We start from the raw sequence: 54,483 nt of genomic DNA, 5'->3' as shown, positions 1-54,483 counted from the left end.
GCTGAATGCTGAATGCTGAATGCTGAATGCTGAATGCTGAATGCTGAATGCTGAATGCTGAATGCTGAATGCTGAATATTATGTTGCCGCGCCAAAACTAAAGGCTGTCAAGCATGCGCCCTGTTTTTAACGTTCTGCGCTCTACGTTCTGCGTTCTGCGTTCTGCGTTCTGCGTTCTGCGTTCTGCGTTCTGCGTTCTGCGTTAAGCACTATGCTCTATGCGCTTTACCCAACAACCCCGTAACCAACAGGATCTCCATGACCTCTTCTATACCCACCAACATCATCACCGGCTTTCTCGGTGTCGGCAAAACGACGGTGATCAAGCATTTATTGGCCCACAAGCCCGAACAGGAAAATTGGGCTGTTTTGGTGAATGAATTCGGCGAGGTAGGCATAGACGGTGCTCTGCTGCGAGAAGACGGCACCATGGTGAAAGAAATCCCCGGCGGCTGTATGTGTTGCACGGCAGGGTTGCCCATGCAGGTGGGGTTAACGCAATTGTTGCGCACGCAAAAGTTTGACCGCCTGCTGATTGAACCCACGGGGCTGGGCCACCCATTGGAGGTCATTCAAACGCTTCTGAATAGTTTTCAGGGCGTACTTGAACTCAAGGCCTGTTTGACACTGATCGACCCCAGGCACTTTTCCAGCGAGCGCCACGTAAGCAACGAGATATTTCGCCAACAGCTCGACGTCGCGGATGTGATCGTCGCCAGCAAAACCGATTTGGCAAGCGAGAGCGATTTACAGGCCATGAACAAACAGCTCAAGACTTGGCAGTTAGACGAGCGCCCGGTCACCCAAGCTGAACAGGGCAAGCTGTCTGCGCACTGGCTCAATTTGCCTCACAACCAACATATCCCACTGCCCAGTCACGCCCATCATCATGGCGGTGACTACCCCGCAGCAACGCTTGCGACTCCAAGCGAAGAGCAGCCCATTACTGAGAAACACAATCAAGGCCAAGGCTATTTCAGTTGCGGCTGGGCGATACACCCGGCTCAAGTATTTTCCCTTACTCCAACTTTCAGCTGGATTAACGGTCTCGGCTGCGACCGACTTAAAGCGGTTCTGATTACCGACCAAGGTATTATTGCCCTCAACCTGGCCGACGGCGTTGTGAAAATGCTGGAGCTAGATGAATGCGAAGACAGCCGGCTAGAGATTATTCACCATCAACCGCTGGACTGGGCCAAGCTTGGGGCGCAAATGCGCGAGTGCTTAATTGAATAACTGACCTCCAGAGTGTGGGCCGGACTATCGCAATGCGCCGGCCCGAAAGGATCACCCGTGGCCGCCCCGCCTTCATTAAACGGTAGGCCTATTGGCAAGACACCCCCTCCCTCGCAATCTCGCTTTAAACACATTGGTCACGACATCGGCCAGTCGACACGAATCATCTGCCTATTGACCGATTCAACGACCTGCCGTATTGTTATGTTATAACATTCCAATTGAAGCGTAAGATCATGAAAGACGAAACCGCCGCCCTGTGCTCAGGGCTATGCCTTATTCACTGTATCGCCACCCCGATTTTGCTATCCATGAGCGGGCTGGGTTTGATCGGCAGCCTATTTGCCTCCGAGTGGGTGCATGTCGCACTTTTTGCCCCCATCGCCCTGCTGGCACTCACCAGCCTGCCCAGCGGTTGGAAGCGTCATCAGCGCTGGCTGCCCAGTGTCGCCGGTTTTACCGGTCTACTGCTATTGGCCGCCGCCATGATGGCACCCCACGAGGCCGAGGCCGCGCTATCCATTGGTGGAGGCCTGCTATTAATAGGTGGCCACCTCAGCAACCGTTTTCACTGCCGCCGCACTGCCCTGAATGAGGGCGCCGCATGTTAACCGAACAGCAGCTGCGCCAGGCGCCAGCGGCCGATTACATGAATGACGCCCAACAAGATTTTTTTAAAAATTATTTATTAAACCTAAAACAACAGACTCAGGAACATATCGAAACGATTAAGCAACAACTGGCCCACCCACCCGAATGTAACGACGAGGCGGACCGAGCTCAACTGGAAGACGATATGGCCATAAAACTCAGACTGGCCGACCGGGAATACCGCCTGCTACGCAAAATCGACAGTTCCCTGCGCCGCCTGCAAACCGGTGAGTACGGCTACTGTCAGGAAACAGGCGAGCCCATTGGCATTGAGCGTTTGTTAATAAGACCGACCGCAGAGTTCGGCACTGATATTAAAGTGATTAGTGAACAAAAAGAGAAATTTTATGCAAACTAAAGCGGCAAAATTACCCGTCACAGTACTATCTGGTTTTTTGGGAGCCGGAAAAACCACGGTGTTGAATCATATTCTGCACAATCGTGACAATCGCCGGGTAGCGGTTATTGTGAACGATATGAGTGAGGTCAATATCGACGCCGACGCGGTTAAAAATGATGTCTCCTTAAATCGCAGTGAAGAAAAATTGGTAGAAATGAGCAACGGCTGTATTTGCTGCACCTTGCGCGAAGACCTATTACTGGAAGTTCGCGCGCTGGCCGAATCCGGTAAATTCGACTACTTATTGATTGAGTCCACCGGCATTTCCGAGCCCTTACCGGTGGCCGAGACCTTTACGTTTGCCGATGAAGACGGCACTAGCCTATCTGATATCGCTCAACTGGACACCATGGTCACCGTCGTCGATGCGGTTAATTTTATGGCGGAGTACCAAGCGGCCAAAGATCTGTCAGACACCGATGAAAGCCTGGGGGATGAAGACGAGCGCAGCGTGACTGACTTACTGGTAGAGCAAGTCGAATTTGCCGATATCATTTTAATCAGCAAAACCGATTTGGTCGATGACGAGCACTTACAAGCTCTAACCGGTTTATTGCGCGGATTGAATCACGACGCGCAACTGGTGCCCATCCAAAACGGGGAAGTGCCACTCAACAAAGTGCTCGGCACCGGCCTGTTCGATTTTTCCCGCGCACAACAATCGCCTTTATGGTTAAAAGAAATGCGCGGCGAACACACACCGGAAACCGAAGAGTACGGCATCACCAGTTTTGTCTATCAAGCACGCCGCCCGTTTCACCCCGGAAAGTTCTTTCGCTTTATTCAAAACCCTGCCAGACAAGGCAAACTGATTCGCTCTAAGGGTTACTTTTGGCTCGCCTCGCGCCCCGAATTTGCCGGGCAATGGAGCCAGGCAGGCGGCATTGCACGGCATGGCGGTGCCGGTATGTTTTGGCACGCCGTACCTAAACAACACTGGCCGAGCGACGAAGAAACCTTAATGTTTATTCGCGGTAAGTGGCAGGAGCCTTTTGGCGACATGCGCCAAGAATTAGTGTTTATTGGACAGGGGCTGAATCAAGCCGCTATTACCGAAGACTTGAATGCGTGTTTACTGAGTGACGACGAGCTGCTGGCAGGCAAAAGCCACTGGCAAACACTGGATGATCCCTTCCCCAGCTGGAGCAACGCCCAATGACATCCGCGCTGCAAGCCTCAGTACCCGACCAGCCCCGTTTATGCGTAGGCGATACGCCAGAGGTCTTAACGAGCTTATACAATAACGGCACCAACCTGAGCATCTGGCAGCGACAACTGCCCGAACCTGTTGAGCAATACAGTGCTTTTTTATTGTCGCATTATCCGCACAACACCGAAGTGCGCTTATCCGCCAGCGCCCATGCGATGGCACAAGCACTGGCTGAACGTTTGCCCGAGCACCCACACCGTCAGGCGTTTATTGACGACGTCAGCTTAATTGCCGATATGTTAACTTGCCTGCTGGACGCTGAGGCCATCGGCCTGCGTTTATGCACCGCCGATAAGGCCACCTGCCCGCGTTTTCACGTCGATAAACTTGGCTGCCGCCTAATCACCACCTACCAGGGTAAAGCCACACAGTGGATAGACAACGCGAGTTTAAATCGCACGAAGTTGGGCCGAGGAGCACAAGGCAAACCAGACGATTCTACCGGGCTGTTCCCCAGCGCCGAGGTCATTGAAACAATGCATAGCGGTGATATTGCGATTTTAAAAGGCGAACTCTGGCCCGGTAATCAGGGCAACGGAATTGTTCACCGCTCACCCCCGCTGCAAGGGGACGAGCGTCGCTTATTTCTAACGATGGATGCGATGACATGAAAACCCTTGCACACCCACAAAAATCCGCCCGAACACTACGCCTTTGCAGTTTTGTGCTGTTCTGTACTTACTTATTGCTTGCGCCATTATCCAGCGCTGAAAGCCTGGCGGCACACACCCATGGCGTGGCCCATATGACAATCGCCATGGCCGATGAGAGCATCGCGGTTGAGATAATATCTCCGGCGGCCAACCTGGTCGGCTTTGAGCACCAGGCACAGAGCGAGCGTGAGGTTAGCGCCGTCAAAAAAGCCACCAAGATACTGCATCAACCAGAAAAATTACTGACATTTTCTGGTGGAGAATGCTCTTTGTTGGACACCGAGCTGGACATATCCGCGTTAAAACCGAACGCAAGCGACGAACACGAACACGAACACGAACACGAACACGGTGAGCATCACACAGACGTTGTGGCTCGCCAAGAGTATCGCTGTAAAAAAAATGCTTTGCCAAGCAGCGCGAAGGCTACCTGGCTTTTACATTTCCCCGCCACTGAGCGCATTGAGCTTATGTGGATTAAACAAGCCACACAGGGAAGCGCAACGCTAACCTCCGAAAACCCAAAAATAGACTTCAAATAATAACAATGAACCGCACCGAAAGTATTATCCAGCAGGCCGAGTTGCACTGCCAATCTCGCGGCAGTCGCTTGACCGCCAAAAGAAAGCAAGTTTTATCGGGGCTGATCGAGTCGGGCAAAGCCATGTCGGCCTACGAGCTGATTGATTTTTGCAAGCAGCATTATGGCGATAGCTTTTCAGCCATGTCGATCTATCGAATTTTGGAATTTTTAGAAGAGGAACATTTAGCACACAGGCTCAACATCGCCAACAAATATGTGGCCTGCGCTCATATTAACTGTGAACACGAACATGACACACCGCAATTTTTGATCTGCCGAAAATGCCATAAAGTACGCGAAATTCGCATAAAGGCCGACACTATAACAAACCTTAAAACCAATGTGGCGGATGCCGGCTTTACTCTGTCAACACCACAATTGGAAATGAATTGTCTATGCAACGACTGCAAACCGCATAACGCCTAACGAACCACCCTCTCGCTCAACATTAAGATGACTAACAGGATTTACCATTCATGAAAACCGCGCAAGCTCTTACCGACAAACTGGCCATTGGCTTATCTCTGGCATGCGCCATACACTGCCTGACATTGCCGTTGCTATTGGTATTACTGCCAAGCTTAGCCGCCTTACAGTTGGATCACGAAACATTTCATGTCTGGATGGTCGCGGCGGTCATTCCCAGCAGCCTCTTCGCTCTTACCCTCGGCTGCAAACAACATCGCCGTATACACGTACTACTGCTGGGCACTCTCGGCCTGGTCCTTCTGGTAATGGCCGTTGCATTAGGTGCAGCGCGTATCGGCGAAGCCGGTGAAAAAGCATTAACCTTAGCCGGGGCTGTGTGTGTTGCCTTAGGCCATGCAATGAACTTTCGCCTGTGCCGCGTTCACAAAGAAAAAGCGTGCCCTTGTCCAAGCCAGAAACAAGCAGAAGCATCATGATAAGACCTTATTTTCTTGCGCTAGAAAAGGGGCACCCGCCCCTGCCTCTGGATGAGGTTATCGATCAGCTCGCGTTTGACTCCCAAGGCTTGATTCCTGTGATCACTCAAGATGCCACGAGCGGCCAAGTATTAATGTTCGCATGGATGAATCGCTCCGCACTAGAACACACCATAACCCATCAGCGAATGACCTATTGGTCACGCAGCCGCGAACAACTTTGGTGTAAAGGCGAAACCAGTGGCCACATCCAGCAGCTGATTAGCATGTCATTCGACTGCGACGGCGACGCCATTCTTTGCCAAGTAGAGCAGCGCGGTGCAGCCTGTCATACCGGTCGCCAGTCGTGCTTTTACTTAAAGGTCGACAATCAAGAGCGGCTCGTTCAGGTAACGGGTACCGCCGAGCAACTAACCACATAAGTGGTTACCGTCTAACCTCATAAACCGAAAAGTTAACAAGTCATGCAACAAAATAAACAGCTGCCCGATATTGCCAACACCCGCACACATTCAGCCACTAACAGTTTGCGCTGGGTGGGTATGGAAGCGATTGCGGTTCCCTTAACGCTTGCCAGCGAAAATGGTGGCCAGCAACAAGTCACCGCAAAGGCTAATATTTATGTCAGCCTGGACGACCCAAGCGCTAAGGGCATACATATGTCGCGTTTGCACCGGCGCCTCAATCAGCTGGAAAACAACCTCTGCGACAAAGCACAACTCGATGCCTTATTGCACGAGATCGTGTTTTCCCAGGGAGAAATTAGCAAAAGCGCGAAAATCGAATTGAGCTTTGATTTTTGTCTGGCAAAGAGTTCACTGCTGAGCGATGAATCCGGCTTTCAGTCCTATGAAGTTAGTATTTCCGGTGAGCATCACAACGGTAAAAACAGTTACAAGCTGGCGTTAACCGTTCCTTATTCCAGCACTTGCCCTTGCTCCGCAGCCCTGTCGCGGCAGTTACTGGCCGAAGCTATCGATACTCAGTTCGTCGACGGCCAGATTAACAAACAAGATTTATTGAGCTGGGTGCAAGCCACCAGTGTCGCCACACCACATAGCCAGCGCTCTTACGCCTATTTGAACCTATCATTGCGCGACGACCAATGGCCTTCATTAAAGTCGCTGATCAGTCAAACCGAAGCCACTCTAGCCACGCCGGTTCAAACCATGGTGAAACGCCGTGACGAGCAAGATTTTGCCCGACTCAATGCCGAGAATCTGATGTTCTGCGAAGACGCGGCGCGAAAATTAAAAGCCATGCTTGAATACTGTGACTGGGTGCAGGACTACTGGTTTAAAGTCGAACATCAAGAAAGCTTACACGCGCACAATGCTGTGGTTATCGATACTAAGTTCAACCGTTAATATAAGCTGAAGAGAAAATTATGAATACCGAACAAACATCCACACAAATGCCCAACGACGACACTGACTCTTGCTGCAGCAACGCCAGCTGTTGTGCACCGGCCGAGCCGATCAAACGCACCGAAGCCAAGGTGGGCCGCAATGACCCCTGCCCTTGCGGCAATGGCAAAAAATTTAAAAGATGCTGCGGTTCGAGTTAAAGCCTCAGAAATTGACTTTAGAGTTTCGGTGTACCCTAAGCGGAAGTGAAAAATTGATGCGGGTGAGTGTGTTTTCTCAAATCAGAGCAGGGATTTTAAAACACAGAATAACAAACCTCCGGCGAGCATTCAGTTCGCCGGAGGTTTTGGATGCATCAAAAAAAGTTATAAGCTATCGATAAAATCATTCACTTCTTTTTTGGCTTCTTCCTTGGACTTGCCATATTTAGCTTGAATTTCACCTTCAAGCTTTTCGCGGTTACCATCTACGCGGTCCATGTCATCGTTGGTCAGTTCGCCCCATTTCTCTTGGGCGCCGCCTTTGATTTTATGCCAGTTACCTTCAAACTGATCACTATTCATAACAAATCCTCCTAGTGGTTGATGCTAAACGATTACTCGTTGCTCAATATGTACATTTGCAGCTTGCATGCCAGTATTGATTTACCCATCGAATAACCACGGCTGGCGGGGCTAGACAGGGAATGTCGTTTTTATCAGCCTCATCAACGACCGTGCTTATCAGGTAAACTTTGCAAAGCTCTGTAGAAAATTCAGTCGCTCCGTATAAAAATACAACCCTATCTAAGATATTTTTCTTAACGTCGACTCTTTGTGCGCCGCCACATGATCGGTTTTATCGCTGGCTATTTCGTATTGCGGCTCATCAGTCGAGGCCCGACGTGTGTGCCCTTTATAAGTAAAGTCCCGGGTGTGAACGCAAGTAATCACTCCACTGACAACCCCCGCCTCTGAGTTCCACTGCACATGATCACCTTTGCTAAATTGATCGCTCATAGTATTTCCTCGCCTTGCTTAGAATTCACTATATCTCAAGCATTATGCATACCTAGACTGAGCAGTAACTCGACATAAGTAACCACCCTGCACTGGCACAACCCTTGCCCCTGTAAAAGGTAACAACATATTTGGCATATATTTTAAAACTGTAAGGAGGACACGATGGGCAACAAAGCTGTTTTATATCGTATGGCAACTGACGAGCATCTTTGCCCATTTGGGCTGAGATCTAAGGATTTACTCAAACGACAGGGCTTCGCCATTGATGACAAAAAGCTCACCACCCGAGATCAAGCTGACGACTTTAAGCGCGAGCACAATGTGGACACGACGCCACAAACGTTTATTGAGAGTCGCCGAATAGGTGGATACCAGGAGCTGCGTAAATATTTTGGCAAAGATCCCATCGATAATGAGGGCACCTCTTATAAGCCTGTTATAGCGATTTTTGCAACAGCGTTGTTAGCTGCCCTGGCATGGCAGTGGGGATCGGCTGGGAATTTAATATCGGTGCGCACATTGATGTTATTTATTGCTGTATCGATGTTGATACTAGCGATACAGAAACTGCAAGATCTATACAGCTTCACTAATTCATTTATCACTTATGATTTACTGGCGCAGCGACATCTTCGCTACGGCTATGCTTACCCTTTTTTAGAAGCCTATGCGGGCTTAGGTATGATTGCCTCGCTCTCGCCCCTGCTAGTGTCACCCATCTCAATATTTATTGGTTCTATCGGAGCTGTATCCGTTTTTAAAGCGGTGTATATCGACAAACGCGACCTTAAATGTGCGTGTGTAGGCGGCGGTAGCAATGTTCCCTTGGGGTTTGTTTCTCTTACCGAGAACTTATTTATGATAGCCGGCGGGCTGATTATGCTCAACTAATCAAGGCAAGGCCCGAACGGTATTTATTATCAGTCATTTACAGACAGAATTTAATCCGTAAAGACATTTAGAAAACTTTCTATCAGGAGTTGTATTATGAACCATGAAAATTCTGAATACTATTATGCACGTATCGATGGGCATCGAATCGCTTACATGGATCAGGGCGAAGGGCCTGTTGTTATTTTATTGCACGGCATTCCTACCTCAGGTTTACTTTGGCGCAATATTGTTCCAACGCTAGCGCAGTCACATCGCGTTATTGTGCCAGATATGCTGAACTACGGCCGCTCGGATAAACCGCTCGATTCAAATGTCTCTATCGCCGCGCAAAGTGATGTTCTCTTAAGGTTAATGGATGCGCTGGGAATCCGTAGCGCTGATTTGGTTGCGCACGATATTGGCGGTGGTGTGGCGCAAATACTCGCCACTCGCCACCCGGAGCGAATCAATCGCTTAGTCTTGGCCGATGCGGTGTGCTTTGACTCTTGGCCTATTCCTGAATTTGAACCCTTGCAAAAGCCTGAAGCTGAAAACGATATGAGCCCCGAGGAGCTCGAAAAAATGCTCCGGGACTTTTTACCTCAAGGAATGCACAATACGGACAACGCCACAGAAGCGCTCGCGGATATGATAGTGGCGCCATGGCAAGGGGAGACTGGTAAAGCGGCTTTTTTCCGCAATATTCGCCGATTAAACCCGGAGTACACCCTCGCCATCGCGGATGACTTAGCTAATATCCAGCATAAGACTCTGGTTCTGTGGGGCAAGCACGACAGCTTTCAAAAGCCAGGATACGCTGAAAAACTAAGCGGCACGCTTCCCAACGCCCGCATTGAGTGGGTAGAGTCCGCGCACTGGATCACCGAAGAGCAGCCGGCAGAAGTCGCCCGAATACTCAGTGAGTTTTTAGCCCAATAAACCAAGCGCTACCGACTAACGCTTACAAATTTTTATAAGGCGTGTGGCAGTCGCAACGTTAGGCGCTGACACGTCTTAAACGCTCATCCCAATTGCCATTGTTAGCTATCTCACAATTCTCTTCGCTATCAAACTTTACCTGGCGTTGTATAGACGCAACCCGAATGCCGATGGATTCGAGGTGTTGTTGAATTAACGCACCAATAGCCGCTTGATCGGCTCGAGCTAATTGTTCGTTGGTATCATAAACACACACGACCAACAGCGATTGGGGGAATCGCTCATAGTTCACAAAGTGCGTTAACCACTCAAACCCATCGCCACGGTCTTTAGCAATTTCACACGCCTGAGTGAGCGCAGCAATAATCGCATTTTCTTTTTTCTTATCGCTTTTTTTCATGGCTTTGTATTTGCTCGATCGTATTGATTAATCACCCCACCCTTCAATCAACCGCCTACTGCGCCGTCGCTGTAAATTTCCATATCATCCACTGTTATCTGATAGGCCGCCTGGGAGAGATCTGTCTCAATCAACTCGATTGTCAGCTTGCCCGACACCCAAAACGGATCGTAAAGCGCATCCAGTACGATACCCTGCTCATAGGTAGCGTAAATCACCTGATTAGGCGGCGGTGGTGGTAAATGGATACAGGCGCCAAAAAACGGAACCAGTAAAAATTCGGTAATGCGCTGCTCATCGTCAAACACCAAGGGCACCACAAACCCCGGAATACGAACGTCTTTGTTGTCGAACTCGGGGATGGTTTTAGCGGACTTTAAAGCTTGATTATAAGGGTCATCTTCCGGCAAGCCGGCAAAGCCCTCACCAGTCGGCGGCATAGTGTCGATGTCGCCCCCCTCGGGTACCTCATCGATCCACTCTGGGCGATTAAGCAACGCCTGTAAATCCTCTTCCGGCATTAGATCGGGCCACTCTATCGTTTGATAATCGCGCGCCCAACTGGCCGTACTCAATAGGCACATCAGTAACAACGCACAATTCACTACCGTTTTCATTCAACACCCTTGCTTGTCACGAAATACACGTTATAACATAACCTATTATTTACCGGCGATCCAAATCCTTTTATGCCCAGCTCAGCTGCAATAGATGTTAACGCCATTACCTATGGCCACAATCACGGCCCCCACTGGCACCTACCCAGCTGGCAGGTTTTGGCCGGGCAAGCGGTGTTTTTACAGGCGCCCTCCGGGGCAGGTAAGTCCACGCTGCTGAGTGTGCTAGCGGGGTTGCAGCCTGTACAATCTGGCCAACTCAAGGTATTGGGAGAACCGCTGCACAAACGCCGTACGGCGCAGACGGCACCGTGGCGCGCCCGGCAACTGGGTATTATTTTCCAAGACTTAAATTTGCTCGATTATTTAAGCTGTTTGGATAATATTTTGCTGGCCGCGCACTTTGGCAAAAACAAGCAACCCCGGTTAGAGCAAAAGGCTCACCAATTACTGCAAAGGCTAAATCTGCCCGCCGATATTTTGCACAAAAAAGCCTGCGCACTCAGCGTGGGACAGCGCCAGCGCGTCGCCATTGCCCGGGCGTTAATCAATGACCCGCCCCTGCTATTGGCCGACGAACCCACCTCTGCTCTGGACGACAACAATAGCCAGGACTTTATGACTCTGCTGTTTGAGTTGGTGCGAGAGCGCCAATGCACCTTGATACTTGCCAGCCACGACCGGCGCCTTAGCAGAGAGTTCGACCAACACATAGCGCTGTGTGATCTGAGTCAATCACTATGATCTTTCGCCTCGCCCTACAAAGCTTGATTAGCCGGCGCTTTAGCGCTTGGGTTTGCATTGCCATGATCACGCTGAGCGCAATTGCCCTGCTCACCGTTGATACCCTATACCGTGGCACACAGTCTGCGTTTGGACGCAGCGTGCAAGGTATTGATTTAATCGTTGGCGCTCCCACCGGGGACATTAATTTGTTGTTATTTTCCGCGTTTCAAGTGGGCGCCCCCAGTCGTGAGTTAAGCTATGCAACCTTTACTCGCTGGCAGCAAGACTCAAACGTCAAGCGGGCGGTGCCGCTTATGTTGGGCGACAGCCACAAAGGCTACCGGGTTATTGGCACCAACTCACAATTATTTTCTCATATCGGCGCCATCTCGGAACGCGAAGTCTTTGCTCAAGGTCACGCCTTCAAGCAGGTGTTTGAAGTGACTTTGGGCCACGAGGTGGCACAGCAACTGGGTTACCACATAGGCGATGAATTGATACTTAGCCACGGCCTCGGTAATCACAGCTTTCAACACCACGACGCTCGCCGTTTTCGCATCGCAGGTGTGCTTGCGGCGACGGGTACACCAATCGATAAAACCCTCCAGGTAAGCCTGGAAGGTCTTGAAGCTATTCACTGGCCGCCGGCTCAACTTGCTCAACTGCCCGAACAGTTGGCTATTGGCGAAAGCCCTGCTCTACAGCCGGATAGCATCGCCGCGTTTTACTTAACCCTCACGAACAAAGTTCGCACTTTTCAGGTTCAGCGCGCTATTAATCAAAGTAAAATCGAACCCAGCCAGGCAATTTTGCCCGGTGTTGCCATTACTCAGTTGTGGTCAATGCTCGACTGGATCGAGGCCGCACTGTTAGGGCTGGGTGTACTCACGGCGTTGGTTGCGACCATCGGCGTGCTCAGCACTTTGCTGACGCATCTGGATAAGCGCATGAGTGAATTTAGATTACTGCAAACTTTGGGCGCATCGCGGCGCTACATTTTCACGTTATTGGGCTTAGAAACGGCGCTGTTAGTCACGCTTGGTCTTTTCACCGGCGTCGCCTTAACCATTGCCCTGGAGCGCGGCCTCACCGGTTTTGCTCAGAGCCAATGGGGCCTTTATTGGCCGTTAAACCTGCACTGGCCCTGGCTCATTGCCGCGATCCCCAGTGCCGCACTGGCAAGTGGCATTTTACTCGCAGGTGTTGCAGCGCTGCGATTAAAACGCCGACTGTAAGCAACCCAAAAACCAGTTTGGCAGATTACGGCAAGCCCTACCTCTAAACGTCAACCACTCACCTGCTCTTGCAGTTGGCCATCATCCATTCCAGTCTTGCTCAAGACTCTGCTAGACCATGCTGTTGAGCCATGAGCGCTAGCACTGCCACGCAACACCAAGACTGACGGCGAAAATTTTCACTCGCCGGTGCGGATTAATTTTTTGTGCAAAAAAAAGCCTTAACCCACCAAAGTAGATTAAGGCCAAAAGCGAGGTACTCTGTTCAGCCGTCACAATATGACAGCGAGCAGACGATTAAAAAACTTACTGCATTGTTCTTTTCAGCAGGCCGACGCAAGCCTGCCCGCTAACACTAGCGTTCAACCAAAACTCGAACCACTTTGTTGTACTGGCGATGATCGAATTCGCCCGTCGCCATACCCGCGTCATCCATAACCGGAAACACAAAGCGCGGAGTCATAACAACTTCGTAGTTGTAATCGCCTGAGGGGCGTACTTCCACCTCAAGAAACCCATAGTGCTTGCCGCCTGACACTAACTTATTACCGTCCCACACTTCAGGAGCATCGCCGTGCGCGCTCCAGTGTGTTGCTTGCGCATCTGAAGGCAGCAGGTCGAAAGGCACATAATCGGTAGTTGGTGGGTAACCCGGACCGCGCAAACCGTCGCCGGCAAAGCCCACGTCCCAGTAACTCACACCATCGATATTAACGTACTCAAGCAATTCATCGTGCCCGGACAGTACCGCAGTTACACCATAGCGCTGGAACAATTCGTGATAAATACGCATTGGCATACCGGACTGGCTGTCCTCACCATTGGCAATACCGGCCGAGCCCGAAGGCATGCTGTGAACACCAGTACCAAAGGCGCTGTGGTGATACTGTACAAAAATGACCTGACCCTGTGCCTGTGCATCGGCCAATTCACTCAAGGCCCAGTTCCACTGCTCAGTACCGCGGTTAAAGTCCGGCACGCGTGAGGCTGCGCCATCAATAAACAAGTTGGTATCTTGGCTGGGGTCAGCGTCGTTACCATTAGAAGAATCCAGAGTGATTAAAGTGACCGGGCCGTAATCAACACGGTAGTAACGTTTTTCATAACGATCATCACTGGCCTGATTCGTCGGCAAGTCCCAATAGGTATCCCACTTATCGTAAGAGAGCATTGATGCCTCTGCGTTATAACCTGGGTGCTCGGGGTGCCAATAGTTTTCGTGATTGCCAAGGGCGGGGAAGATCGGCGCAGTCGAGGCTAAAGTACCCCACTCGCCCGCACTGTGACGCCAAAACTCATCCCAATCTAACTGACGACCACCTTTTTCCACCAAATCACCGGCAATCACCCAAAAGTCGGGGCTTCTTAGCTCAGCATACGCCAAGTTAGCCTTATAGCCCGTGGTTTGATCGACAGGGTACTGACGAGTGTAGGTATCAGGATCGGTTCCTAATTTTTCGCCGCCGAGTGCCAGAGCACTGGCCGTCCAGCGTACGGTTTTTTCGGTCGACTCCGGCTCGGTTTCCATGTCCGACATGGTCACAAAACGAATCGCTTCGCGGCTCTCTTTAGTTGGCGCTGTTTTAAAGCTCGAGGTAAATTCATCAGCACCGGGCTGAAGTACGGTGTAGCTATAAGATGCTCCGGGCTCAAGTCCATCCACCTGCACATAGTGCTTATACAAAGCCTGCGGTGCCTCTCCTTCGGCAACATCCGTATGTATGCCACCATAGTTTGAATCGCCGTGAATATAGTCAACCTCAGAGGTGCCGTAGCTTATAGCATCCGTCGCTTGTATTTCCGATTCAAACGAGCCAACGCCTTCAACCTCAACCGTAGCCGGCTCGGCTGTACTACCAAACCAAATCACACTGATTGAGTTGGTGGTCGGGTTTTGCACATAAGGTAAAATATTAATCGTCGTAGGGTCGACCGGAGCAGGCGCTTCTACTACTGGTGCTTCCACATCGGGAGTGGAGGTGCCTGAATCGCCACCGCAACCTACTAATACACTCACCCCTACTGCTAAGGCAGACTGTAAAAAATATGGTTTCATTACATTATTTCCTAGATTAATTAATTAACAAATCCATTTTTATTTCATCAACCAATATCGATCAATCTGTATGCAAAGGCGATTTATTGACATAACTATAGCGTCAGCAAGGGGCCAATAATGGCATGCTGATCAATCAAAGTTTGGGGTGAATCCGTATGAAAGGTCTTTTCCTTAAGGGCGAGAAAAGAGTAGTTCGTAAATATTTCGCTTTGGTTACGACGATGTTAAGTATTTAATTTTTACACGGAAGGGTTAAATTTTATAGCGGCCATCAAGCGTATGTAACAGACAATCAAGACTCCAGCAGTTATTACATAACTTAACTCGCAACAAAAAAGCCGTGGGGAATTCCCCACGGCTTTATGTCACACAACGAATTAAACGGTTAGTTCTTAGTCGGTAATACGCGTATAGGTTACATTCGTCATGGTAACGGTTGACTCGGTAATCCCTAGGTCATTAAAGCAATCGGCAAATGAGCCAGAATCGCCGGATTCACCGCAGTTTTCCATGCTATAGGTATCTTGCGACTGCAGGTAGTTACCAAACTTAAAGTAAGACTCGGAGTCGTCTTCTACCGGAATACCAAAACTATTACCCATGCCATAAACCGTGACATAGCCATAATCGTTCACTACGCGCAAATCGAAAGTGTCGCCACTGCGGATTGTGCCCAGCGCGTATTTCTCTTCGTTGCCGCTGGTGTTACGCAGACGCACATAGACATCAAAAATACCGTTGCCTGCAACACTGTCATCGAAGCCAGACTCGGACGAATCCGATACATACAGTTTCATAATGGTGCCGGTATCGCTGGCATGGTGCTGCGCGACAATGGTTTTACCCGCATCGGACATATCCACTTTAACATCGGCCTCGAACACTTCGTAAGTATCGGTCATGGCAACACGCAAGCTGCTTTTGACTTTATACTCATGGCGCCAGCCGTTACCATTAGGCGAGGTATAACGAGCCTCTAATGGTAAAAACCGCAGAGTCGATGAGTTTACCAGCGGGTTCGGATCATCCCCTTCGAGATCAAAGATACTTCCGTTAGTGATGTTGCTGGGAATGTCTGAACCAGAGCCACTACCGTTATCACCGCCGCCGTTATCTCCTCCACCGGAACCGCCGCTGCCATACACCTCAACTTCGGTGATATTGGTCCAGCTAGTGCCCGCAGTATTATCAAAGGTTTTTACCCGAATTTGTTGTGCATCGATATCGGTGATATCAAAGACTTCAATACCGGCTGTCGATCCCGTGCTAACGTCATCGTACACTTTGGTCCAAGAGCCACTGGTGCCAGGGCGTGCGTAAATCTCAAAGGTATAAGCGCGCGAATCTCCACGCCCCCAAGCAATACCGACCTCGGTCACTTCGCTGGTTTCTTCCAACTGAACCGTTAAATTAACCGGCGATCCGGATGCCGCCCAACGAGAGGCCCAGGCCGTATTACCATCCACTGCTTTGGAGGCGGGATAGCTGGAGTGACTGCTGCCATCGTCAAACGCCGTATCTATGGCAAGTTTACCGCTGCTGGTGCCACCGCTATCGCCACCACCATCACTGCCGCCATCATCCACACGATGCAATTCCCACTGCTGGTTGATATTGCCGCTGTTGGAATTCCACAGATAAATGGACTGCCGATCGGCCGCCCCACCGTTGCCATCGAGAGAGAAGCCCGAAGCATTGCGCTTTGCAAAGCGGTAAATTTCGCTGCCAGAATACACTTTCACTTTGGCGAAGTGCTGATCATAATCATTGCTGTCACAGGTTTGCAGAGTGACCGCTTGTCGGCGCGAAGCGCCACTGCCGGCATCCCAACATAAGTTCGTATTTTGTTTTTTGTAGGCGTAATAGCCATCACCGCGGTCGAGCTGGACCCACTGTTGATTGACGTTATTAAGATTAGTCGCCCATAGGTACAATTGTTGGCCAACTTGAGCGCCGCCATTGCCGTCAATGGCGTAGCCAGTGTCAACCTTCTCCATCACAAAGGTGGACCCATGGGCCATAGAGCCCAAGAGCGCCAAGGTAGAGGCCAGTAAAATTTTTTGAATTTTCATTACAGTAATACCTTTATTATTAGTCAAACGTGACTAAAGCTAAGTAGCTGCGCACAAGGGAGCAACACCTCACTGCGAGCAGGAGCTTTATCACGGTTGTGGGTATGCATTTTTAAATAATAAGTGTCGCTCAAAATGACTGAACATCAAGAGCGACGCAGAAAAGCTCCCGCCCTTAATGGGCGGGAGTTAAGGGGAGAGCTATCAGTGTTCTACCCAGTAGTCATAAACAACCACTTCACCATAGTTGTTCGACTTGCCGGTTTCACTGCCTTCTTTTTCGGCATTACTTTGAGTGTAGTTACCGATTTTAAAGTAGGCATCATCGTAGCTCCGGTTCATCACGTAGTCGTTAGAACCATCGCGCACTAAGTACTGGCTGGCATTACCTGAGTTATAAGCACTTTCTAGGTTTCCATCTTCACTGTAGTACGCGTAGTGCTTGCCATTGACCACTTCAAAAATAACCTCGTGGACGGTGCCCAGGCTATAGTTATTGGTAATGGTTACATCGCTACGCAACTTCCCACCGTTAAAGCTCAAGAACAGGTGGTCGTCTTCCAAACGCAACACCATAGCGTCATCGATACCGTCATCTTTGTTACCGTGAATTTGAGTGGCAACCAAATGACTTTTCACGATTGGCAAGTGAGTAATAGCCTGTTTCACATAAACCACGTGTGTACCCGAGGTGGTCCAGTAAATATCTGACCCGCCATCTGACTCGCGCTCGCGCAACTCTGAGCGAATATAATCAGAGTTAGGCGTTGATCCATTCCCGTCGCGTACCGGGGCATAAAACACTATGCCGTTACCCGCGTTATTTACATAGAAGTACTCATTGTTGTCTTCACCACAAAGAGTTTTATCTTCTACGCCGTCAGGGTAGGTAATTTTCCACTGGTTACAGTTATCCATCAAATCCGATGGAATATCGGCCGAGCCAGATGGAGGAGTACCGCCACCATTGTCACCGCCGCCGTTGTCGCCGCCACCGTTATCACCACCACCGGAGCCGCCGCTGCCATACACTTCAACCTCGGTAATATTAGTCCAGCTAGTGCCCGCGGTATTTTCAAAGGTTTTTACACGAATTTGTTGTGCATCAATATCGGTAATATCGAAGACTTCAATACCGGCTGTCGAACCCGTGCTGACATCATCGTACACCTTGGTCCAGGAACCACTGGTGCCAGGACGCGCGTAGATTTCAAAGGTGTAAGCGCGCGAATCTCCACGCCCCCAGGCAATACCGACCTCGGTCACTTCACTGGTTTCTTCCAGCTGAACCGTTAAGTTAACCGGCGACCCGGATGCCGCCCAACGAGAGGCCCAGGCCGTATTGCCATCCACCGCCTTAGAGGCAGGGTAGCTGGAGTGGCTGCTGCCATCGTCAAACGCCGTATCTACATCAAGTTTGCCGCTGCTGGAGCCACCACCATCACTGCTGCCATCATCCACACGGTGCAATTCCCACTGCTGATTGATGTTGGTGTCACTGGAGTTCCACAGGTAAATAGACTGACGATTTGCCGCACCACCGGCCCCATCTAACGAAAAGCCCGAGGCGTTGCGCTTCTCAAAGCGATAAATTTCAGTGCCGGAATAAATTTTCACCTTAGAGAACTGCTGGTTGTAATCGCCGTCATTACACGTTTCTAGAGTGACCGCTTGGCGGCGCGAACCGCCGCTACCGGCATCCCAACATAGATTCGTGTTTTGCTTTTTGTAGGAGTAATAACCGTTGCCACGGTCAAGTTGAACCCACTGTTGGTTGGCATTGTTGAGGTTGGTACCCCACAAGTACAGCTGCTGCCCCTCTTGGGCGCCGCCGTTGCCATCAATGGAATAGCCGGTGCCGTACTTTTCCATAACAAAAGTGGCCGCATTGGCAAAGCTGCCAGATAGGGCCAGGGGGATGAGTATCATCAATTTATTGAGTTTCATAGCTAACACTTTTCTCTTATTTTATTGGTTTAGCTCAATACCTAAAGCGTGGGCACGCATTGGAGTCTTACTCCTATAGGTAGGATCGTTACAGCTGTGAGCACGTCGAAGACATTCGCCATACCGAAGGTGTCAGTTAGGCTTTTATCATCGAGACTACTTAGAACGCTTATCACTACTCGGGGGTAAGCACTTCACTCGGGGTAGGAATCCTTTTCCTTATGAGTTTACTTTTCGCCTAATTTTGAGACTGTAAAATCAATATGTGCGAAGTCGACGGGCATCTTACGGAAAGCAATGTTGATATTTCAAGAGACCGCTCCAAAAGAGGGCGGAGTGTTCCCGTTAACGATACCAATAGAAACAAATATTCACGGCTACCAAACACGCATATTCATTTAAAGAATATACAAAAGGGGGCAGCGGTTATTTAACATTATTAAAATTTGAATATTTTCTGTTTTTGCGTTCGAATACACATAAATAATGTGATGCATGTCACACTTTAGCCAAATCTGGACTTAAGTAACATTTTCTTATTATAGCTAGGCGGTGTATCGCGCCAACTGTCGTATTTATCCACAATACAATTGTTAAACCGTCACAAGACACCTTTTTGGGGCCGTAAGTCAGAGAGCTGGTTCGCTTTAACGCGCTACAATCTGCCGACACTGGTAATCGGTACGAACCTATTACGTTATATGGTGCTATCGATCAGTTTGGTAAGGTTTCACCTACCTGAAAGTCACACTCACGATCCAAATTCAGTCCTGAACTCGCGGGAGTTGGTATACGCGAAGACGGCTGATACGGCACCGCGCAATAATACTTCGTCTAGCGATAAGAGCATGAAAAAAAACCGGCAGGCATATCTTAGACATGCCTGCCGGAAAGAGACGAGAATCGCCCTGAGAAGAAGTTATTGCGATAAGGTACGTTTAACTGAAGCTTCTACTTCGCCATAGTCCACCGACTCAACAAAACCGAGGGAAAAGGTTTGCGGGGTGGTTAAAAATTTACTCTTTTCGTGGCGACCAAAACCGAGCACTGTCATATAGGGTCGACTGACGTAATCATCGGGGTGCTCGTCGTCTTCGTGGTGTACGAGATACAACATACGCGGCTGCTTCGCATCGCCAAAAGCGTACCACTCCGGTGCCGGAAGATCTCCAATATAAGCGTCATTGATCGGGTGCTTATTGCGACTAGCCGAATTAAACCAAAAGTCACTATCATCCATACTACCGCCAGGCACACCCTCGTACTGAACCCAATACTGGTGGCCGGGGCTAACCTGACTCATAGTGAAATCACAACGATCGGGGTAAAAGTCCCACTGTCCTTGCCATTTACCATTGTCTGAGGTAAATACAATGCGTACATGTTGATCGGTATTGATCTCCACTTGAGAGGTCGATGGGTCGGTGCCTGCATTCATGGCATGAAAGTAACTGCCGTCTTGCTTATGAACTGCATTAGGAAAACCACGATATTCCCCCTGCCAACCCGAGCCTTTTTCATCGTGAAAGCCCAACCAGTCTATACCGTCTTTATCCACCATACTGGATAAACCACCACCGGTTTTCTCCAGATAAAAAGTCGCATTGCGAATACTGACGATATAGGCGGGAAGGCCGCCGGCCGACTCATCCACACCATGCGTCAGACTGACACTCGCCTGGCCCGATTGATTGGCACAACCGGCAATCGATACAGACACGACTAGCAGAGTCAGCGTGGTTTTTATCATTCTGTACACTGTCATTATTCATCCTCTTGGCATAGTTTAAAGGTCACTTAGCGGCGCATTACGAAGGTGCAACGCAGAGTGTTTTTTATAATGATAAAACGGTAATAGTTTGAATATTTCTTCCAGTGGAATTATGGCGAAAGCCCAAAATACAGATGCATCAAGCACCACAATAAGAAAAGCACAGAGCGGTAAAGCCAGCACCCATTGGGTGTAAAAATGAATTTTTAAAACGCGTGAACTTTGCCCCAGTGCCCGCAGCATGTTGCCCGCTAACGTGTTGTAAGCCCGCACCATAGGTAGCACAATATAAAGCGGCGCGATCAACATTAACGCGCGCTGTGTTTGCGGTGCTACATCGGGATAAATCAGCCCCAAACACTGACTTAATACTACAAACAAGCACGCCACAACGACTGACAATCCCATACCCACTCTGGTCGAGGCCGGGATAAAATCTCGTACCGCAGCGATATGACGCTTTCCTAACGCCTGACTAATAGTAATAGCTGAAGCTTGTGCCCAGGCATTGGCAAATTGAGTGCCGGCCCGCAGCCAGGGGAAAATCAAGGTGATGGCAGCAAAAGAGTAAACCGATAGCTGAGCGAATAATAATTGGTAAACGGTCGCGCCGACCGAAAGAATGATAAAGTTAGCCGCGATGGGGTAAATCACATCAAATTGTGGCTTTAACTCTAACGCAAAGGGGCGCCCTGCTGGATAGCGCAAACTAAAGGCCGCCCGGCGAAAAGTCACCGTTAAAAAGAGGCCACGCACCACAATTGCCAGCAAACTCCCCCAAGCGGCCCCCGCCAATCCAATACCGGCAAACCCGGCCACACCGTGAATAAGACTGTAACTCAGGGCAATATTGAGCGGAATTTCCAATAAAAAGCCCGCCAGCGGTATTCTGGAATTCCCCACTCCGTTATAGAAAGCTGTGCACGTCTGGGTATAGGCGGTAATCAGAACGACATACTGCGCCACCTCTAAATAACGGAGTGTCGCTTGCGCTAACAAGGTATCGTTTGTAATTAAGTTAACCAGATCTTTACTTGCCAACACTAACAGAAGGAAAAAAAACAGGGCGGTAAGACTATTGATCAAAAGCCCGGCCCAGAACGCAACTTTTAAATCGTCTTTTTTGCCCGAACCGTAGGCCTTTCCCACCAGCATTTGAATGCCGTTGCCGATGGCAATTTCCACCCCTAAAACAAAAGTAATAATGGTGGTCGCAATACCCATTGCTGCAACCGACAACTCTCCTAGCGGCGCCACCAACAGAGTGTCGATCATCAGCATGGACTGGATCAAAAGCGCATTAAAGGCCAAAGGCCAGGCTAAAGAGCCATTTTGCTTTAGGTAATCACCGGAGCCTTTCACAGCAATGCCTGTCCACCGAGTCTTAAGGTAAAGGGGTTGAGGCGATGGCCAAAGACCTGCCATCGCAGAGAATAAAAAGGAGCAGACTCATGACATAGAATGAGCCTGCTCAAGGCACCTTCTCCCGGGCCCTTAGGCCGCAGCAGAACTGGATTTGTTCGGCGGTGTACTGGCACTTTTTTGCAGCATTGCCCCCATTGCAAAAATAATAAATGCGCAGGCAACAAACATTACACGCCCCCACATTGGGTTGGGTATCAGCGTTAGCAGCAGCATGCCGCCACCCATGATTTTTATCATTAAGCCGAGTTTTAAACGCTGCTGACGATCGTAGTTGTCCTGCCCTTCTTCCGAGATTACCGGCGTTGACAGGTCGGCAAAAAACTTATCGGTTTCCACCTTGCACTTATCTTTGTCTGCGCGATAAAACAACGTCGTGAGGCAGAAGAAGCCCGCCGTAATCACGATGTGGCCGGCCAGGGTGATCATCAAGTTAATGTCTACCGCTTCGCGATCCGTGATCGCAGGCATTCCCACCATATCGGCGAAAACATGCGCGGTAAAAACTTTCGCCACAAACCAGGACACGCCCATACCCAATGCGACGGTAGCCCAAGGTGCCCACTGCGGAGTTTTGCGAATAATCAACCCCAACAACAAAGGAATCATTAACGGCACTTGAATCATGGTTGATACCGACATCATCAACTCAAACAAGCTCAATTCTTTCAGCGATTTAAAGTAAAGCGCCACAACAATAACCAATATGCCATTAATAAGGCTTACCAATCGACTGACGTTCATCAGCTTTTTGTCATCGGTCTCGCGACCGCGACGCTTGATAAATGGCTGATAGATGCTGCGCACAAAAATACCCGCATTTTTATTGAGTGCCGAATCCATTGACGACATAGAAGCGGCAAACAAACCGGCCATAAGAAGGCCCACGGTACCCACCGGCATTGCGTTGCGGGTAAACACTAAGTAAACCGCGTCTTCGGCTTTATCCCCAAGCTGGGTGTAAGCTGTGGCAGCATCCGGATAGAGAATGGCGGATGCCCAGGGAGGAATAAACCAGATGATACTACCCACCCCCATCAAGACCATGGCAAGCAATGAAGCCTTGCGCGCATTGTCAGAGTCTTTCGCATTCAAAAACCGAAATGAATCGTGCATATTCATAATGGTAATTAGTTGCTTGGCGAGAAAGAAGACGAACGTACCCACCAAAATCAAGCCGTAGTTCATATCCGGCCCCATTATAAAACCGCCGGGAAAATTACTGACCAACTCCACCGGCCCGCCCACTTTAACCAAGGCGACCACGGCGCAGGCAACGGACACCACAGCCACAATCAAAGTCTGCACAAAGTCAGAAGCGACCACACCCCAAGAGCCCGACAGCACTGAAATAAACAGCACAACAAGCCCGGTGGCGATAATGGTCACGGCAATATCGGCTTCAAACACCGCACTGGCAAACACGCCTAATGCGTTAAGCCAAACACCCGCGTTAATAAAGCTGAACAAAATCAACGCCCAGGAAAAAAAGGTCTCATTCTGGTCGCCAAAGCGCCGCTTGATGGCCTGCGATGGTGTGTCCACCCGCATTTGGCGAAAGCGATGACTAAAGAAAGCCCAGCCACAAAAGTAAGCGACCGTGTTGGCAAAAAAGACCAGACAGATGGCAAAGCCATCGGAGAATGCTTTGCCCGCACCACCGGTAAAAGTCCAGGCCGAGAACTGCGCCATAAACGCTGTCGAGCCCACCATCCACCAAAGCATGCGACCGCCACCGCGAAAGTAATCGCTGGTGGAGTGCTTTGCCATTTTGGTAAAGGAGAAACCAACAGCCAGAACCAGAATGAAGTAACCGGCGATGACGATATAGTCAATAACCATAAAAAGAACCTTTATTGCAGATGCGTTACATCTGTCCAATTATTATTTTTGCGGATAAGGTCAATCAGCTGTTGATACTGGCTGCCTTCTTTGAAGGTTTGATACGGCGGCACCTTCTCGCCCTGAATATCTTTTACCAGCTCGCGCGCTAAATACTGCCAGTTGCGCTCGGTATCACCTTCGACCTTAGGCATATCGTCGACAATATCCTGCGGCAGTGGCAACTGCTGCCATTGCTGATCATTCCCCCACAGGTATAGCGGGCCGCTACCGTAATGGCCTTTGATGTAAATAGCGCCTTTGGTACCGTAAAAAACAATATGGTCTTCATGGAAACGCGGGTTCAGGCCGCCGTGTTTAAACAGAACGGATACCGGCTTGCTGGCGTGCGGGCTTTCCAATTTGGCGAGCACAGTGTAAGTCCACTCGACGTTGCTCTCACCCCATTTCAGGTTAGGATCGTTAATATCTTTGGGAATAAAATCGCGGCGTGTTTTAAAGTTGCGAACACCTTCAACGATAGGCGCCTTACCCATATCATCGCGTACTTCACCAATAATATCGGTGATCTTTTCGCCGATAACAGAAGTTACAATAGACAATTTATGGGTGAAGTTATTATTGAGGCGACCACCACCTTGCTCTGCACGGTGCGACCAACCAAAGGGGATTTCGCGCTCCAGATTAAAATGTGAAATACACTCAACCTCGACCGGCTCACCAATAACACCCTCGGCCACCAAACGTTTGGCGTGCATAATGTCTGGCATGTAGCGGAAGCTGGCGGCAAAGGCGGTTTTTACACCTTTTGCCTCGGCCAGCTTGTACAGTTCGATGGCGCTGTCACCGGTATCGGTTAGGGGCTTGTCGCAAAACACGTGGCAGCCGTGCTCAATCGCCTGCTTGATCGGCTCGTAGTGAGCGCCGCCGGGGGTCGCAATCGAAACCAAATCCGGCTGGCACTCATTCAGAGCTTTTTGCCAGTCGGTTCCGGCGTAAGGAATCCCCATTTTTTCTGCCACTTCACGCACTACTTCCGGTGTTCTACCCACCATACCGACTACTTCGGCACCCACTGCGCGAAACGCATCGGTATGCCCCTGTCCGGCAAAGCCGGTGCCCATTACGAGAACTTTTACTGTTTTAGCCATCTTTCCACCTATCTGATTTCGTTTATAACTTGATTGAGTGTTACCAATTCCACATGGTGCCGTCTTCCAGACGACTCACTGGTAAATACGAGCGTTTGTACGGCAGCGCGAGCGCGGCCTCCTCGTTTAACTCAACCCCCAGGCCCGGCGCATCACTGACGTGGACCATACCATCGTGTACCTGATGGTTGTGCTGAAACACTTGTTGCAACTGTTCGTTGCCCAAACCGACAAATTCCTGCACACCAAAATTAGGTGCCCACACATCCAAATGCATATGCGCGGCAAAACACACGGGTGACAAATCGGGCGCGCCGTGTGGAGCTAGTTTTACATTGTAGAGGCTGGCAAAATCGGTAATCCGGCGCAGCGCGGTAATGCCGCCGGCGTGGGTGGCAGCCACGCGGATATAATCGATCAATTGATTTTGAATTAAATCTTTGCAGTCCCAAATGGTGTTGTAAGTTTCACCGATGGCCAGCGGCGTTGTGGTGTGCTGGCGAATCACTTTATAGTTGTCTTGATTTTCGGCAATGCTGGCGTCTTCCATAAACATAAGGTTGTATGGTTCCAGCAATTTACCTAAACGGGCCGACTCAATTGGCGTTAAGCGACTGTGCACATCGTGCAGCAACTGCACTTGGTTGCCCAAGCGGCGGCGCGCCTCGGCAAACAGCTCGACTATCATCTCCATATACTTGGGCGTCGACCACGACTCCTCCGGCGGCAGCGGGCGGTTGCCCTGCAGCTCAAAGTAGTCTTTTTTATCGCCCAACACGCCATAGGTTACATCCAGTCCGGGCACTGCTGATTGCAAGCGCACCGCACCAAAGCCGTTGCGAACGTGCTGTTCGGCATTGGCCAGGGTCTGCTCAATGGTTTCGCCGTTGGCGTGGGCATACAAACCTACCGCCTTACGGCTTTTGCCGCCCAGCAATTGATAGACCGGCAGGCCGGCCACCTTGCCTTTGATATCCCACAACGCCATATCAATGGCCGCTATCGCCGCCATATTAATCGGGCCTTTGCGCCAGTAAACGCCCCTGTAGAGATACTGCCAAATGTCCTCGATACCGTGCGCATCGCGACCGATCAGGCAGGGAATAACATGCTCTTGCAGCATCGCCACCACCGCTTGCTCGCGGCCATTCACGGTGGCATCGCCCAATCCGGTAACGCCGTCGTCGGTGGTTACCTTGACGGTTACGAAGTTTCTTCCCGGGCAGCTAACGAACACTTCAATGTTGTCAATTTTCATAAATATACAGTCCTAAAGACGTCTTACCACATTGAGTAAAACGTTTTACTAAATCGGTTTAGTTAATAATTTATCATATTCTCAGCGAATGTCAAACCGTGAACTCAGTCAATAAATGATTTTTTGGGTGCGCACCAGCCCTCGCCCCAATTGAGTGTAGACCAGCAAGTGGCTGAAAAAGCCACTTGCGCACTCAGGCTATAAGGCTGGTTGTTACCCAGCGCTATTAGGAAGGTGGGCGTTTTGAAGGTTTACGCCCAACCACCGAAAAGTGACTGGAGCGAATGCGGGTAAGCCTGATCGCTCAGGGCTCGGCCGTTATTGCCTCGATTAATTGAGCTTGCGACAGGAGTCGCGTGGCACCAAGGTACAAGGGGTGGTAATACGTTGCGCGGGAGTCTCTTTTTGATTAATTAGAGTCAGCAGTAACTTAGCCGCCTCTTGGCCAATATCGTAGGGCTCTTGCTTGATAACGGTCACTGGGGTTTTAAAGAATTCCACCATGGGGATATCATCAAACCCCAGCAGTGACACATCTTGGCCAATGGCAATATTGTGCCGATTAAACACCTCTAACAGCTCGATGGTAATGGCCAAATGCTGTGAGAAAAAAGCGGTAGGAGCCACCTCGGAGCGCAACAAATCCACCGGCGACCGTGAAAAGCCGGTTTCTCTTTGCCAGTGCAAAATCAAGTCTTTTGAGTAGGCTACACCCTGGGCCTCAAGGGCCTCGCAGTAACCCTGATAGCGATCGCGGCGGGACTTCATCGCCTCGAACTCTTGGGTCACAAAGCAAATTTTGCGGTGCCCCAGATTGAGCAAGTATTCTGTGGCCTCAAAAGCGGCTTTTTTGTAATCCGACAAAATAATGTATTTTTCGGTACCATCTTGCTCTAACTGGAATTGGACAATGGGCAGCCCCTGCCCCAGCAGCTTATCGATCAGCGCCGTGTTTGCCCCGGAGGGAGCAATAACAATACCGTCGACGTTGATTTGGCTCAGGTTCTGCAGGGCCTCGGCTTCTTTTTTGGGGTCAAAATCGGTGCTGTAAATAAGCACATTGTACTGGCTGTTTTTACAGAAATCGTCGATACCGCGAATGGTGCGACTGGTGTAGAAACCCGTAACATCGCGAACGACTAAACCGATGGTTTTGGTAGTGTTGGTCTTTAAGCTGCGGGCGATGGCATTGGGCACATAGTTCAAAGCGGCGACAGACGCCTCAATACGCGCCTTAGTGTCTTTCGACATATAGTCAAATCGGCCGCTGAGAAACTGAGATACCGTACTTTTTGAGACGCCGGCGTGAGCCGCCACATCGACTAATCTTACTTTTGCCATTGTTTAATCTACTTTGAGTGTGCACTCGCCGAGGTGGGCCATAGAGCGCAACATTTTACCTGATACGCCGCCAAGCTTCCATCTTGTGATGGCTTTACCCGCCTCGACTCTTATTTGCCAAGCCGTCGCGACCGCCCCAGGCGAGGCGTGTTTACAAACCGTACAGGCCAAGGCAAACTCTCGGGGCGACTAAAACAATTAAAACAACCGGCGGCCCCTACCGCCTGCTGAGCCCGCTGACAGCTAAACGGATCAAAACAATCGTTAATTTCACTCCCGACCACAGGGTATCACTATGAAAAATGCTATCACCCCCCTATTGTTTAGCGCTGCCATTGGCATTGGCGGCTCCGCCGTAGCCGGCCAGTCCGACGTCGGCTCCGATCTCTACCAAAAACAAGAAATCACCAGCGAGTCCGTACCCGCCCAAGCGCTAGAAGAGATACAGAAACTGGCGCCGGGATTTGTCCTTAAAGAGGCGGAAAAAGAATCCAAGCACGGCAATCAATACTTAGACCTGGAAGGTGTCACCGCGGCGGGTGCCGAAATAGAGTTCGATATGCTCCTCAATGAACAGGGCCTGTGGCAGGTGGTGGAAATTCAACGCGACTTAACACTGGCTGACTGCCCAGAGCCGGTTCAGGCAGTTTACGCACAACACTTTGCAGAGCAAACCCCGCAGCGCATTATCGAAAGCAAACAGATGGACGGTGTGATTGTGTATGAATTTTACTTTGTAGAGGGCGAGAAAACCCACAAAAATGAAATCAAGCTCGATGGCGATAAAGCCACCTTACTGGAAAAAGAGTGGGCGCACTAACCGCTGTGTGAGGCATTAAAAAGGGCCGGATTTTCCGACCCTTTTTAAGTATTGGTAAATTGGTACTATTCTGCCTGCTAGCGTGAACCGATCAGGTAACCATATACCAATTCATCACCTGGCGAGTGGTACACAATTGTCAGCTCTGACTCGGTAGCCGTTCCCATAACTTTACCGGCCGCATCCCCCGTACCCTGTATTTCACTTCCCTCAAGCTGACAGCTAATATCACCCTCATTGTGGCTAATCTCGCAACTGCCATCAGCATTAATGGTGAAAGTTCCGGCCAGGTTTGTAACATCCGGACCCTGAGGATTACTATCATTTTGTGCAATCAGCTCTTGGCCCGATATGCTATAAGTTCCCGCACTCACGTTAACAGTCGCCTCCTCTGAAGCATGAAAAAACGCGGACACAGATTCACCACCGGCCATATTGGGCTTAGCAATAATGGTGAGACTATTTGCCCCCAGAGTTCCTGTCACCGTGGCAAAGTCGGTAATCAATTCCCCACTAGTAGCATCATAAGTACACGCGGCGCGGTACCCTTCGCTAGCCGACAAATAACAATTGCCATCCGACGCTAGGGTAATAATGCCTGAAACACCGTAGTACGTAGGCTCAGCCCCAGAGGCAACAATCGTTTCAGTCCCCTGTAATACATAATTCTCGGTGCCGTTCAGTTGCAATGATTGGGCAAAATGAGCTTGAGCATCATCAACACTCACCAACTCATTTACCGTTGAATCTTGCCCTGCATTAGCTATCAAGTTCACGACAGCCGCAGACGAAGCAAATGCATTAGCCGACAGAGTAAAATCTACCTGAGTAGCTACCGTTTTAGCCTCATCGGCAATCTCAATGCCATTGTCAGAATCCCCGTCTTTATCCAGGGTTAACAGCAGGCGTACAATATTTAATACTTGCTTATCGCGCGGGTCGGCTGTGCCCACTAGGTCCATCGGGGTAATAACAGACCCACCGACCACAACAGGCAATTGCAAATCACCAATAGAAAAAGTTACCGACTCTCCTGCCGCATATTGAAATTCACCATTGGGGCTGGTTTGCCCCGAGGTAGATGCAGTTTGGTAATCCAGATTTGCGACAGCGCTGTCGATAAAGACGCCCGTCAGTAAACTAGGCTCCGAACTCGAGCTGCTTTGTGAGCTCTGTGCTGATGAGGAACTGGATGAATCGACACTAGAGCTACTTTGCGAACTCTGCACCGACGAGGAGCTGGATGAATCGATACTAGAGCTTGATGATATGGAGGTTGAACTACTGGATGAGGATGTCGAGCTGCTAATAGCACCGCTCCCCTCATCAGAAGAAGAACCACCACAAGCACTTAACAAGCCCGACAAAATAACAAGAAAGCCAAAACGAACGCACTGCATAGCACTCTTTCCTTAAGTAAGTATGAGTACACATAATATTATGGCGGGCATTCCTACACAAGAGAGATCTTAACTGACTGTCAGCACTTCACACTAATTACCCTAATGCCGCTTGAGCTGCGGCCGACTTTGCCCGTTAGCCTACCTCAACGGGTAATCAAAGTACAGATTAAGCCCTTGCGCCACTCGTTATTCAGTTTGATGTTGCGGCGGCTTACCTTTCCACCACGAAGCCAGGGCCGAACCGGTAATGTTCATAAGCGGGCCAAATACTGACGGCGCCAAGCCCAGAGTTGCCACCCGACCCATTTCGCTGGCTATGCCCGAGGCCAAACCGGTATTCTGCATACCGACCTCAAAGGCGATTGAGCGACAAGACTGTTCATCCATTTTAAGCGAGCGGGCGCAGCCGTAACCAATCATGTATCCCAACACATTGTGAATAAAGGCGGCGAGAATCAACAACAAACCAATTTGTAAGAGCGCATCGCGCCCCGCCGCCGTAATGACCACAATAATCAACGCGATAGCCGCCATAGACACCAGCGGCATGGCTTTATCCAGCCACTGAGCTCGGCCGTGTAAAAAGTGGTTAAACACCAAGCCTGCAATAATCGGCAGAATGACGATTTTGGTGATCGTCCACATCATGGCCCAAGCGTCTATTTCGATATATTCACCGGCAAACGCCTTCATTAAGAATGGCGTGGTAAACGGCGACAATACTGTAGCCACAGCGGTTAAAGTTACGGAAAGTGCTAAGTTCGATTTAGAAATATAAGCCATCACATTGGAGGCCAAACCACTGGGCGCACAGCCAACCAATATCACCCCGGCGGCAATTTCCGGCGGAAAATTAAATGTGTAAGCCAAAGAAAAGCCAATAACCGGCATAATCGTTAACTGGCACAACAGGCCAATTCCTACGGCCTGCGGGGTTTTCACCACACCGGCAAAGTCTTTGACACTCATGGCCGTACCCATGCCAAACATAATCGCCTGTAACAATGGCACAATGAGTTGTTTCAGGTCAAAACTGCCAACTTGCCGAAACAACTCCGGAAAATACATCGAAGCGGTTACCGCGGTAAGAATCCATAAGGTATAAGCCCCTTGGCGCAAGACACCAAGGACACTACAGGCAATTGCCATGAATAAAGCCGCAATCACCACTGGCAATCCATTGGCAAAGGAATCAAAGAGCGTGACATAGAGAAAGAGTAAAGTTGCCGCCGCAAGTGCCGCGCCCCCCACCCAGCGGGTGATGCTTTGAGTATTCATAATAATTGTACGTTATTGTTTTATATATGATTATTACGCACCTGACAGACACAGGTGATACTTAGTGACCCTAGCCTAACACAGACTTTTACCCCATGTCAGGCTCGCCACCGACAGCCTGTTGCCACACTAACGCCATGGCCACCAAACGTATTCGCAGCCCGGACTTTTACTTTGGTTTAGAGCTGTGGCATTGTTCAGTTTGTGAGTGCCCCCATTTCTGTCGTTTCTGGGAATATGCCATTGTAATTTTCATCCTTGCAGCACAACAAGGTATATTGATATCACTGTCCCCACAAATGTTCACCAATTTTTTTCAGCTCCTTGTTATTATAAGCATTGGTAAAAATAGGGCTCATCTCGGCACCGAGTATATACGTCATATCCTGGCGCCCCTTGGTGTTCAAAATTGTCGCCAAAGCTTTTTCCTTTTCCTTCGCAATTAAATACAAATTAATTTTTTGATCAGGAGGGATATCCCCCACTAAGCTCATTAATTCAAGAGCAATAGTCGAATTGGATTGAGTGACAAACTTTCCTTGTAAATCCTGCGCTTGTGCTTTTGTTAATTTTTTCTTATTTTGGTAGTAACGTATCCAATGGGTAAGAGATAGCTCATTTGAGCCTTGGGCTTGAGCAATCATGGCTCGGATAATGTGACTGGTACGAGAAATAAAATGCTCGGCTTCCTGAGTCCGCACAAGCGCTTGCTCATAGTTACCTGCCATAAACTGTGCCCAAGCGCGCTCCCATATGTAAAGAACATGATCGGGCTGAATAGCGTAGGCCTTTTCGGCGTGAAATATCATACGATCAGTTTTCTTCAATACATAACTTGCATGTGCAGCGAGAAAGTGGCAAAGCGCACTGCAGTTGTTTTGTTCTTCCGCCCAGTTTAAGTAAACATCTACCTCACTTAAATTACGTAAATAAAATAAGTTCAACATGGCGCGGGCAATGCGAGAGTTGATGTTGCCAGGGGCAAGTTTCTCGGCAGCTTGGATATGCCTTTGTGCTCGCTGAACAATTTCATCATCAGATAGGCCCATATGACGACTCATTTTAAAAGAGTATATGTGAGCCAGCATATTATGTGCCTCAAAAAAATCAGGGTCTTGCTGTAGGGCTTGTTCTAGGTAGTCGACCGATTTAGGTAAAAGCTCTTCTCTCTTTTGCACCCACAGATGCCAGGCTTGTGTGAAAGCCGGTGGGACAGCTTTGACTTCCACAGGCCGTTTGTCAGTTTGCCAATACGCGAGCAACAATAGTACAGCTGCCAAAACAGAGCCTGATAATATTAGTCGAAGACGAGTCACTGCGTTTATTGGAGCTAAGCGCTCCGCTACTAGGTGCTCTGATGTCTCAGCATCTTCACTTTGGATAGCTTCACAGACCCCAAGCTGCCATTGATAACCAACCTTGGGGATAGTCTTCACAAAGGTCTGCTCAGAGTCCAATTCAGCAAGCGCTTTGCGCAAACGGCGAATGGCGCTGGAAATAGCCGCGTCACTGACTACTTTACCCTGCCAAATCGTCTCTACCATGCTGTGTCGACTGACGGGGATATTGGCATTTTCGATAAGCAAAAGTAACAAAGTCGCTGTTTGCTTATCGATATCTACACTCTGATCTCCTCGCACAAGCACTAATGCATTGGGTTTAAAGATAATTGTCGAAAATTGGTAATTCAAAACGCAGCCCCGATGTGTTGACCAGAAGCATAATAACAAAAAGCAGTCTCTGTGCATCTCATATCTAATCTAGCCCTCTTTAGCTCGTCTTTTTTGGAGAAAATTGAATATATAAGTGACGATGTCAGGTTTTGGTCAGATTTTTACCATGAGATTAACAAGTATTTAATCCTATGAAAGACTACATTGCAGCTACTAGAAAACAGGAGACTCGCATGAATCGACGTGACTTTATAAGAACAACAGGCCTATTAAGTACTGTCGCCATGGCACCCCATAGCCTCGGAACTAAGCTGCTCAAAGGAGAACAAAAAGAAATACTCATTCTTGGCGGAACCCGTTATACCGGTCCAGCCATCGTTGAGAAACTCCTTGCTCAAGGGCATAACATCACCTTATTCAACCGGGGCCAAACCAACCCTCAGCTCTTCCCCAAGGTTGAAAAGCTACGAGGAGATCGCTACCAACATCGAGGCAAAGGGCTGGCGGCCTTAGCAGGCAAACGCCGCTGGGATGTCATTATCGATACCTGGAATGAGAGCCCTCTATGCGTGCGTGACACTCTAAAGCTACTGGCAAAACGTTGTGAGCAATATATCTACATCTCCAGTATGGCGGTTTACCCTTATCAAGCACTGCAAGAGCGAGCCGGTATCACCGAATCTTTCCCGCTACCCGATGACACCATGCCTAGTAACTACACGATGATTGACTACGATGCAGCTAAACGCATCGCGGATAAAATGGTGAACTCTCTCTCCCACGGCTGTATCTTGCGTCCTCACTCTATTAGTGGGGCGCGCATGACACATGTATCTGACAATCAACGCTACTGGCCTGTACGCTTACAGCAAGGAGGAATTATTGCGGCTCCCGGTGACGGCGCTGACACAACTCAGTTTATCGACATGAAAGACATGGCTCGGTTTATCGCCTTGGCAATTGAGGATAAATTAAAAGGCGCCTTTAACACCTTTACCACCGAACGCTTCGATGCCTATTTATATGGCCTAAAAGCCTTAAGCGCCAAACCGAGTGAACTAATCTGGATCCCCCATGAGCACTTGGCGAAAGAAAAATTCCGCCCGTACGTTGATATACCCATGTGGGCACCCCGGCAAAAGGACCGTGGAACCTTTGCTATTTCAACGCAAAAAGCCGTTAATGCAGGCTACCAAACACGTCCTATTGCGGAAACATTTCGGGATTTACTCGTGGATTTTTATGAGCAAGAAGAGGACACCTATGACTTTGCTACGGGAAAATCTAAAGCGGGGCTGTCACGGATGATGGAGAAGGACTTATTAAAAAACTACTTTCCCAATCAACATAGGGGAAGCTAGGACACATATTTCTCAAATATCATTCGAGGAATTAGTTAAAATCCAATGCCCCATTTCCTGATTAGGAGGAATTCTTTTCAAGCTATTGAAGGGATTTACATTTAAGACAAATCAAAAGCTTAAGAGCATCTCTAATAAAACTCAGCACGCTTTAGTCTTTAACGGTATCAACATATTGTGCAGAAACGAAAAAGGGCTGAATAATCAGCCCTTTTGAATAGACGTGGATTTATCTTTAGCGTTAAGCGACTTGTGCCCTTCTCGCTTCCAAATCGGCTTCAATTTCACTCATGCGCTCAGAGCTGAGCGGGTAAACAATCAGCAATAAGACAGCGATAAAAGCAAAGACGGCCGGAATCCAACTCATTAGCAAAATCATGCCATCGGTGGTTTGCGCGATGGTGCTGGGGTCGGTGCCGACATAACCGTACGAACCCAGCACCACTAACACCAAAGCCCCGGCAAAGCCGCCGCCGGTTTTCTGAATAAAGGTGCCCGCCGAATAGAACAAGCCCGTGGCGCGTCGGCCGTGCTTCCACTCAGAGTAATCGGCAGCATCGCCCAGCATACTGAAAACCAGTACCGGCATAAATGCGGCAAAAAATTCGGCGGCACAACCGAGTACAAATAAGATTTTCACATCCCCCGCCCCTAAAAAAGAGATACAGCCGGTCAATACACCACTGATCAACAAAGAGGCAATAAATAAGGCTTTTTTCCCCACTAGACGCGAAAAGTAACCACAGACTAGCGCCGCAATAATAGAAGTAATCAACAGGGCTATAAAGTAGCGACCGGTCAGGGTTGGATCGTGAATAAAGTGTTTGAAGTAATAGGCAATCACCCCATATTTAATGCCATTAAACAGCATGGTTAAAAAGCCAAGCCCGAGAATCATTAACCAAGGTTTATTGGTTAACAAATCGATCAGGTCGCGTTGCGATGGGGTGGTTTCACTTTCTGGTTTTCTAATCAGTTTTTGCACAGCGAACCAAGTGAATGCCATAACCACGGCAAAAAACAAACCTGAGTATAGATTGCGGTAGTAAAAGAACAGGGAGATCGACAACAGCGGCACCACAATAAACGGCAGGTTGCCCAATAAATCCTTAAGTTCTTTGCCCAGCGAGCCACTGGTCTTTGTCGGCTGCACCCGCTCTTTGGTAGTAAAAAAAGTCATTAAACACAACAGCACCAAGAGCGCCGCAAACACATACATCGTTTGCTGATAACCTTTAGCCTCATCACCCTGACCAAAAAAAGCGACTAAATCTGGGGTAAAGCCCATAACTAATACACCGCCTAAAAATGCCCCTGCAAAACGGTAACCAGAAAGTACGCTGCGCTCTTCATGGCTCGGTGTCATCACGCCCATAAGGGCCGAATAAGGTACGTTATTAACAGTGTAAGCGAGGGTTAAACCTATATAGGTGAAATAAGCCCATACCAACTTCATTTCTAAGCTGACATCCGGCGCGGTGAATGACAACACCATAAACAAACCCAGCACCGGGGCTGACCACAAAACCCATGGGCGAAACTTGCCGTGCTTAGACTGAGTGCGATCGGCGATCATGCCCATCACGATATCGGTGATACCATCAGAGACGCGTACAATTAGCAAGAGTATGGCCGCTGCGGCCGCAGAAATACCTAAGGTATCGGTATAAAACACAGCCAAATAGGCCAGAGCACCGCGCCAGACTAGGTTAGCCGCGGCGTCGCCCATGGCGTAACCGCTTTTTTCCAAGAGAGAGAGCTTATGAGAAGAGGGTATCGCCACGTTTATCACCTCGGGCTTAGTCGTTTTTAATTATTAGTGCCTTCTGGGCATCTATTAGTAGAGGAGCTTAAGAGGCCTTCGGCTAAATGTACAGGCTTAAAACAGCGTTAACGATACCGAGAACCCTTTCTGGTAATGGTTGGCTATTATTGCGCCGCTAAACGCCGAGCGACCTCCTCTTTCCAGGCCTGAATGGCGGTATTATCCGACTCGAATAACGCAATCCCCACCTGATACCGGCCAACCGCCGAACGACACCACTTAACCTCACCGGTCAAGACAAAACGCACCTCTGGGTTTTGCAGCTGTATACACAACGGGTAGATATGACCTGCTGGCAAGGGACGATCTAACTCCACCTGCAAGCCATTAGCGGACAAGTCGGTAGAGCGGCTAATCACAATTTTAGCCGGCTCATTATCTTGGCCAGCTTCCAGCTCAAGGTAGACGGTTTCGGAGGCATTTAACCGATATTCTTGACGTTGATCTGGCGACGTTGTGGCGTGAGACATTTGCTATCTATCCTTTATCATTGTTATTCAGTGCGCCTTAAGCCACGCACAATATTCTCCAACCGATTTTCAAACCCTTGCTCCGGCTGATAAAAAACAGCCTTGCCCTGCAGTAAAAACTCAAGCAGCTCGTCGTATTTCAACTCGGCCACCTTAGTCCCCACCCGGTCGACAAATATATACTTACCCGTTGAGCGCAAGCTTACCGCCAATTTACAACGCACGGTTTTACCAGCTTCTGTAGGTAAATCGGCCCAGGTACCCAGGGTGAGCTGATCGATCAGGTCGCGCATGGCCTGTTCTTTAGCTTCGCGCTGTTCCGCTTCTTGCTGTTCGCGCTCTTGTCGTTCGCGTTCAATTTTCTCCTGCGCTAAGCGCTCCGCCTCAGCGCGCGCTTTGGCTTCAGCGACCTTGCGCTCTGCCTGCACTTTTGCCTTGGCCTGCTTAATCTCAAGTGCTTTACGCTCCAGCCTTTGCCGCTCCAGTTGTTTGACCTGAGCGCGGGCTTCAAGTTGTTGTTGCAACTGACCCATTCTGGCATTGACTGCCGTTAGCGCTGCCGACAAAACCGGCAGGTGGGGTATTTCATGGGCGATACCAGCATCAAAGCAAGCGGCAATCTCTGCCACTGACTTTTGCAACACTTTATGACCGTTACGGTTCACAAATAATAATTTGTCTGTGCCCGGCGCTTGCATTAAGAACTGACAACGCAAGCGCTGCTGACCATCATTAAATTCAATCCAATCCCCACTGGCAAACTGATGCTGCGCCGCTCCAGTTTGCAACTGTTTCAGGGATTCTGCATCTTCTGACTCTTGTTTTTTAGCGGCCTCCACCGTATCTATGGTCTGGCCTTTCAGCAGCGTAATCACCTGAGTCGACAAATCATCCAGATGGCTTTGGTAAACATCAGGTGTGCACACTTGATTGGCTTTGGCCGTTTCTAATTGCGATAGTAACGCTGGACCTTTTTGAAAGAATGCTTGCCGATCCTCCTCTGACTTTTCTGGGTTCAGTGCCCAGACCAGTAAGCGCAACGAACGCTCCCAAAAATTTCGCTCAGAATCGTGATCATCGCCGTTTATCAAAGCGAACTGCAAGCTTGGTAAAATGACCTCTTCGATAAACACCAGTGCTGACTCTGGCAGCATCCGTCGGGCAACCACGTGATTGTAAATATCGGTCACTTTTTGTTGCGCCGTGGCAGCCCGAATACGACCTAACTCTGAAACTTGCATGCGCTCGGCTAACATTGCTGCCTTATCCAACTCGCGGTCACCAAGTTTATTGAAGTCTTCAAGCGCTTGGGCCCAAACACTGGTGTCAGACTGCATAGCCCCACACAATAACTCGACCCGCTCGACAAATTTTCTACCGCTGGCCCCTAAGCCGTTGTACCAAGTTTGCAAATGAAAGAAGCACTGATCGAGGGCGCGGCGGTTACCGTGCAGTACAGTTAGTTGCAACGATTCATCGCTCACCACGTAAGTAAGGATACGGTTCAGTAACTGCTCTTTATATGACTGCAGATCTTCTGGTACTAAAAGGTTGTCAGCCAAGGCCTTGGCCAACCACGTGGCGTACAGCCCAGCTAAACCCGCATTGCTCCCATAGGGTAAGGCCTGATAGGCGGGCCAGATATCTTCAGCTTGATAAAAGTCATGATCGACACTGTGTAAGGCAGAGACCGTTACAGGTGCTCGCTGATTAGTCGCGAGCCCAAGCAAGGAGCGGATCTCAGTAAATTTTTGGTTATCTGTCACACACTTCTCCGCGCTCGACCATAGAATTCAATAACCCCCCGTGAACCAGTTCCGTGCACCTGTGTGTTTTTTGCACCAGCCATGCCCCCCTAAGCGCGCCCCAATATGCAACAAGGCCACCAAACACCACCAACACAAGCACCATTATATAACACTCACCTTGACCGGCCGCACAGCATAAGCTCAACGCGGCGCACCAATGCGCAGCATTGTGAGCTGGCACAACCATTGCTCTATAGCTGTTTTGCCATGTGCGGACACACATCACCGCAATGACAGTTTGCCCAATTTACCCGATGGATTTCGCGCAATGAACTCACAAAAGTTAAATTTAGTCGATCTTACCAAGGCCAATATCAGGCTTTTACACCTTACGTGGTTTGCCTTTTTTCTCACCTTTGTCGTTTGGTTTTCCCATGCGCCGTTGAAACCATTGATAATGGAAGCCTTCGATATGAGCATAGCTCAATGGAAGGCATTATTGATACTCAATGTGGCGTTAACCATTCCCGCCCGGATAATTATCGGCATACTGGTCGATAAATTCGGCCCGCGTATTGTGTACACTCTATTGCTCGCGGCCGGTGGTCTTATGTGCCTGGCCTTCGCCAGTGCTCAAAGTTACGAACAATTGGCCCTGTTCCGTTTTTTGCTAGGCTTTGTCGGCGCCGGCTTTGTTATTGGCATTCGACTGGTTGGGGAGTGGTTCCCTGCGCGCAATGTCGGCTTAGCCGAAGGCGTTTACGGTGGCTGGGGTAATTTCGGCTCCGCAGCAGCAGCTTTCACACTGCCTACGGTAGCGCTAATGTTTGGTGGCGAAGATGGCTGGCGCTATGCGATTGCCTGTACCGGCTTAATGGCATTGGCCTACTCAGTGGTCTTTTATTTGCGAGCGCGCAACACCCCCAAAGGCTCAACCTACTTTAAGCCCAAGAAAACCGGCGGCCTGGAAGTTACCAGCAAACAAGACTTCTATTTTTATCTGGCCATGAACCTGCCGATGTATATTATCTTAGCCGTTCTGGCCTGGAAGTTGTCCCCCGCAGGGGTCGGCTTACTGAGTCAAACCATGACTTATGTTATGTACTTATTATTAGCGGTGCTGTGCGGCTATCAGTTCAGCCAGATTTACAAGGTCAATAAAGAGTTGTTGCAAGGTGGCGCGGTAGCCGAGCACGACAAGTACAAATTTAAGCAAGTGGCCATTTTAGACTGGGCTTATTTTGTGACTTTCGGCTCTGAGCTGGCGGTCGTATCAATGCTGCCCGCCTTTTTCTTAGAGACCTTTGAGGGTATGTCACTGGCAGCAGCAGGGGCCTTGGGCGCCGCTTACGCCTTTATGAACTTAGTGGCTCGCCCTGGTGGTGGCTACATCAGCGATAAATTTGGCCGTCGACTATCCATGTCGATTTTTATTATCGGCCTTACTATTGGTTACTTCACTTTGTCACAAGTCAGCGGTAGCTGGCCGATTCCCCTGGCGGTTGCAGCAGTCATGTTTTGCTCGTTCTTTGTACAAGCCGGTGAAGGCGCCGTATTTGCCATGGTACCACTGGTGAAGCGACGCATGACCGGGCAAATTGCCGGTATGGCTGGCGCATTTGGCAATGTGGGTGCCGTAACATTTTTAACGGTTTACAGCTTTGTCGATGCCAGTACCTTCTTTATGGTCATTGGCGGCTCGGCGCTGATTATTTTTCTGATCGTGCAGTTTTTAGAAGAGCCGGCCGGGCACATGCACGAAGTCAACGATGATGGTTCAATCACTCAGATCGAACTTACCTAATATTAAAAACCATAATGCCGGCGCGTTTGCGCTGGCTTGGGGACGCGCTATGATGACAGGCAACGATAATTCTAATAGCGCGCCTATGGAACATTTACAGTCCTCTCTGGCAGTCAGCTTTGCTCAAATCAGTGCGGCTGGCCGCAAAGATGAAAATCAAGATACCGTCGGGGCTCGTTTCCCCGAGGGCGCCGCGTTAGCAACTAAAGGCATCGCTCTGGCCATTGCCGACGGGGTGAGCAGCTCCCAATCAGCCAAGCAAGCCAGTCAAACCGCGATCACAGGTTTTTTGGCCGACTACTACGCCACCCCCGACACCTGGCGTACCGGACAGTCGGCCAATCGTGTGATTCAATCGCTCAATCGATACCTTTGGAGCCAAAGCCAGAACAGTGTTCGACAAGAAGGCCATCTAACCACGCTGTCGCTGCTGATTATAAAAGGCGATAAGATGTTCACCTTTCACATCGGTGACAGCCGCATTTACCGATACCGCCACGGCAGCTTAGAGCAACTAACACGGGACCACAGTCAGCGTGTTGACCACAGCACTACTTACTTAACGCGCGCACTGGGAGCTGATTTATCCCTGGAAGTGGATATGCAATCTCACGAGATTGAGCGCGGCGACATCTACCTGCTCAGTACCGATGGACTGCACGATGTCATCAGTGCGCGCGACTTGGCGCAGCATATCGAGCAGACACCTAACCTCGACACCCTTGTTCAAGCCCTGCACGACACAGCGTTTGCCAATGGTTCACAAGATAATATCAGTGTACAGGCAGCACGAATCGATGACGTGGGCAGGCCCAGTGAAAGTGACGCTATTACTGTTTTATCGCGTCTGCCCTTCCCCCCGATACTGGACGTTGGCCAAAGTCTTGACGGCTTAACGGTGGAAAAAATTCTGCACGAATCTGAGCGCAGCCAGGTTTACTTAGTAAAGCGGGCCGATGGCACTTTATTAGTAATGAAAACCCCGTCTCCCAATTATCAAGACGATGCCGCGTTTATTGAGCGCTTTGTGCGCGAGTCCTGGATTGGCTCACGACTCAACAACCGCCAAGTAGTGCGAGTAGTCGAGCCCAGCCAAACACGCACCTGCCTGTATTATTTAACCGAATATATTCCCGGCCCCACCCTCGGGGAGCTGATTCACCAGCGGGCGCCTTTCGCCGTGGCCGATGCCATTGAACTTGCCGAACAACTGGTTACCGGCGTGCGTGCCCTGCACCGTAAAGACACCCTGCATCAAGATTTAAAACCCGACAATATTGTTATGGGACGCTGGGGAGCCTGCTTGATTGATTTTGGTTCTTGCTGGGTTGCCGGCATTGAAGAGATGGCCTCACCCATTGCCGCCGACAAGGTGCTGGGGACACTGGATTATTCCGCGCCCGAGTACCGTTACGGTGGCCTCACCGGCCCGCGCTCGGACCAGTTCTCTCTCGCTGTTTTAGTCTATGAAATGCTAACCGGAAAACACCCTTATGGTGACGCCTACGGCAAAGCCATGTCGTTAGTACAATTTCAAAAGCTTACTTACCGGTCCGCCCTACAATTTAACCCCCTTGTTCCTGTCTGGCTAGACCGAGCTTTGGAAAAATCTCTTTATATACAACCCGCGCAGCGCTACGAAGCACTTTCTGAATGGTTGCGTGATATCAAACGCCCCAACCCTAACTGGCTGACCGCCAAGCACAAGCCCTTAATTGAAAGACACCCGGAGCGTGTTTGGAAAGTCGCGGCATTAGCGGGCTGGGCAATGGCGATTGCAGCATTAGTTTTTATTGCAACAAAATAAGATATTGACCTGCGGTAAGTATTAGATCTTTTTGCAACTGCCGAGCATAATTAGTTACATTTTTCGGGGTTAACGCTACCCATAATTTGATAATGCTTATAATTTGACCTGGCTCGCTAACAACTTGCCACACAGATGAATCAATGTCATTATTTTCATAATAATCAGGAAAATCGGTAGCAGAAGCTTGCTAGAACTTACACAGTCGACAACTCTAGAATAATTAAAATAAGGAATGATTATGTACATCTGGAAAACTGCCGCTCTCTCTAAAGACATTAAAAACCATAATGTCAATCAAAACGAATGGCGTAAATACTACTTAGCAGCTTCAATATTTGTGACAATTGCCATTTATCTCACTGCATTGACACCTCACGCTAGCCTAATGGCGGTTTTGATTGAAGCGATTGTAATGATCGGAATTCTTATTTTTGGGGTAAGTTTTACTTACCATTCTAATAAAGGTGACGATGGTACTGATTATATAGCAAGAATGACGGCCCTAGCACTTCCTATCTCGGTCAAAGCATTTGTCATCTCTTTAGCCTTTGGCGTCATCATTGGAGTATTGAGCCAAGCTCTATCAATCTCTGCAAGCTCCTTTGACTGGCTGATGCTTGTCTTTGGGTCAATAATACAGGTTTGTATTTTTTGGCGCCTTAACGAACACATAAAATTTATTAATGCGTAGCAGACACGTTAGATTTCTAACACTTTGGGTATTGCTCGCGCCGGTACTCAGCGCATGCGATAAAGACACCACCTTATACACCTCTGGCGATAAGCCAGAGCTGGTAATGATTGCCATCAATAATAGCGGCGAAGTATTTACTTCAATACACAAGGAATCATTGAGTATCGAGGCGTTGTCTACCGAGATAGCGCGATTATTAAACAACGACACTGATTACAGATTTGTGATTCAGTCAGATATAGGCGGCTCGGCTTATAAAGACAGCGTTATACAATCTTTAACAAACAGCGGCGTTAAAATAGACTATATCGCCGCCCCATAAAACCGCCTTTAACCTGATTATTCTTTCACGATTACGGTATAGCTTTTTTCAAAATCCTCAGGTTTAACAAAATAGCCGCCCTGTACCACAACACCACTACCTTCTTGCCATTTCACTTCAGAGCCATCAATTGTAGATTCAGGCAGAGCAAACCCTTCAAATCCTTCGTTAATTTTGAAAACCTCTTCGCCAATATATTTAAGACTCGCAGGCAATTCCACCTGAGTTAAGCGATTGGCGAGAAAGGATTTATAGCCAATAGACTCTAACCCCTCCGGTAATTCGATACTGGTTAAGCGATTATCGCGAAAAGCACTATCCTCAATAACTTTAAGGCCGGCCGGCAAGTCTACGTGGGTGAGAAAATTCACATTAAACGCACTGTGCTCAATGGTTGTCAGCCCAGCGGGAAAATCAACCTGGATAATACGGTTATTCTGAAAAGAAAACTCGCCAATAGAAGTCGCCCCCGACGGTAAATCAACGACAATCAAACTGTTGTCGCGAAAAGCACTATCGCCTACAGCGGTTAGTCCATCCGGCCAAGTCACTTCAACAACACTATTCGTGGCAAAAGCCCAATCAGCAATACGGGTAATTCCCGCGGGAAAATCCACATGGGTTATGCCGTTAAACTCAAATGCTCCCTCTCCGATAGTGGTAAGACTATCGGGCAAATCCACCTCGGTTAAACGATTATTCTGAAAGGCAAAGTTGCCAATAGAGGTTAACTCTGCAGGGAGCTTCACACTGGCTAAACCTTTAGCTTGAAAAACTCTATCGCCAATCCCAGTGATTTTCTGGTCATCCAATGTACCGGCAATAACAATATTTGGCCGATAATTTTCACCGGCTTGATCGGTCAACGTAGAGGCGGTAATAACACCACGGACAACCGTCACGTCAGCATCGGTGAGGCTATAATGTTTTTGTTCTTTAGCATCAACGGCAAGCGAAACAAATATCACCGCACTCAACAGTACTTTAAAAATTTTCATACTCTATAGTTCCCAAACACATTCTGAGTAATAGCAGACAGCTTTGGAGCCAAATTTATAATAAGTGGCTCAAAAACACTATGCCGTACTGGATACGGCATAGTGTCCACGAACATCCAATAAGATTTGTACACAACCTAAGCGTCTGCATTGATCATTTAAAACATTAACGCAGTAACACTAAAGGCCTACCAACGATAACTAGCACCAACGGTCACACGACGATCAGTAAGACCTTGGAAGCACAACAATGCGCCTTCATTAACACAAGACTGCTCCACTTTAGACTCCGTTAAATTGACCGCTTCAATACCTATATTGAGCTGGTCAGTTACATCGTAACTCACGCTAGCATTAAGCTGACCGCGGTCTTCTTGTACTACCGGAAAGCCCCACGGGTAGTTAAAGGTGCTACCGAAGTCCTCTGAGCGATATGCTTCACGCCAGGTATAACGCATACGAGCCGACAGCCCGTATTTTTCATAGTAGAGCGTAAAGTTATAGGCATTCTCAGACAGGTCTATCAACTGCTGTTTTGCGGAAACGTCTATATCATCGTTGCCCGTTGATGCTGCAAAGATTGCGCTGGCACGGCTTGTCGCTGTATCAACAGCCTCGCCGCCAGAAAATTCCTGAAAGGTGTAGTTTGCCAATATACCGAACCCTGACGCCCAACCAAGCTGATCCTCAAATCCTGCTAGGTCGTACTGTATTGCCAACTCAACCCCTTCCTGAGTTGTCTCACCAGTGTCGTTGATAGTAGTGGCCCATGGCACACATACACCGACACCTACAGGGCCAAATACGTTGATATCCGCGATAGGATTCCAGATCCCCCCCTCTTCACACTCAGGCCCGACAATATCCCGGTAACCAGTTTCTGGATCTTCGTAGGGGTTATTTTGCTGACCTACATGCAAATCTTTACGGGTTTTATGGAAGTAGCCGATGCTTAATACACTTGCTTCAGCAAAGTACCATTCAGCAGAAATATCGAACGAGGTAACCTCTTCTGGAGTCAGCCCCGGATTTCCCACCGCCACAGAAGTGTTAGGGCTCAGCGGGTAAGTCACTGACGTTGAGAGGTCGTTAAAGTCCGGACGACGGATGTCTTTACCCCAACCCGCCCGCAGTACGACTTCATCAGTCAGGTCAGCCACAATGTTAAGTCTGGGCAGCAAGAAGTCGTAATCGCGAACAGTCGTAACGAGTGAAACCGTCGGATTTCCATCACCATCGGTTGTGGTCGAGTTTCCGGTTGAGGCAACTTCCGTTTCCAGATAACGCAGACCGATATTACCGCGAATATAGTTAGTAGAAAAATTGGCCTGTGCGTAAAGTGCGTTGGTAGTTTCTTCGATATCAAAGAAGGCATCGACTTCCGAGGTTGGTGCGGTAACTGGTATTGAGCCGCCATGAGCGGTTACGGCATCATTGAGCAAACTCAACACGTTATCCTGATCGGCAGCGATCATATCTGGGTTGATCATAAGGAAGTCTTGTACAAACAAATCCCGCCCGTCAGCATCGCCAAAGTTATCAGGGCCGGCGGTAAGCAACTCAGCGAAAAGATCGCCTGTTGGGCTGTCGTCGTAGTTGCGCAAGCTGACGTTAGCACGGATCTGATCCGTCATACTGGTGGCTTTACTGTAGCGATAGCCAAAATCCAGCGTGGTGAATACAGACCAGTCAAGGTTGTATTCGAAATCGGTACGGAACGCATCTTCTGTGTTTTCGGTGAGATCCCGCGCGGTGTCTACCGAACGCAGCATATAGTTAGCCGGGTTCATCATATCTTCAGCGCTGGGAGCATTAGCCTCATCGAATGCAATGTCAAAAGCCAAGGATCCACCTGTTAAATCATACACAAACGGAGTTCCGTTTTCATTGGATGAATTAACCGCTGCATTAGGATTTATGAAGTTAAGCGTTGTGTTAATTTGAGGTTTGGTCGACTCCGATCTCGAGGATGACAACTCTACGGTGGTCTTTAAGTTTTCACCACTCCAATCACCGCCGAGCCTAAAAATTTCACTCTTAGTAACACGCGAGATGGTATCTCCGGCAAAACGTAAGTTCGGATCGGCCCCTCCGTCTTCAACAGGAATAACACCCTTGATTGCCGCCTGAATACTGCCAAGGTCTTGACCACCTAAAGAGCCAAAGTCTACAGTTTCGAATTCACTAGGCACCGACACGCCAATCAGATCACTGACGCCCGACGCTTGCACGGCGACACTTTCTGAGTATCGCTCTTGATCATTGACGATACTGTCAAAATACAAACGCATATCATCATTGGGTTCCCACTCAAGTGAGCCGGAAAAATTTACGGTTTCATATTCGAAATTATCGTAATCTTGATTTAAGAATTGTATGCCAAGAAAATCGAAATCTTGCGCATTGGCGGTGCCGCCATCGGAGGTGACAACATGATCCCGGTCTACGCGCGGTCGGAATGCAGTAACATCTTGCTCAGCATAGCTACCACTAATCACAACACCAAAGTTACCAGCACTTGTCTCCCAGTTGTCGCCATAGGTACCAGAGAAACGTGGCGTCATACCATCATCAGAGAGGCTGCTTGACTCCCCTTGAATTCTAACCGCCGCCAGAGTTTCATTTAGCTCAAGCGGGCGAATGGTTCTTAAATTTATAGTGCCACCAACAGAGCCTTCAATCGTTTTTGCATCGGGCGCTTTTGTGACCTCAACCGCTGAAATAATACTGGCTGACACATCATCAAAACTGATGCCGCTTCGCCCGGCACCCGAGCCCACAGTCGATACGCCGTTAATCTCGGTTCGGTTAGCATTGGTGCCACGTATTTGAACACCGGTACCCACACCGGCGGTTCGGGTAATCTGGATACCGGAAACATTTTCCAGCACCTCGGCTAAATTCTGATCGGGTAATTTACCGATATCAACCGCTTGAATCACCTCAACTAAATTATTCGACTCGCGCTTTTCGGCGAGCGCATTGGTTAACGAGCTTCGCATCCCGGTAACCACAACCTCTTCAATCTTACCGTCTGCTTGCGAGCTTTGGCTCTCTTGAGCGATTGCAGTTGGCGCTGTTAAAACAGCAACTAAAGCCGTACTACAAATCAAGGCTTGGGATCTATGGCTTTGCAGTACCTTATTGATTTTATTTAATTTAATTTTCATAAACTCCCCTTTTACGGCGTGGTGCCGTATTGGTTTTTATATAAATAATTGGCTTTCATCCATGGCAACCCTATAAATCGATTTACTAAAACGTTCTACTAAATCGATTTATCAGACAAATTAACAGCTTGGGAGTTAAAGTCAAGGCCATTTTTCAGCCAAATAATTGTATATATAAATCGACAAAGGAAGATCAATAGGCATGAAGAACATGCTTCAACACCCACAAAGAAGGCCACCGAGGAAGATATGGAGCGCTCAAACCACTGACATTTCAGTCCTTATTCAGGGCCACGACGGCTCAGGCCAAAACGAATCGGGAGATAAAATGGAAGCTCCAGCAGGAGTAAACAGGATGGTCGAACAATACTTGGACGACTGGTGAAAACGTATTAAAAGCTGGGAATCGAGGCTTTCACCACTATTATAGGGCGACTCAAAATATCTAAGTTATGGAACTGAAGACAAACACCTATAAGATAAACACCTTCGTTTTTACCCTTATCAACGTACGCCTTTTAGGCTTTTTGTACGATAATGTATGCATGAAATTCTGGGTGTTGATCAAATTCAAGATGCTTGCATATGCACCCAAGCTCCATTAATACAGATAAGAAGCCGCTCGTGCCCAAGGTTGAATAGTAGACCTCCGGGCCCATAAAACTGTCCGTGTGATCATCAGGCTCGTCCGTTCCTCCGAAAGAGAAGATAAACACCCCGCCTTTGTTTAAACTCTCGACGATTTTGGTAAGAACACGTCTCTGCTCATTCAATGGAATATGCCAAAGACTATCCCACGCTGTAATAAAATCGTATTTTCGAGGTATAGCCCACGTACAAATATCTTTATGGTAAAAGGTAAGTTCTGGATGCTTCTTTTGGGCCAGAGCAATTTTCTTTGCAGATATATCCACCCCTTCTGGGGTAAAGCCTTCAGCCAATAACAAATCGATAAATCTGCCCGTACAGCCACACCCAATATCCAACGCCGTACCGGTGGTTTTAACAAAAGAAACAGCCTTCTTGTGAGGTTCTATACCATTTAAAAGATTAAACTTCTCACTCTGCCATAAGTGCGTGATTTGATCGTAGGCCTTGCCAATATCAACCGGATTCATAACGTCCCTTACAGCCTGTCACAAAAATCAAACGAACATCATCTAGGTGATGTTACTAAAATGGGGGCAAGTTCACAGTCGTACAGCAGCTCATTTTTACCGTCCGAACGTTAAACTCTCTTGAATATTCCCATGCTTTACATGGGTTTGTATAGTTCAGCACTTTCACCTCCAGATGCCTGACCTAATGTACCCACTAAAGTGAGGCAAGCTCAGGTTTATTTCAGTGGGTCAGCTTGTATAAAGAAGGTTAATGCACTGAAAACGCCCACAAGCTAGCCTGAATTTTGCGCATGAGCGACTTGGTTACCTTTTGCAGTAAAAAGCACCTACTCCAAAAGTCGAAATCTTATTTTCATCCCAGCGATAATATGTTGCCGAGAAAGCCAGATGGTTGAGGCCCGGCGTATAAACCTAAGAGCCACCAAGGCCAACCCACTCCCACCAGTATGCTAATATCCCACCACACCAACAAAAAACCAAACGAGCCTGCCGTGTCCAACATTCGAGATGTAGCCAAAGAAGCTGGGGTTTCCGTCGCGACGGTTTCGCGTGCGCTTAGTGACCCCCATAAAGTGTCGCAGGCTCGGTTGGACAAAGTGCATGCGGCCATTGAGCGGGTGGGCTACCGGCCGAATATGCTGGCACGCAGCTTTCGTTCAGCGAAAAGCCATACCATAGTGGTTTTAGTACCCAACATCACCAACCCGTTTTCAGCGCAAATTGTGCGGGCAATCGAAGAGCGCGCCCAACAAAAAGGCTATGCGGTTTTGTTGGGCAACACCCACGGCCTGCCCGAGCGAGAGAAAGCCTATGTGCAGCGGGTAGAAACGCGTATGGCCGATGGCGTTATTCAATTGCATCCCGATAACCCAAGCTCACCTCTCGCCATTGGCGAGGACATACCTTATGTCAAAGTGTCTGACTGCGAAGCCAGCTCCGGACCGCGAGTGCGAATCGACAACCGCGGCGCAGCGCGCTCTGTGGTGGAGTATTTAATTTCCCTCGGTCACCGCCGAATTGGGGTTATTTCCGGCCCTAGCACAAACCCTCACACCAAAGACCGCTTAGCGGGTTTTTATGAGGCGCTAGCGGTCGCTGGCATAGAGCACGATCACGCATTACTTGCCGAAGGGGATTACACCGCTTGGTCGGGTCTCAACAGCGCCAAGCAGTTTTGCCACATGACGCCACTGCCAACAGCGGTGTTTTGTATGAATGATGAAATGGCAATTGGGGCGATCCAAACCTTTAAAGCGCAAGGGCTAAAAGTGCCGGAAGATATTTCGGTAACTGGGTTTGATGATATTAGCTATGCGCGCTATTGCGACCCGAGTTTAACTACGGTGACTCAACCGGCAGATGAAATGGGCCGCTTGGCGATGGATATACTGTTGCGTTTGCTCGACGGGCAAGAGCTGGTACAACAAGAAAATGTATTACCGGCGGAATTTGTGATTCGTAAAAGCACCACGGTTCCTGCCAACAAGCCTTAACCTTTTATCACCTAACGAACTTTACTTAATCTCGTTTTTTCCTCTCAGCTGGCAAGCTTTCGCTGCTGCCAGCTCAATATATTTATTAAGACAAGCCGGCCGAGCCAGCACGAGACGCTAGCGGCGCCCCTGGAATTTAGATTTAAGTGCCAGCTCAACCTCGGGGGTGACAAACTTACTGACATCACCACCCAAGGCGGCGATTTCGCGCACAATGGAAGAGGAGATATAAGAGAGGTGCTCCGCCGGAGTTAAAAATAAACTTTCCATTTCCGGGTCCAGGGCCCGATTCATATTGGCCAGCTGAAATTCGTATTCAAAATCCGACACCGCACGCAAACCCCGCAATACGCCATGGGCACCCTGGTCGTTAACGAATTCCACCAACAAGTTATCAAAACCACACACCTCGACATTATCCAAGTGCGCCAGCGTCTCTTGCGCTAGCGCCACCCGAGCTTCCAGATCAAACAAAGGTTGCTTTCGGGTACTGGCTGCCACAGCGACGACGACATGATCAAACAGGCGGCAAGCGCGCTCTACCAGATCTTTGTGGCCATTGGTGATCGGGTCAAACGTGCCCGGGTAGACGACCTTGCGCATAGCATTATTCTCAATTGGGGTTTTAAGGGGCGGATACTACAAAAATCATCAGCGCGTTACCAGCCCGACCACTCGCCGGGTGGTTATTCAGTCTTATAGCACCCGAAACAAAGCATAGCAGACCCGGCCCGCCTGCTTTTGCCGGTGCACTTGCCAATTAACTGGCACCTGATAACGCGCCTCAAGCGGAGATTCAATGTACACCCAAGCCTCTGACGCCAGCCAAGGGGCTAACGCGTCAATGCAGCTTTGCCACAAATCGGCGGCAAAGGGTGGGTCGAGAAACACCACATCGAAGGGCTCTTTAGGTGCTTGGGCCAGCGCGGCCAAGGTGTCGCCTCGGCGCAAGTGTGCCTCGGGCGCCTGCAATAGCTGCAAAGACTCGGCGATGGCTTTGGCCGCCGCGGGGTGCTGTTCCCACAACTCCACCAAACTGGCCCCGCGCGAGAGCGACTCCAGCCCCAACGCGCCGGTACCGGCGAATAAATCCAGGCAGCGCGAACCCGGCAACCAAGGCGCCAACCAATTAAACAGTGTTTCGCGAATGCGATCCCCAGTGGGGCGCAGCCCGTCCACATCGGCCACGGGTAGCTTGCGGCCGCGGTGACGACCGCCAATAATGCGCAAAACTTGCGGCTTTACGATGGTTTTTTTTGCTCTTGCCCGCGATTTGGACACAACGGTCTCTCCCTACTCCTGAGAAGTGGTAGGATAGCGCCTTTGTTGATTCTCCATAAGGGTTACCTGCACCCATGTTTTTCAAACGCTTTAAAAAAGGCGCTCCTGAAGAGCCCCAAACCGACATCAGCCAAAAGCCTGAGCCCAACACACAAGAGCCCAGCGCTCCAGAGCCTGCCACTCAGGCTTCCGAGCCACCGGAAAAACCCGCCAAAGAGGGCTTTTTCGGTCGTATTAAACGCGGTTTGTCGCGCACCAGCGGGCAGTTTTCTGAGGGCCTCGGCAATCTATTTTTGGGTAAAAAAGAAATCGACGACGAGCTGCTGGAGGATATTGAATCCCAGCTGTTGGTGGCCGATGTGGGAATGGAGGCGACCGAGTCCATTATTGCCGATCTCACCGACCGGGTAGCGCGCAAGCAATTATCTGACCCACAAGCGCTGTTCACCGCCTTGCAAGAAGCGCTGGGCGAGCTACTCGCCCCGGCTGAGGCACCACTGAGTATCGATACCAGTCACTCGCCGTTTGTGATTTTGATTGTCGGCGTCAATGGGGTGGGGAAAACCACCACCATCGGCAAGCTGGCCAAACGCCTGCAAAACGAGGGCAAGTCGGTGATGCTGGCCGCGGGGGATACCTTCCGCGCCGCCGCGGTGGAGCAGCTACAAGTGTGGGGCGAGCGCAATGCGGTACCCGTTATTGCCCAGCACACGGGCGCTGACAGCGCCTCGGTTATTTTCGATGCGGTACAAGCGGCTAAATCGCGCGGCACTGATGTCGTCATCGCCGATACCGCCGGCCGTCTGCACAATAAAGACCACCTAATGGAAGAGCTGTCTAAGGTGCGTCGCGTGATGGGCAAACTCGATGACAGTGCCCCGCACGAAACCCTACTGGTACTGGATGCCGGTACCGGCCAAAACGCCGTCAGCCAGGCCAAGCACTTTACCGAGGCCGCGGGCGTCAGCGGTTTAGTCTTAACCAAGCTCGACGGCACCGCCAAGGGCGGGGTCATTTTTGCCCTAACTAAGCAATTTAATTTGCCGGTGCGCTTTATTGGCGTGGGTGAAAGTATTGACGACCTGCAACCCTTCGCCGCCAAACCCTTTGTTGAGGCCCTGTTTAACCGGTGATTCAATTCAGCGGAGTCAGCAAGCGCTACGCTACCGGGCAAGACGCCTTAAGCCGGGTGGACTTTCATATCGAGCGCGGCGAAATGGTATTTTTAACTGGCCACTCCGGCGCCGGTAAAAGTACCCTGATGAAGCTCATTATGTTGATGGAACGCCCCACCAGCGGCCAAGTCGTGGTGGGCGGGCGCAACACTGAGCGTATCCGCGCCAAACAGATTGCCCACTACCGGCGCGATATCGGCGTCGTGTTTCAGAACCATCAATTGTTGTTCGATCGCAGTGTATTCGACAATATCGCCTTGCCCCTGCAGGTGGCGGGCTTTCAAAACGCCGACATTGGCCGCAGGGTGCGGGCCGCTCTGGACAAAGTCGGACTTCTACACAAAGAGCGACAAAACCCCATAACGCTATCCGGCGGGGAACAGCAGCGCGTTGGTATCGCCCGCGCGGTGGTCAACAAACCCGCATTGGTACTGGCCGATGAGCCCACCGGCAACCTCGACCCCGAGTTGTCGGCCGAGATTATGAATTTGTTCCGCCAGTTTAACGAGCTGGGGATGACGCTGGTAATCGCCACCCATGACATCGACCTCATCGAACGCATGAACCGGCGAGTACTGCATCTAGAGCAGGGCCGGGTCGTCTCCGGCGGGGGCGTATAATGGCCCGCCCCAACCAAGTACCCGCTCGCCCCAAGGGCGCCATTCACAGTAAAACCCAGTGGCGCGACCGGCTAGAAGCCTGGCAGGCACACCACAGCACCTGCGCCATTGAAAGCCTTATCCGGCTAACCCGCTCCCCCCTGCAAAGCTTGCTGACCTGGCTGGTGGTCGCCATTGCCACTGCTCTACCCGCCACCTTGTATGTAGCGCTGCAAAACGTACAGGCATTGGGCTACAACTGGCAGGACTCCAGCCAAATCTCCGTGTTTATCAAGCGCCAGACGGCCCCCGAGGCCATAGAGCGTTGGCGCACGGAGTTGAGCCAACAGGCGGGTATTGAGCAGGTAGACTACATCAGCCCCTCTGATGCCCTGGCCGAGTTTCGCCAGCATTCTGGGCTCGGTGAGGTTTTAAATGATCTAGAGGAAAACCCTCTGCCCCCGGTTCTTCTGGTGCAGCCGCGGGCAGAGGCCAGCCAAGGGGCCGCACTGGAGCAACTGCTGGCATCACTTAACGATCACGCCCTGAGCGATGAAGCCAAACTGGACATGATGTGGGTACAACGGCTGCAGCAATTGATCGATCTCGCCTCGCGTGGCGTATTCTTTCTAGCGTTGCTCTTGGTGCTAGGTCTATTGCTGGTCATTGGCAACACCATTCGTTTGGCGATTGAAAATCGCCGCGATGAAATCGTGGTAGTGAAGCTTGTCGGCGGAACCGATGCCTACGTGCGCCGCCCGTTTTTGTACACCGGACTCTGGTACGGTTTAGGCGGCGGAGTGATTGCGCTGATTTTATTGGCCTTAGGCTTGGGATGGCTGTCGGTACCGGTGGCAAAACTTGCCAACCTTTATCACAGTGAGTTTCACCTGCAGGGGCTTAACTTTTACACCAGCTTACAGTTGGTGCTATTGGCCGGCTTAGTAGGCCTCGCTGGCGCCTGGTTGGCAGTGGGGCGTCATTTACGCGCCATAAAACCAGAGTAAACAGCCGGTTTTATCCCCCGCACCCACTCAACTGGGTAAAGATGTACTAAGCCCTTGAAAAGACTACCAAAAGATGGGAACTTTTGGTTATTGGCAGTCTCCAAGTAGTAATGCTAGACTAAACGACCCCAGATCGAACGGTTTGGGGACAACTTAAGGTTAAATTTCGGGAGTTTACGAGTATGGGCACTAGCCTACAGCCATTGGGGAATCTATCGCCAGGGGCGAACCTCAACGCCTATGTGCAGGCTGTCAGCGGTTTTTCCGTCTTATCCCAAGAGGAAGAGAAAGACCTCGCTGAAGACCTTTACTACAACGACAATGTCGACGCGGCGCGGCGCCTAATTATGGCCCATTTGCGCTTTGTTGTGCACATTGCCCGTTCCTACAACGGTTACGGCCTACCCTTGGGTGATTTAATCCAAGAGGGTAATGTCGGCCTTATGAAAGCGGTAAAACGCTTCAACCCAGAAAAAGGCGTGCGCTTAGTTTCTTTTGCCGTGCACTGGATTAAAGCCGAAATACACGAATTTATTCTAAAGAACTGGCGCATTGTCAAAGTGGCCACCACCAAGGCCCAGCGCAAATTGTTCTTTAACCTACGCGGTGCGAAGAAGCGCTTAGCATGGCTAACCAACGATGAAGCTAAGGCCGTGGCCGAAGACTTAAACGTTGAAGTTAAGCATGTACGCGAAATGGAAAGCCGCCTGTCTTCTTACGACGCGGCTTTCGACGCACCGGAAAACGAAGACGAAGACAGCCACTTTGTGGC

At 49.6% G+C, this 54,483-nt stretch carries 50 protein-coding genes (1 of these 50 cut by a window edge); 26 read left to right on the top strand and 24 right to left on the bottom strand.

The features are described 5' to 3' along the window. Nucleotides 1-258 precede the first annotated feature (258 nt). From Q4563_RS13080 to Q4563_RS13030, 11 genes are all read left to right on the top strand, one after another. The gene (locus tag Q4563_RS13080; RefSeq protein ID WP_303604784.1) at nucleotides 259-1,236 is read left to right on the top strand and encodes a CobW family GTP-binding protein; all 978 of its coding nucleotides are present in this window, start codon (nucleotides 259-261) and stop codon (nucleotides 1,234-1,236) included. Between the two features lie 236 nt (nucleotides 1,237-1,472). Beyond that, nucleotides 1,473-1,847, top strand: a complete 375-nt coding sequence (locus Q4563_RS13075; protein WP_215974829.1) for a MerC domain-containing protein — start codon at nucleotides 1,473-1,475, stop codon at nucleotides 1,845-1,847. After that, complete coding sequence (locus tag Q4563_RS13070) at nucleotides 1,841-2,245, top strand: TraR/DksA C4-type zinc finger protein (RefSeq protein WP_215974830.1); 405 nt, start codon at nucleotides 1,841-1,843, stop codon at nucleotides 2,243-2,245. Before Q4563_RS13075 ends, Q4563_RS13070 begins: the two co-directional genes overlap by 7 nt. Next, nucleotides 2,235-3,446, top strand: a complete 1,212-nt coding sequence (gene zigA, locus Q4563_RS13065; RefSeq protein ID WP_303604783.1) for a zinc metallochaperone GTPase ZigA — start codon at nucleotides 2,235-2,237, stop codon at nucleotides 3,444-3,446. Before Q4563_RS13070 ends, zigA begins: the two co-directional genes overlap by 11 nt. After that, a complete protein-coding gene (locus tag Q4563_RS13060) occupies nucleotides 3,443-4,108 on the top strand; it encodes a DUF1826 domain-containing protein (RefSeq protein WP_303604782.1) in 666 nt (221 codons plus the stop codon). The genes zigA and Q4563_RS13060 overlap by 4 nt, the downstream gene beginning before the upstream one ends. Then, nucleotides 4,105-4,692 carry a ZrgA family zinc uptake protein gene (locus Q4563_RS13055; RefSeq protein WP_303604781.1) on the top strand — a complete coding sequence of 196 codons (588 nt, stop codon included), beginning with the start codon at nucleotides 4,105-4,107 and terminating at the stop codon, nucleotides 4,690-4,692. The genes Q4563_RS13060 and Q4563_RS13055 overlap by 4 nt, the downstream gene beginning before the upstream one ends. Nucleotides 4,693-4,697: 5 nt before the next feature. Beyond that, nucleotides 4,698-5,159, top strand: a complete 462-nt coding sequence (locus Q4563_RS13050) for a Fur family transcriptional regulator (RefSeq protein ID WP_215974835.1) — start codon at nucleotides 4,698-4,700, stop codon at nucleotides 5,157-5,159. Between the two features lie 50 nt (nucleotides 5,160-5,209). Beyond that, nucleotides 5,210-5,638 (top strand): MerC domain-containing protein, encoded by a 429-nt coding sequence (locus Q4563_RS13045; protein WP_303604780.1) that lies wholly within the window; start codon nucleotides 5,210-5,212, stop codon nucleotides 5,636-5,638. Continuing rightward, nucleotides 5,635-6,060 carry a phosphoribosyl-AMP cyclohydrolase gene (gene hisI, locus Q4563_RS13040; protein ID WP_215974837.1) on the top strand — a complete coding sequence of 142 codons (426 nt, stop codon included), beginning with the start codon at nucleotides 5,635-5,637 and terminating at the stop codon, nucleotides 6,058-6,060. The genes Q4563_RS13045 and hisI overlap by 4 nt, the downstream gene beginning before the upstream one ends. Nucleotides 6,061-6,102: 42 nt before the next feature. Next, the gene (gene folE2 / locus Q4563_RS13035) at nucleotides 6,103-7,005 is read left to right on the top strand and encodes a GTP cyclohydrolase FolE2 (RefSeq protein WP_303604779.1); all 903 of its coding nucleotides are present in this window, start codon (nucleotides 6,103-6,105) and stop codon (nucleotides 7,003-7,005) included. A gap of 20 nt (nucleotides 7,006-7,025) precedes the next feature. Further along, the gene (locus tag Q4563_RS13030; RefSeq protein WP_303604778.1) at nucleotides 7,026-7,205 is read left to right on the top strand and encodes an SEC-C metal-binding domain-containing protein; all 180 of its coding nucleotides are present in this window, start codon (nucleotides 7,026-7,028) and stop codon (nucleotides 7,203-7,205) included. A gap of 165 nt (nucleotides 7,206-7,370) precedes the next feature. On the opposite strand, the gene Q4563_RS13025 is transcribed toward Q4563_RS13030, so the two are convergent. Both Q4563_RS13025 and Q4563_RS13020 read right to left on the bottom strand, forming a co-directional pair. Beyond that, the gene (locus Q4563_RS13025) at nucleotides 7,371-7,568 is read right to left on the bottom strand and encodes a CsbD family protein (RefSeq protein WP_215974849.1); all 198 of its coding nucleotides are present in this window, start codon (nucleotides 7,566-7,568) and stop codon (nucleotides 7,371-7,373) included. Nucleotides 7,569-7,790: 222 nt separating this feature from the next. Then, nucleotides 7,791-8,003: a DUF2945 domain-containing protein gene (locus Q4563_RS13020; RefSeq protein WP_303604777.1), complete on the bottom strand. Its 213-nt coding sequence runs from the start codon at nucleotides 8,001-8,003 to the stop codon at nucleotides 7,791-7,793. 165 nt (nucleotides 8,004-8,168) lie between these two features. On the opposite strand from Q4563_RS13020, the gene Q4563_RS13015 reads away from it, so the two are divergent. Together Q4563_RS13015 and Q4563_RS13010 are read left to right on the top strand one after the other, a co-directional pair. Then, nucleotides 8,169-8,897 carry a MauE/DoxX family redox-associated membrane protein gene (locus tag Q4563_RS13015; protein WP_303604776.1) on the top strand — a complete coding sequence of 243 codons (729 nt, stop codon included), beginning with the start codon at nucleotides 8,169-8,171 and terminating at the stop codon, nucleotides 8,895-8,897. A 96-nt stretch (nucleotides 8,898-8,993) separates the two neighbouring features. Further along, nucleotides 8,994-9,818, top strand: a complete 825-nt coding sequence (locus tag Q4563_RS13010) for an alpha/beta fold hydrolase (protein WP_303604775.1) — start codon at nucleotides 8,994-8,996, stop codon at nucleotides 9,816-9,818. 58 nt (nucleotides 9,819-9,876) lie between these two features. Here the strand turns inward: Q4563_RS13010 and Q4563_RS13005 are convergent, their stop codons facing one another. Continuing rightward, nucleotides 9,877-10,218, bottom strand: a complete 342-nt coding sequence (locus Q4563_RS13005) for a hypothetical protein (protein WP_303604774.1) — start codon at nucleotides 10,216-10,218, stop codon at nucleotides 9,877-9,879. Nucleotides 10,219-10,265: 47 nt separating this feature from the next. Then, complete coding sequence (locus Q4563_RS13000; RefSeq protein WP_303604773.1) at nucleotides 10,266-10,835, bottom strand: DUF3299 domain-containing protein; 570 nt, start codon at nucleotides 10,833-10,835, stop codon at nucleotides 10,266-10,268. Nucleotides 10,836-10,907: 72 nt separating this feature from the next. On the opposite strand from Q4563_RS13000, the gene Q4563_RS12995 reads away from it, so the two are divergent. Beyond that, on the top strand, nucleotides 10,908-11,579 hold the full coding sequence (locus Q4563_RS12995; RefSeq protein WP_303604772.1) for an ABC transporter ATP-binding protein: 672 nt from the start codon (nucleotides 10,908-10,910) through the stop codon (nucleotides 11,577-11,579). Then, complete coding sequence (locus Q4563_RS12990) at nucleotides 11,576-12,796, top strand: ABC transporter permease (protein ID WP_303604771.1); 1,221 nt, start codon at nucleotides 11,576-11,578, stop codon at nucleotides 12,794-12,796. The genes Q4563_RS12995 and Q4563_RS12990 overlap by 4 nt, the downstream gene beginning before the upstream one ends. Nucleotides 12,797-13,151: 355 nt before the next feature. On the opposite strand, the gene Q4563_RS12985 is transcribed toward Q4563_RS12990, so the two are convergent. The 9 genes from Q4563_RS12985 to Q4563_RS12945 form a co-directional block, all read right to left on the bottom strand. Then, nucleotides 13,152-14,852, bottom strand: a complete 1,701-nt coding sequence (locus tag Q4563_RS12985) for a metallophosphoesterase family protein (RefSeq protein ID WP_303604770.1) — start codon at nucleotides 14,850-14,852, stop codon at nucleotides 13,152-13,154. Between the two features lie 395 nt (nucleotides 14,853-15,247). Beyond that, complete coding sequence (locus Q4563_RS12980) at nucleotides 15,248-16,927, bottom strand: polysaccharide lyase family 7 protein (RefSeq protein WP_303604769.1); 1,680 nt, start codon at nucleotides 16,925-16,927, stop codon at nucleotides 15,248-15,250. Nucleotides 16,928-17,131: 204 nt separating this feature from the next. Further along, nucleotides 17,132-18,874, bottom strand: a complete 1,743-nt coding sequence (locus tag Q4563_RS12975; RefSeq protein ID WP_303604768.1) for a polysaccharide lyase family 7 protein — start codon at nucleotides 18,872-18,874, stop codon at nucleotides 17,132-17,134. Between the two features lie 919 nt (nucleotides 18,875-19,793). After that, the gene (locus tag Q4563_RS12970) at nucleotides 19,794-20,639 is read right to left on the bottom strand and encodes a hypothetical protein (protein ID WP_303604767.1); all 846 of its coding nucleotides are present in this window, start codon (nucleotides 20,637-20,639) and stop codon (nucleotides 19,794-19,796) included. 21 nt (nucleotides 20,640-20,660) lie between these two features. Then, a complete protein-coding gene (locus Q4563_RS12965; protein WP_303604766.1) occupies nucleotides 20,661-22,007 on the bottom strand; it encodes an MATE family efflux transporter in 1,347 nt (448 codons plus the stop codon). 132 nt (nucleotides 22,008-22,139) lie between these two features. After that, entirely contained in the window at nucleotides 22,140-23,909 is a 1,770-nt protein-coding gene (locus tag Q4563_RS12960; protein WP_303604765.1) for a sodium:solute symporter family transporter, read from the bottom strand. Between the two features lie 11 nt (nucleotides 23,910-23,920). Beyond that, nucleotides 23,921-25,060: a Gfo/Idh/MocA family protein gene (locus tag Q4563_RS12955; RefSeq protein WP_303604764.1), complete on the bottom strand. Its 1,140-nt coding sequence runs from the start codon at nucleotides 25,058-25,060 to the stop codon at nucleotides 23,921-23,923. A gap of 40 nt (nucleotides 25,061-25,100) precedes the next feature. Continuing rightward, complete coding sequence (gene manD, locus Q4563_RS12950; protein WP_303604763.1) at nucleotides 25,101-26,318, bottom strand: D-mannonate dehydratase ManD; 1,218 nt, start codon at nucleotides 26,316-26,318, stop codon at nucleotides 25,101-25,103. Nucleotides 26,319-26,648: 330 nt separating this feature from the next. Then, nucleotides 26,649-27,659, bottom strand: coding sequence for a LacI family DNA-binding transcriptional regulator (locus Q4563_RS12945; RefSeq protein WP_215974863.1), 1,011 nt, complete (start codon nucleotides 27,657-27,659; stop codon nucleotides 26,649-26,651). Between the two features lie 295 nt (nucleotides 27,660-27,954). Between Q4563_RS12945 and Q4563_RS12940 the strand changes: the two genes are divergently transcribed. Next, the gene (locus tag Q4563_RS12940; RefSeq protein WP_303604762.1) at nucleotides 27,955-28,479 is read left to right on the top strand and encodes a hypothetical protein; all 525 of its coding nucleotides are present in this window, start codon (nucleotides 27,955-27,957) and stop codon (nucleotides 28,477-28,479) included. A 77-nt stretch (nucleotides 28,480-28,556) separates the two neighbouring features. On the opposite strand, the gene Q4563_RS12935 is transcribed toward Q4563_RS12940, so the two are convergent. From Q4563_RS12935 to Q4563_RS12925, 3 genes are all read right to left on the bottom strand, one after another. Further along, nucleotides 28,557-29,879 (bottom strand): hypothetical protein, encoded by a 1,323-nt coding sequence (locus Q4563_RS12935; protein ID WP_303604761.1) that lies wholly within the window; start codon nucleotides 29,877-29,879, stop codon nucleotides 28,557-28,559. Between the two features lie 189 nt (nucleotides 29,880-30,068). Beyond that, entirely contained in the window at nucleotides 30,069-31,160 is a 1,092-nt protein-coding gene (locus Q4563_RS12930; protein ID WP_303604760.1) for a bile acid:sodium symporter family protein, read from the bottom strand. A 284-nt stretch (nucleotides 31,161-31,444) separates the two neighbouring features. Then, the gene (locus tag Q4563_RS12925) at nucleotides 31,445-32,851 is read right to left on the bottom strand and encodes a winged helix-turn-helix domain-containing protein (protein WP_303604759.1); all 1,407 of its coding nucleotides are present in this window, start codon (nucleotides 32,849-32,851) and stop codon (nucleotides 31,445-31,447) included. 215 nt (nucleotides 32,852-33,066) lie between these two features. On the opposite strand from Q4563_RS12925, the gene Q4563_RS12920 reads away from it, so the two are divergent. Then, nucleotides 33,067-34,194: an NAD-dependent epimerase/dehydratase family protein gene (locus Q4563_RS12920; protein ID WP_303604758.1), complete on the top strand. Its 1,128-nt coding sequence runs from the start codon at nucleotides 33,067-33,069 to the stop codon at nucleotides 34,192-34,194. 241 nt (nucleotides 34,195-34,435) lie between these two features. Here the strand turns inward: Q4563_RS12920 and Q4563_RS12915 are convergent, their stop codons facing one another. The 3 genes from Q4563_RS12915 to Q4563_RS12905 form a co-directional block, all read right to left on the bottom strand. Continuing rightward, nucleotides 34,436-35,977, bottom strand: coding sequence for an MFS transporter (locus tag Q4563_RS12915; RefSeq protein WP_303604757.1), 1,542 nt, complete (start codon nucleotides 35,975-35,977; stop codon nucleotides 34,436-34,438). 146 nt (nucleotides 35,978-36,123) lie between these two features. Next, complete coding sequence (locus Q4563_RS12910) at nucleotides 36,124-36,489, bottom strand: PilZ domain-containing protein (RefSeq protein WP_215974870.1); 366 nt, start codon at nucleotides 36,487-36,489, stop codon at nucleotides 36,124-36,126. A 23-nt stretch (nucleotides 36,490-36,512) separates the two neighbouring features. Continuing rightward, nucleotides 36,513-38,255 (bottom strand): DUF1631 family protein, encoded by a 1,743-nt coding sequence (locus tag Q4563_RS12905; protein ID WP_215974871.1) that lies wholly within the window; start codon nucleotides 38,253-38,255, stop codon nucleotides 36,513-36,515. Nucleotides 38,256-38,565: 310 nt separating this feature from the next. Between Q4563_RS12905 and Q4563_RS12900 the strand changes: the two genes are divergently transcribed. The 4 genes from Q4563_RS12900 (at nucleotide 38,566) to Q4563_RS12885 (ending at nucleotide 42,867) form a co-directional block, all read left to right on the top strand. Next, nucleotides 38,566-40,041 carry a NarK family nitrate/nitrite MFS transporter gene (locus Q4563_RS12900; RefSeq protein ID WP_215974872.1) on the top strand — a complete coding sequence of 492 codons (1,476 nt, stop codon included), beginning with the start codon at nucleotides 38,566-38,568 and terminating at the stop codon, nucleotides 40,039-40,041. A gap of 85 nt (nucleotides 40,042-40,126) precedes the next feature. After that, on the top strand, nucleotides 40,127-41,848 hold the full coding sequence (locus Q4563_RS12895) for a bifunctional protein-serine/threonine kinase/phosphatase (RefSeq protein ID WP_215974939.1): 1,722 nt from the start codon (nucleotides 40,127-40,129) through the stop codon (nucleotides 41,846-41,848). Between the two features lie 241 nt (nucleotides 41,849-42,089). Further along, on the top strand, nucleotides 42,090-42,542 hold the full coding sequence (locus Q4563_RS12890) for a hypothetical protein (RefSeq protein WP_215974873.1): 453 nt from the start codon (nucleotides 42,090-42,092) through the stop codon (nucleotides 42,540-42,542). Further along, the gene (locus Q4563_RS12885; RefSeq protein WP_303604756.1) at nucleotides 42,535-42,867 is read left to right on the top strand and encodes a hypothetical protein; all 333 of its coding nucleotides are present in this window, start codon (nucleotides 42,535-42,537) and stop codon (nucleotides 42,865-42,867) included. Before Q4563_RS12890 ends, Q4563_RS12885 begins: the two co-directional genes overlap by 8 nt. A 17-nt stretch (nucleotides 42,868-42,884) precedes the next feature. Here the strand turns inward: Q4563_RS12885 and Q4563_RS12880 are convergent, their stop codons facing one another. The 3 genes from Q4563_RS12880 to Q4563_RS12870 form a co-directional block, all read right to left on the bottom strand. Further along, a complete protein-coding gene (locus Q4563_RS12880; protein WP_303604755.1) occupies nucleotides 42,885-43,865 on the bottom strand; it encodes a leucine-rich repeat domain-containing protein in 981 nt (326 codons plus the stop codon). Nucleotides 43,866-44,053: 188 nt separating this feature from the next. After that, on the bottom strand, nucleotides 44,054-47,035 hold the full coding sequence (locus Q4563_RS12875) for a TonB-dependent receptor (RefSeq protein WP_303604754.1): 2,982 nt from the start codon (nucleotides 47,033-47,035) through the stop codon (nucleotides 44,054-44,056). Between the two features lie 518 nt (nucleotides 47,036-47,553). Next, nucleotides 47,554-48,153, bottom strand: a complete 600-nt coding sequence (locus Q4563_RS12870) for a class I SAM-dependent methyltransferase (RefSeq protein ID WP_303604753.1) — start codon at nucleotides 48,151-48,153, stop codon at nucleotides 47,554-47,556. A 494-nt stretch (nucleotides 48,154-48,647) separates the two neighbouring features. Here Q4563_RS12870 and Q4563_RS12865 point away from each other — a divergent pair, with 494 nt between their 5' ends. Next, complete coding sequence (locus Q4563_RS12865) at nucleotides 48,648-49,649, top strand: LacI family DNA-binding transcriptional regulator (protein WP_303604752.1); 1,002 nt, start codon at nucleotides 48,648-48,650, stop codon at nucleotides 49,647-49,649. 117 nt (nucleotides 49,650-49,766) lie between these two features. Here the strand turns inward: Q4563_RS12865 and coaD are convergent, their stop codons facing one another. Further along, nucleotides 49,767-50,252, bottom strand: coding sequence for a pantetheine-phosphate adenylyltransferase (gene coaD / locus Q4563_RS12860; protein WP_303604751.1), 486 nt, complete (start codon nucleotides 50,250-50,252; stop codon nucleotides 49,767-49,769). Nucleotides 50,253-50,345: 93 nt separating this feature from the next. Continuing rightward, entirely contained in the window at nucleotides 50,346-50,930 is a 585-nt protein-coding gene (gene rsmD / locus Q4563_RS12855) for a 16S rRNA (guanine(966)-N(2))-methyltransferase RsmD (protein WP_303604750.1), read from the bottom strand. A 74-nt stretch (nucleotides 50,931-51,004) separates the two neighbouring features. Here rsmD and ftsY point away from each other — a divergent pair, with 74 nt between their 5' ends. From ftsY to rpoH, 4 genes are all read left to right on the top strand, one after another. Continuing rightward, nucleotides 51,005-52,063 (top strand): signal recognition particle-docking protein FtsY, encoded by a 1,059-nt coding sequence (gene ftsY / locus Q4563_RS12850; protein ID WP_303604749.1) that lies wholly within the window; start codon nucleotides 51,005-51,007, stop codon nucleotides 52,061-52,063. Next, entirely contained in the window at nucleotides 52,060-52,725 is a 666-nt protein-coding gene (ftsE, locus tag Q4563_RS12845) for a cell division ATP-binding protein FtsE (RefSeq protein WP_215974882.1), read from the top strand. The genes ftsY and ftsE overlap by 4 nt, the downstream gene beginning before the upstream one ends. After that, nucleotides 52,725-53,711 carry a permease-like cell division protein FtsX gene (gene ftsX, locus Q4563_RS12840; protein ID WP_215974883.1) on the top strand — a complete coding sequence of 329 codons (987 nt, stop codon included), beginning with the start codon at nucleotides 52,725-52,727 and terminating at the stop codon, nucleotides 53,709-53,711. The genes ftsE and ftsX overlap by 1 nt, the downstream gene beginning before the upstream one ends. 182 nt (nucleotides 53,712-53,893) lie before the next feature. Further along, on the top strand, nucleotides 53,894-54,483 hold the 5' portion of the coding sequence (gene rpoH / locus Q4563_RS12835) for an RNA polymerase sigma factor RpoH (protein WP_303604748.1). The gene runs 271 nt beyond the window's last position; only the first 590 of its 861 coding nucleotides appear in the window; the start codon lies at nucleotides 53,894-53,896; its stop codon lies beyond the right edge, outside the window.

The organism is Gilvimarinus sp. 1_MG-2023, assembly GCF_030548285.1.
The sequence above is the reverse complement of the archived record's forward strand: the minus strand, read 5'-3'. Positions and strand labels throughout refer to the sequence as shown.

Coding starts and splice junctions, on each gene's coding strand:
- Q4563_RS12970 (WP_303604767.1), bottom strand. CDS start 20,639: ATGACAGTGTACAGAATGATAAAAACCACGCTGACTCTGCTAGTCGTG.
- coaD (WP_303604751.1), bottom strand. CDS start 50,252: ATGCGCAAGGTCGTCTACCCGGGCACGTTTGACCCGATCACCAATGGC.
- Q4563_RS12935 (WP_303604761.1), bottom strand. CDS start 29,879: ATGCAGTGCGTTCGTTTTGGCTTTCTTGTTATTTTGTCGGGCTTGTTA.
- Q4563_RS12910 (WP_215974870.1), bottom strand. CDS start 36,489: ATGTCTCACGCCACAACGTCGCCAGATCAACGTCAAGAATATCGGTTA.
- Q4563_RS13075 (WP_215974829.1), top strand. CDS start 1,473: ATGAAAGACGAAACCGCCGCCCTGTGCTCAGGGCTATGCCTTATTCAC.
- ftsX (WP_215974883.1), top strand. CDS start 52,725: ATGGCCCGCCCCAACCAAGTACCCGCTCGCCCCAAGGGCGCCATTCAC.
- Q4563_RS12995 (WP_303604772.1), top strand. CDS start 10,908: ATGCCCAGCTCAGCTGCAATAGATGTTAACGCCATTACCTATGGCCAC.
- Q4563_RS13015 (WP_303604776.1), top strand. CDS start 8,169: ATGGGCAACAAAGCTGTTTTATATCGTATGGCAACTGACGAGCATCTT.
- Q4563_RS12870 (WP_303604753.1), bottom strand. CDS start 48,153: ATGAATCCGGTTGATATTGGCAAGGCCTACGATCAAATCACGCACTTA.
- Q4563_RS13050 (WP_215974835.1), top strand. CDS start 4,698: ATGAACCGCACCGAAAGTATTATCCAGCAGGCCGAGTTGCACTGCCAA.
- Q4563_RS12990 (WP_303604771.1), top strand. CDS start 11,576: ATGATCTTTCGCCTCGCCCTACAAAGCTTGATTAGCCGGCGCTTTAGC.
- Q4563_RS13025 (WP_215974849.1), bottom strand. CDS start 7,568: ATGAATAGTGATCAGTTTGAAGGTAACTGGCATAAAATCAAAGGCGGC.
- ftsY (WP_303604749.1), top strand. CDS start 51,005: ATGTTTTTCAAACGCTTTAAAAAAGGCGCTCCTGAAGAGCCCCAAACC.
- Q4563_RS13080 (WP_303604784.1), top strand. CDS start 259: ATGACCTCTTCTATACCCACCAACATCATCACCGGCTTTCTCGGTGTC.
- Q4563_RS12885 (WP_303604756.1), top strand. CDS start 42,535: ATGCGTAGCAGACACGTTAGATTTCTAACACTTTGGGTATTGCTCGCG.
- Q4563_RS13060 (WP_303604782.1), top strand. CDS start 3,443: ATGACATCCGCGCTGCAAGCCTCAGTACCCGACCAGCCCCGTTTATGC.
- Q4563_RS13030 (WP_303604778.1), top strand. CDS start 7,026: ATGAATACCGAACAAACATCCACACAAATGCCCAACGACGACACTGAC.
- Q4563_RS12920 (WP_303604758.1), top strand. CDS start 33,067: ATGAATCGACGTGACTTTATAAGAACAACAGGCCTATTAAGTACTGTC.
- Q4563_RS12930 (WP_303604760.1), bottom strand. CDS start 31,160: ATGAATACTCAAAGCATCACCCGCTGGGTGGGGGGCGCGGCACTTGCG.
- Q4563_RS12955 (WP_303604764.1), bottom strand. CDS start 25,060: ATGGCTAAAACAGTAAAAGTTCTCGTAATGGGCACCGGCTTTGCCGGA.
- Q4563_RS12980 (WP_303604769.1), bottom strand. CDS start 16,927: ATGAAAATTCAAAAAATTTTACTGGCCTCTACCTTGGCGCTCTTGGGC.
- Q4563_RS12960 (WP_303604765.1), bottom strand. CDS start 23,909: ATGGTTATTGACTATATCGTCATCGCCGGTTACTTCATTCTGGTTCTG.
- Q4563_RS12880 (WP_303604755.1), bottom strand. CDS start 43,865: ATGAAAATTTTTAAAGTACTGTTGAGTGCGGTGATATTTGTTTCGCTT.
- zigA (WP_303604783.1), top strand. CDS start 2,235: ATGCAAACTAAAGCGGCAAAATTACCCGTCACAGTACTATCTGGTTTT.
- Q4563_RS12975 (WP_303604768.1), bottom strand. CDS start 18,874: ATGAAACTCAATAAATTGATGATACTCATCCCCCTGGCCCTATCTGGC.
- Q4563_RS13070 (WP_215974830.1), top strand. CDS start 1,841: ATGTTAACCGAACAGCAGCTGCGCCAGGCGCCAGCGGCCGATTACATG.
- Q4563_RS12945 (WP_215974863.1), bottom strand. CDS start 27,659: ATGGCAAAAGTAAGATTAGTCGATGTGGCGGCTCACGCCGGCGTCTCA.
- Q4563_RS13005 (WP_303604774.1), bottom strand. CDS start 10,218: ATGAAAAAAAGCGATAAGAAAAAAGAAAATGCGATTATTGCTGCGCTC.
- Q4563_RS13020 (WP_303604777.1), bottom strand. CDS start 8,003: ATGAGCGATCAATTTAGCAAAGGTGATCATGTGCAGTGGAACTCAGAG.
- Q4563_RS12875 (WP_303604754.1), bottom strand. CDS start 47,035: ATGAAAATTAAATTAAATAAAATCAATAAGGTACTGCAAAGCCATAGA.
- folE2 (WP_303604779.1), top strand. CDS start 6,103: ATGCAACAAAATAAACAGCTGCCCGATATTGCCAACACCCGCACACAT.
- Q4563_RS13010 (WP_303604775.1), top strand. CDS start 8,994: ATGAACCATGAAAATTCTGAATACTATTATGCACGTATCGATGGGCAT.
- manD (WP_303604763.1), bottom strand. CDS start 26,318: ATGAAAATTGACAACATTGAAGTGTTCGTTAGCTGCCCGGGAAGAAAC.
- Q4563_RS13055 (WP_303604781.1), top strand. CDS start 4,105: ATGAAAACCCTTGCACACCCACAAAAATCCGCCCGAACACTACGCCTT.
- Q4563_RS12900 (WP_215974872.1), top strand. CDS start 38,566: ATGAACTCACAAAAGTTAAATTTAGTCGATCTTACCAAGGCCAATATC.
- Q4563_RS13000 (WP_303604773.1), bottom strand. CDS start 10,835: ATGAAAACGGTAGTGAATTGTGCGTTGTTACTGATGTGCCTATTGAGT.
- Q4563_RS12895 (WP_215974939.1), top strand. CDS start 40,127: ATGGAACATTTACAGTCCTCTCTGGCAGTCAGCTTTGCTCAAATCAGT.
- hisI (WP_215974837.1), top strand. CDS start 5,635: ATGATAAGACCTTATTTTCTTGCGCTAGAAAAGGGGCACCCGCCCCTG.
- Q4563_RS12985 (WP_303604770.1), bottom strand. CDS start 14,852: ATGAAACCATATTTTTTACAGTCTGCCTTAGCAGTAGGGGTGAGTGTA.
- Q4563_RS12940 (WP_303604762.1), top strand. CDS start 27,955: ATGAAAAATGCTATCACCCCCCTATTGTTTAGCGCTGCCATTGGCATT.
- Q4563_RS12890 (WP_215974873.1), top strand. CDS start 42,090: ATGTACATCTGGAAAACTGCCGCTCTCTCTAAAGACATTAAAAACCAT.
- Q4563_RS13045 (WP_303604780.1), top strand. CDS start 5,210: ATGAAAACCGCGCAAGCTCTTACCGACAAACTGGCCATTGGCTTATCT.